Annotated in this window: 62 protein-coding genes, 1 tRNA gene and 2 pseudogenes (2 of these 65 only partly in view); 31 read left to right on the top strand and 34 right to left on the bottom strand. The window is 56.9% G+C overall.

The genetic code is table 11. The features are described 5' to 3' along the window. Both QP904_RS05770 and QP904_RS05765 read left to right on the top strand, forming a co-directional pair. Positions 1–499, top strand: partial view of a DNA recombination protein RmuC gene (locus QP904_RS05770; RefSeq protein WP_034656472.1) — the 3' portion only. The gene continues 572 nt to the left of window position 1, outside the view; 499 of the gene's 1,071 nt are visible here — the last part of the coding sequence; its start codon lies beyond the left edge, outside the window; the stop codon is at positions 497–499. A gap of 62 nt (positions 500–561) precedes the next feature. Continuing rightward, positions 562–1,365: a DUF6542 domain-containing protein gene (locus tag QP904_RS05765; protein ID WP_259824416.1), complete on the top strand. Its 804-nt coding sequence runs from the start codon at positions 562–564 to the stop codon at positions 1,363–1,365. Between the two features lie 65 nt (positions 1,366–1,430). Here the strand turns inward: QP904_RS05765 and QP904_RS05760 are convergent, their stop codons facing one another. Next, positions 1,431–2,381, bottom strand: a complete 951-nt coding sequence (locus tag QP904_RS05760; protein WP_023021876.1) for a 4-hydroxy-3-methylbut-2-enyl diphosphate reductase — start codon at positions 2,379–2,381, stop codon at positions 1,431–1,433. A 141-nt stretch (positions 2,382–2,522) separates the two neighbouring features. On the opposite strand from QP904_RS05760, the gene xseA reads away from it, so the two are divergent. The 3 genes from xseA to QP904_RS05745 are packed head-to-tail and all read left to right on the top strand — an operon-like array spanning position 2,523 to position 4,423. After that, positions 2,523–3,764 carry an exodeoxyribonuclease VII large subunit gene (gene xseA, locus QP904_RS05755; protein ID WP_259824417.1) on the top strand — a complete coding sequence of 414 codons (1,242 nt, stop codon included), beginning with the start codon at positions 2,523–2,525 and terminating at the stop codon, positions 3,762–3,764. A gap of 21 nt (positions 3,765–3,785) precedes the next feature. After that, complete coding sequence (locus QP904_RS05750; protein ID WP_259824418.1) at positions 3,786–4,055, top strand: exodeoxyribonuclease VII small subunit; 270 nt, start codon at positions 3,786–3,788, stop codon at positions 4,053–4,055. Then, the gene (locus QP904_RS05745) at positions 4,055–4,423 is read left to right on the top strand and encodes a hypothetical protein (RefSeq protein ID WP_259824419.1); all 369 of its coding nucleotides are present in this window, start codon (positions 4,055–4,057) and stop codon (positions 4,421–4,423) included. The genes QP904_RS05750 and QP904_RS05745 overlap by 1 nt, the downstream gene beginning before the upstream one ends. Here the strand turns inward: QP904_RS05745 and QP904_RS05740 are convergent. Further along, entirely contained in the window at positions 4,407–4,976 is a 570-nt protein-coding gene (locus QP904_RS05740) for a DUF4245 domain-containing protein (RefSeq protein ID WP_034656435.1), read from the bottom strand. The two genes, QP904_RS05745 and QP904_RS05740, sit on opposite strands and share 17 nt — an antisense overlap. A 188-nt stretch (positions 4,977–5,164) precedes the next feature. Here QP904_RS05740 and glpX point away from each other — a divergent pair, with 188 nt between their 5' ends. The 5 genes from glpX to QP904_RS05715 all read left to right on the top strand — a co-directional run bounded on the left by glpX (position 5,165) and on the right by QP904_RS05715 (position 10,317). Beyond that, the gene (glpX, locus tag QP904_RS05735) at positions 5,165–6,178 is read left to right on the top strand and encodes a class II fructose-bisphosphatase (protein ID WP_200287823.1); all 1,014 of its coding nucleotides are present in this window, start codon (positions 5,165–5,167) and stop codon (positions 6,176–6,178) included. Between the two features lie 85 nt (positions 6,179–6,263). Next, a complete protein-coding gene (locus QP904_RS05730; protein ID WP_259824420.1) occupies positions 6,264–7,664 on the top strand; it encodes a class II fumarate hydratase in 1,401 nt (466 codons plus the stop codon). 174 nt (positions 7,665–7,838) lie between these two features. After that, positions 7,839–8,462, top strand: a complete 624-nt coding sequence (locus QP904_RS05725; RefSeq protein ID WP_086588121.1) for a TetR/AcrR family transcriptional regulator — start codon at positions 7,839–7,841, stop codon at positions 8,460–8,462. Further along, a complete protein-coding gene (locus QP904_RS05720; protein WP_086588122.1) occupies positions 8,456–10,024 on the top strand; it encodes an MDR family MFS transporter in 1,569 nt (522 codons plus the stop codon). Before QP904_RS05725 ends, QP904_RS05720 begins: the two co-directional genes overlap by 7 nt. Next, complete coding sequence (locus tag QP904_RS05715; RefSeq protein WP_259824421.1) at positions 10,024–10,317, top strand: DUF2316 family protein; 294 nt, start codon at positions 10,024–10,026, stop codon at positions 10,315–10,317. Before QP904_RS05720 ends, QP904_RS05715 begins: the two co-directional genes overlap by 1 nt. Before the next feature lie 33 nt (positions 10,318–10,350). On the opposite strand, the gene QP904_RS05710 is transcribed toward QP904_RS05715, so the two are convergent. The 7 genes from QP904_RS05710 to QP904_RS05680 all read right to left on the bottom strand — a co-directional run bounded on the left by QP904_RS05710 (position 10,351) and on the right by QP904_RS05680 (position 15,169). Continuing rightward, positions 10,351–10,818 carry a hypothetical protein gene (locus QP904_RS05710; protein ID WP_284835696.1) on the bottom strand — a complete coding sequence of 156 codons (468 nt, stop codon included), beginning with the start codon at positions 10,816–10,818 and terminating at the stop codon, positions 10,351–10,353. Between the two features lie 54 nt (positions 10,819–10,872). Then, positions 10,873–11,007: a hypothetical protein gene (locus QP904_RS05705; RefSeq protein WP_259824423.1), complete on the bottom strand. Its 135-nt coding sequence runs from the start codon at positions 11,005–11,007 to the stop codon at positions 10,873–10,875. 41 nt (positions 11,008–11,048) lie between these two features. After that, on the bottom strand, positions 11,049–11,462 hold the full coding sequence (locus tag QP904_RS05700; protein WP_259824424.1) for a hypothetical protein: 414 nt from the start codon (positions 11,460–11,462) through the stop codon (positions 11,049–11,051). Positions 11,463–11,527: 65 nt separating this feature from the next. Next, positions 11,528–12,106 carry a GNAT family N-acetyltransferase gene (locus QP904_RS05695; protein ID WP_023021887.1) on the bottom strand — a complete coding sequence of 193 codons (579 nt, stop codon included), beginning with the start codon at positions 12,104–12,106 and terminating at the stop codon, positions 11,528–11,530. A gap of 69 nt (positions 12,107–12,175) precedes the next feature. Further along, positions 12,176–13,540 (bottom strand): RNA 5'-3' helicase PhoH2, encoded by a 1,365-nt coding sequence (gene phoH2 / locus QP904_RS05690; protein WP_284835695.1) that lies wholly within the window; start codon positions 13,538–13,540, stop codon positions 12,176–12,178. Positions 13,541–13,723: 183 nt separating this feature from the next. Beyond that, positions 13,724–14,350, bottom strand: coding sequence for an LGFP repeat-containing protein (locus QP904_RS05685; protein WP_023021889.1), 627 nt, complete (start codon positions 14,348–14,350; stop codon positions 13,724–13,726). Positions 14,351–14,494: 144 nt separating this feature from the next. Beyond that, positions 14,495–15,169: a LysR family transcriptional regulator substrate-binding protein gene (locus QP904_RS05680; RefSeq protein ID WP_023021890.1), complete on the bottom strand. Its 675-nt coding sequence runs from the start codon at positions 15,167–15,169 to the stop codon at positions 14,495–14,497. A 71-nt stretch (positions 15,170–15,240) separates the two neighbouring features. Between QP904_RS05680 and QP904_RS05675 the strand changes: the two genes are divergently transcribed. After that, positions 15,241–15,570, top strand: a complete 330-nt coding sequence (locus QP904_RS05675; protein ID WP_023021891.1) for a DUF5997 family protein — start codon at positions 15,241–15,243, stop codon at positions 15,568–15,570. Here the strand turns inward: QP904_RS05675 and glyA are convergent. Continuing rightward, entirely contained in the window at positions 15,567–16,850 is a 1,284-nt protein-coding gene (gene glyA, locus QP904_RS05670) for a serine hydroxymethyltransferase (RefSeq protein ID WP_023021892.1), read from the bottom strand. The genes QP904_RS05675 and glyA overlap by 4 nt on opposite strands. Before the next feature lie 117 nt (positions 16,851–16,967). Here glyA and coaA point away from each other — a divergent pair, with 117 nt between their 5' ends. Next, a complete protein-coding gene (coaA, locus tag QP904_RS05665) occupies positions 16,968–17,894 on the top strand; it encodes a type I pantothenate kinase (RefSeq protein WP_023021893.1) in 927 nt (308 codons plus the stop codon). 3 nt (positions 17,895–17,897) lie between these two features. On the opposite strand, the gene QP904_RS05660 is transcribed toward coaA, so the two are convergent. The 3 genes from QP904_RS05660 to mca are packed head-to-tail and all read right to left on the bottom strand — an operon-like array spanning position 17,898 to position 19,892. Next, positions 17,898–18,674 carry an isoprenyl transferase gene (locus tag QP904_RS05660; RefSeq protein ID WP_239208017.1) on the bottom strand — a complete coding sequence of 259 codons (777 nt, stop codon included), beginning with the start codon at positions 18,672–18,674 and terminating at the stop codon, positions 17,898–17,900. Between the two features lie 12 nt (positions 18,675–18,686). Continuing rightward, a complete protein-coding gene (locus QP904_RS05655) occupies positions 18,687–18,998 on the bottom strand; it encodes a hypothetical protein (protein ID WP_284835693.1) in 312 nt (103 codons plus the stop codon). Positions 18,999–19,001: 3 nt separating this feature from the next. After that, positions 19,002–19,892, bottom strand: coding sequence for a mycothiol conjugate amidase Mca (mca, locus tag QP904_RS05650; RefSeq protein WP_239205318.1), 891 nt, complete (start codon positions 19,890–19,892; stop codon positions 19,002–19,004). A gap of 95 nt (positions 19,893–19,987) precedes the next feature. Here mca and QP904_RS05645 point away from each other — a divergent pair, with 95 nt between their 5' ends. The 3 genes from QP904_RS05645 to QP904_RS05635 all read left to right on the top strand — a co-directional run bounded on the left by QP904_RS05645 (position 19,988) and on the right by QP904_RS05635 (position 21,420). Beyond that, positions 19,988–20,458: a DUF4307 domain-containing protein gene (locus QP904_RS05645; RefSeq protein WP_248099051.1), complete on the top strand. Its 471-nt coding sequence runs from the start codon at positions 19,988–19,990 to the stop codon at positions 20,456–20,458. 120 nt (positions 20,459–20,578) lie between these two features. After that, complete coding sequence (greA, locus tag QP904_RS05640; RefSeq protein WP_284835692.1) at positions 20,579–21,100, top strand: transcription elongation factor GreA; 522 nt, start codon at positions 20,579–20,581, stop codon at positions 21,098–21,100. 41 nt (positions 21,101–21,141) lie between these two features. Further along, positions 21,142–21,420 carry a hypothetical protein gene (locus tag QP904_RS05635; protein WP_023021899.1) on the top strand — a complete coding sequence of 93 codons (279 nt, stop codon included), beginning with the start codon at positions 21,142–21,144 and terminating at the stop codon, positions 21,418–21,420. Positions 21,421–21,462: 42 nt separating this feature from the next. On the opposite strand, the gene QP904_RS05630 is transcribed toward QP904_RS05635, so the two are convergent. The 7 genes from QP904_RS05630 to QP904_RS05600 form a co-directional block, all read right to left on the bottom strand. Then, positions 21,463–23,004 (bottom strand): hypothetical protein, encoded by a 1,542-nt coding sequence (locus tag QP904_RS05630; protein ID WP_284835691.1) that lies wholly within the window; start codon positions 23,002–23,004, stop codon positions 21,463–21,465. Between the two features lie 307 nt (positions 23,005–23,311). Beyond that, the gene (locus QP904_RS05625; RefSeq protein ID WP_284835690.1) at positions 23,312–24,034 is read right to left on the bottom strand and encodes a DUF3558 family protein; all 723 of its coding nucleotides are present in this window, start codon (positions 24,032–24,034) and stop codon (positions 23,312–23,314) included. A 359-nt stretch (positions 24,035–24,393) separates the two neighbouring features. Further along, positions 24,394–25,161 carry a Bax inhibitor-1/YccA family protein gene (locus QP904_RS05620; protein WP_200287838.1) on the bottom strand — a complete coding sequence of 256 codons (768 nt, stop codon included), beginning with the start codon at positions 25,159–25,161 and terminating at the stop codon, positions 24,394–24,396. Positions 25,162–25,350: 189 nt separating this feature from the next. Continuing rightward, a tRNA-Leu gene (locus QP904_RS05615) sits at positions 25,351–25,424 on the bottom strand. A gap of 39 nt (positions 25,425–25,463) precedes the next feature. Next, entirely contained in the window at positions 25,464–26,429 is a 966-nt protein-coding gene (locus QP904_RS05610) for a Ppx/GppA phosphatase family protein (RefSeq protein WP_284835689.1), read from the bottom strand. Between the two features lie 10 nt (positions 26,430–26,439). Then, a complete protein-coding gene (locus tag QP904_RS05605) occupies positions 26,440–26,988 on the bottom strand; it encodes a DUF501 domain-containing protein (protein ID WP_023021904.1) in 549 nt (182 codons plus the stop codon). Between the two features lie 8 nt (positions 26,989–26,996). Beyond that, positions 26,997–27,434: an FtsB family cell division protein gene (locus QP904_RS05600; RefSeq protein WP_259824430.1), complete on the bottom strand. Its 438-nt coding sequence runs from the start codon at positions 27,432–27,434 to the stop codon at positions 26,997–26,999. Between the two features lie 221 nt (positions 27,435–27,655). Here QP904_RS05600 and QP904_RS05595 point away from each other — a divergent pair, with 221 nt between their 5' ends. From QP904_RS05595 to QP904_RS05585, 3 genes are all read left to right on the top strand, one after another. Then, a complete protein-coding gene (locus QP904_RS05595; protein ID WP_049361507.1) occupies positions 27,656–28,183 on the top strand; it encodes a ribonuclease in 528 nt (175 codons plus the stop codon). Between the two features lie 37 nt (positions 28,184–28,220). Beyond that, complete coding sequence (locus QP904_RS05590; protein ID WP_284835688.1) at positions 28,221–28,805, top strand: hypothetical protein; 585 nt, start codon at positions 28,221–28,223, stop codon at positions 28,803–28,805. A gap of 119 nt (positions 28,806–28,924) precedes the next feature. Continuing rightward, the gene (locus tag QP904_RS05585) at positions 28,925–30,100 is read left to right on the top strand and encodes an HNH endonuclease signature motif containing protein (protein WP_284835687.1); all 1,176 of its coding nucleotides are present in this window, start codon (positions 28,925–28,927) and stop codon (positions 30,098–30,100) included. On the opposite strand, the gene eno is transcribed toward QP904_RS05585, so the two are convergent. From eno to QP904_RS05570, 3 genes are all read right to left on the bottom strand, one after another. Continuing rightward, on the bottom strand, positions 30,090–31,367 hold the full coding sequence (gene eno / locus QP904_RS05580; RefSeq protein ID WP_200287850.1) for a phosphopyruvate hydratase: 1,278 nt from the start codon (positions 31,365–31,367) through the stop codon (positions 30,090–30,092). The two genes, QP904_RS05585 and eno, sit on opposite strands and share 11 nt — an antisense overlap. A gap of 90 nt (positions 31,368–31,457) precedes the next feature. Next, positions 31,458–32,219 carry a lytic transglycosylase domain-containing protein gene (locus QP904_RS05575; protein WP_200287852.1) on the bottom strand — a complete coding sequence of 254 codons (762 nt, stop codon included), beginning with the start codon at positions 32,217–32,219 and terminating at the stop codon, positions 31,458–31,460. Positions 32,220–32,230: 11 nt separating this feature from the next. Continuing rightward, on the bottom strand, positions 32,231–32,818 hold the full coding sequence (locus QP904_RS05570; RefSeq protein WP_284835686.1) for a MazG nucleotide pyrophosphohydrolase domain-containing protein: 588 nt from the start codon (positions 32,816–32,818) through the stop codon (positions 32,231–32,233). A gap of 57 nt (positions 32,819–32,875) precedes the next feature. Between QP904_RS05570 and QP904_RS05565 the strand changes: the two genes are divergently transcribed. After that, the gene (locus QP904_RS05565; RefSeq protein WP_248099068.1) at positions 32,876–34,351 is read left to right on the top strand and encodes an amino acid permease; all 1,476 of its coding nucleotides are present in this window, start codon (positions 32,876–32,878) and stop codon (positions 34,349–34,351) included. Here the strand turns inward: QP904_RS05565 and mfd are convergent, their stop codons facing one another. From mfd to QP904_RS05550, 3 genes are all read right to left on the bottom strand, one after another. Continuing rightward, positions 34,352–37,993: a transcription-repair coupling factor gene (mfd, locus tag QP904_RS05560; protein ID WP_248099069.1), complete on the bottom strand. Its 3,642-nt coding sequence runs from the start codon at positions 37,991–37,993 to the stop codon at positions 34,352–34,354. It lies immediately after the preceding gene. Further along, on the bottom strand, positions 37,994–38,599 hold the full coding sequence (locus tag QP904_RS05555) for a TetR/AcrR family transcriptional regulator (RefSeq protein WP_239208004.1): 606 nt from the start codon (positions 38,597–38,599) through the stop codon (positions 37,994–37,996). It lies immediately after the preceding gene. 160 nt (positions 38,600–38,759) lie between these two features. Further along, positions 38,760–39,476 carry a trimeric intracellular cation channel family protein gene (locus QP904_RS05550; RefSeq protein WP_248099071.1) on the bottom strand — a complete coding sequence of 239 codons (717 nt, stop codon included), beginning with the start codon at positions 39,474–39,476 and terminating at the stop codon, positions 38,760–38,762. 122 nt (positions 39,477–39,598) lie between these two features. Here QP904_RS05550 and QP904_RS05545 point away from each other — a divergent pair, with 122 nt between their 5' ends. The 12 genes and pseudogenes from QP904_RS05545 to QP904_RS11815 all read left to right on the top strand — a co-directional run. After that, the gene (locus QP904_RS05545; RefSeq protein ID WP_284835685.1) at positions 39,599–40,795 is read left to right on the top strand and encodes an MFS transporter; all 1,197 of its coding nucleotides are present in this window, start codon (positions 39,599–39,601) and stop codon (positions 40,793–40,795) included. Between the two features lie 68 nt (positions 40,796–40,863). Then, positions 40,864–42,309 (top strand): bifunctional UDP-N-acetylglucosamine diphosphorylase/glucosamine-1-phosphate N-acetyltransferase GlmU, encoded by a 1,446-nt coding sequence (gene glmU / locus QP904_RS05540; RefSeq protein WP_023021919.1) that lies wholly within the window; start codon positions 40,864–40,866, stop codon positions 42,307–42,309. Positions 42,310–42,324: 15 nt separating this feature from the next. Beyond that, complete coding sequence (locus QP904_RS05535) at positions 42,325–43,299, top strand: ribose-phosphate diphosphokinase (RefSeq protein WP_284799041.1); 975 nt, start codon at positions 42,325–42,327, stop codon at positions 43,297–43,299. 253 nt (positions 43,300–43,552) lie between these two features. After that, a complete protein-coding gene (locus QP904_RS05530; protein ID WP_248099075.1) occupies positions 43,553–44,206 on the top strand; it encodes a 50S ribosomal protein L25/general stress protein Ctc in 654 nt (217 codons plus the stop codon). A gap of 92 nt (positions 44,207–44,298) precedes the next feature. Beyond that, positions 44,299–44,829 carry an aminoacyl-tRNA hydrolase gene (gene pth / locus QP904_RS05525; protein WP_248099077.1) on the top strand — a complete coding sequence of 177 codons (531 nt, stop codon included), beginning with the start codon at positions 44,299–44,301 and terminating at the stop codon, positions 44,827–44,829. Between the two features lie 5 nt (positions 44,830–44,834). Continuing rightward, on the top strand, positions 44,835–45,695 hold the full coding sequence (locus tag QP904_RS05520) for a fumarylacetoacetate hydrolase family protein (protein ID WP_284835684.1): 861 nt from the start codon (positions 44,835–44,837) through the stop codon (positions 45,693–45,695). A gap of 76 nt (positions 45,696–45,771) precedes the next feature. Further along, positions 45,772–46,659: a polyphosphate kinase 2 gene (gene ppk2 / locus QP904_RS05515; RefSeq protein WP_086588148.1), complete on the top strand. Its 888-nt coding sequence runs from the start codon at positions 45,772–45,774 to the stop codon at positions 46,657–46,659. 29 nt (positions 46,660–46,688) lie between these two features. After that, on the top strand, positions 46,689–47,867 hold the full coding sequence (locus tag QP904_RS05510) for a sensor histidine kinase (RefSeq protein ID WP_284835683.1): 1,179 nt from the start codon (positions 46,689–46,691) through the stop codon (positions 47,865–47,867). Further along, positions 47,860–48,519 (top strand): response regulator, encoded by a 660-nt coding sequence (locus tag QP904_RS05505; protein WP_023021925.1) that lies wholly within the window; start codon positions 47,860–47,862, stop codon positions 48,517–48,519. Before QP904_RS05510 ends, QP904_RS05505 begins: the two co-directional genes overlap by 8 nt. Before the next feature lie 87 nt (positions 48,520–48,606). Beyond that, a complete protein-coding gene (locus tag QP904_RS05500; RefSeq protein WP_023021926.1) occupies positions 48,607–49,320 on the top strand; it encodes an ATP-binding cassette domain-containing protein in 714 nt (237 codons plus the stop codon). After that, positions 49,313–50,794, top strand: coding sequence for an ABC-2 family transporter permease (locus QP904_RS05495; protein ID WP_284835682.1), 1,482 nt, complete (start codon positions 49,313–49,315; stop codon positions 50,792–50,794). The genes QP904_RS05500 and QP904_RS05495 overlap by 8 nt, the downstream gene beginning before the upstream one ends. 18 nt (positions 50,795–50,812) lie before the next feature. Further along, positions 50,813–50,932: pseudogene (locus QP904_RS11815) on the top strand (HNH endonuclease); the annotation flags it as partial. Positions 50,933–50,963: 31 nt separating this feature from the next. Here QP904_RS11815 and QP904_RS11810 read toward each other — a convergent pair. The 8 genes and pseudogenes from QP904_RS11810 to QP904_RS05465 form a co-directional block, all read right to left on the bottom strand. After that, complete coding sequence (locus tag QP904_RS11810; RefSeq protein ID WP_349839573.1) at positions 50,964–51,191, bottom strand: integrase core domain-containing protein; 228 nt, start codon at positions 51,189–51,191, stop codon at positions 50,964–50,966. Further along, entirely contained in the window at positions 51,124–51,459 is a 336-nt protein-coding gene (locus tag QP904_RS05490) for a DDE-type integrase/transposase/recombinase (protein ID WP_284799027.1), read from the bottom strand. Before QP904_RS05490 ends, QP904_RS11810 begins: the two co-directional genes overlap by 68 nt. An 86-nt stretch (positions 51,460–51,545) precedes the next feature. Continuing rightward, on the bottom strand, positions 51,546–51,884 hold the full coding sequence (locus QP904_RS05485) for an IS3 family transposase (RefSeq protein WP_284835681.1): 339 nt from the start codon (positions 51,882–51,884) through the stop codon (positions 51,546–51,548). A 162-nt stretch (positions 51,885–52,046) separates the two neighbouring features. Beyond that, positions 52,047–52,254 (bottom strand): annotated as a pseudogene (locus QP904_RS05480) (hypothetical protein). 164 nt (positions 52,255–52,418) lie between these two features. Continuing rightward, positions 52,419–52,697 (bottom strand): pentapeptide repeat-containing protein, encoded by a 279-nt coding sequence (locus tag QP904_RS11805; RefSeq protein WP_349839577.1) that lies wholly within the window; start codon positions 52,695–52,697, stop codon positions 52,419–52,421. A 69-nt stretch (positions 52,698–52,766) separates the two neighbouring features. Then, a complete protein-coding gene (locus QP904_RS05475) occupies positions 52,767–53,102 on the bottom strand; it encodes a hypothetical protein (RefSeq protein ID WP_284799024.1) in 336 nt (111 codons plus the stop codon). 538 nt (positions 53,103–53,640) lie between these two features. After that, positions 53,641–54,234: a recombinase family protein gene (locus QP904_RS05470; RefSeq protein ID WP_284799022.1), complete on the bottom strand. Its 594-nt coding sequence runs from the start codon at positions 54,232–54,234 to the stop codon at positions 53,641–53,643. A gap of 343 nt (positions 54,235–54,577) precedes the next feature. Next, on the bottom strand, positions 54,578–55,934 hold the 3' portion of the coding sequence (locus tag QP904_RS05465; RefSeq protein ID WP_375545473.1) for a glyceraldehyde-3-phosphate dehydrogenase. The gene runs 98 nt beyond the window's last position; only the last 1,357 of its 1,455 coding nucleotides appear in the window; the start codon falls outside the window, past its right edge — the gene reads right to left on this strand; its stop codon occupies positions 54,578–54,580.

The following is a 55,934-nucleotide window of genomic DNA, read 5'->3' as shown; positions in this document are numbered from 1 at the left end:
ACACTTGATGCGTGGCCACGTCCAAGCACTATCGCACAAAGACTATATTGAAGCGTTTCAACCTACACCCGAATTCGTCATCCTGTTTGTCCCTGCAGATCCTTTCCTCGATGCTGCATTGTCAGTGGACCCAGAACTCATCGAGTATGCCTTTGAACGCAATGTAGTAATTGCCACCCCCAGCTCGCTTTTCGCCCTCCTGCGCACGGTGGCTATGGGGTGGCACCAAGAAGACATCTCAGCCAAGGCAAAGGAGGTTCAGCGCCTAGGGCGCGAACTGTACACGCGCCTGAATACACTTTCTGATCACTATGGCAGGGTGGGCCACAACTTGGAAAAGGCAGTCGAAGCCTACAATGCCACACTGTCCTCGCTAGATTCCCGGGTCGGCGTCACCGCCCGCAAATTGCACGAGATGGATATCCCAGGCCGCACGGACCGCACGCCACGGGAGCCCATAGCCATCGATACGTGGCCGCGCGGGCATTCGCCACTATAAATCCGGCGACTTAGTGCGTGGAAATAGCCATGGGCAGGCACGAACCGGTAGGATCTTCCGACGTGTCACAAGCCAAGCAAAGAAAGTCTTCCGCCGCCCAAAGCTCTGGACTCCCCAGCATCACGCTGGGCACGGGCCTTGGGCTGCTCGCGGCAATTTTGCTCACCGGCGCGTTGATTTCCATCCTGATGGGTACCATCGGGTGGGCTTACCTCGCCTTCCTCGTCATCGGCTCGCTGCTGGTGGCGCTCATCGTAGAAGAACGCGGCCTCTTCCTCACGGTGGCTTCCATCCCCATCTTGTATGCCATCACGGTGGTACTGGCCGGATTCTTTATTACCAAGGCCAACTTGCCAGAGGGAGCATCACCGTTTTCCAAGACGGCTACCGTAACCGCAGCTTTCCCCCTTGTCCAAAGCTTTCTCTGGCTCCTCATCGCTTTAGTAGGCGCAGGAATCATCGGCTGGTTGCGATGGGTCCGCTACCGTAAGACGGCACGTCGCACCGCTAAAATGGAAACTTCCTCTCGCCGTTCCGATGCTGAGCAAGACCGCCGCAATCGCGCTGAGCGTTTGTCGGTCGCTGACTTGATGGCGCGCGATAGGCTGGCAAAGGAACCTACTAAAATTCAAGCCACTCCGCAGCGCGCCCGCGCTTCTCACGCATTAAAGAAGTCCCGCCCCGCGCCCAAGGATCGTCTGCGTGGACGCGACCGAGAGGAACGCCGCCGCCTCCAACAAGAGGAACGCGCAAATCCAATGCGCCCGGATCCAACCCGGCGCGCCGGCGATTCGGTACCGGCGTCTCAGGAGCACAAGCAAGCGCCCAAGCAAGGTTGGGACGATAACCTCTATGACGAGGACTAAAATAAAAGAAAGGCCCGGAAACGGGCCTTTCTTTTATTTTAGATGTAGTTTAAGCACGCGCTCATTTAAGTGCGTGCTGGGCGCAGGTCGCGCGGCAGGGCGAAGGTAATCGTCTCCGTAGAGGTAGTTACCTGTTCTACGTCGCTATAGCCACGCGCATCGAGGAATTCCAACACCTCGCGTACCAGCAATTCTGGTACCGATGCACCACATGTGACTCCGACGGTGCGCACGCCTTCCAGCCAGGCATCGTCGATCTCCTTGGCAAAATCTACGAGGTGTGAAGCCTTAGCACCAGCCTCGAGCGCCACTTCGACCAGGCGCACCGAGTTAGAGGAGTTTTTAGACCCCACCACAATCATCAGGTCGCACTTGGGGGCAATGGCTTTGACGGATTCTTGGCGGTTTTGGGTGGCGTAGCAAATATCGTCTGAAGGCGGATTTTCCAGATGCGGGAAACGCTCGCGCAGTTTATTGACGATGGTGATCGTCTCATCCACCGAGAGCGTGGTTTGGGACAGCCAAATAAGCTTCTCGTCCTGCAGGAAATCCGGCAGCTTAGCAACGCCCTCGACGCCATCCACAAGGTGGGTAACCTCCGGTGCTTCGCCGGCGGTTCCTTCCACTTCCTCATGTCCTTCGTGGCCAACCAAGAGGATGTGATAGCCATCGCGCTGGAAGCGCTGGGCTTCCTTATGCACCTTGGTTACCAATGGGCACGTGGCATCCAACGTTAGTTGCTTGCGCTGCGTTGCCTCTGCCCGAACGGCCGGGGAAATACCATGGGCGGAAAAGACTAGGTGGGCACCTTCTGGGGCTTCAGAGGCCTCGTCAACAAAGATGACGCCGCGTTCTGCCAAAGACTCTACGACGTAGCGGTTGTGCACGATTTGCTTGCGTACATAAATGGGCGCGCCGTACTTTTCCAGCGCCTTTTCTACGGTTTCAACTGCGCGATCTACGCCTGCGCAGTATCCGCGCGGTGCCGCGAGGAGAACATTTTTACCTTCAGTCATGGCTCCCAGAGTATCGAAACAGCACGCAAAACAATAGTGGGGCCCACCGCCGCCATTCCGGCTACCCCGAGCGGGGCAATCATCTGCGCTGGCCCCTAAACTAGGCGGAAGAACACGGCAGACTGAAGAAAGGGAGGCTGTGTGAATCAACCGGCAAATACTCCGGATACTCCCTGGCCCGTTGGTAAAGTCAACGACCAAGTCAAGGGCTGGATCGAGCGCTTGGGCTACCTGTGGGTAGAGGGTCAATTAACCCAAATTAATTTCAAACCCACCTGGAAGCTGTCCTATCTCACGCTGCGTGATGTACAGCAGGAAAAGTCCGTGCAGCTGACTTGCCCATCATCAATGTTGCAGTCATTGTCAGCACCGCTAAAAGACGGCGACCGCGTCATTGTCCATGGCAAGCCGGCTTTTTATGCCGGCCGCGGTTCTTTTTCACTGTGGACCACGGAGATTCGTCATGTGGGCATAGGTGATCTACTCGCGCGCATTGAGAAATTACGCCAGCAGCTTTCGGCAGAGGGACTTTTTGATCCTGCTCGCAAGCGGCCACTGCCCTACCTGCCGCACAAAATTGGGCTGATTACCGGCCGCGGTTCGGCCGCGGAGCGAGATGTGATGGCGGTAGCTCATGATCGCTGGCCAGCGGTGCAATTCCGGGTACTCAATACCGCGGTTCAAGGTGCGAATACCGTGCCAGAGGTTATCGATGCCCTCCAGCAGCTAGATGCGGATCCAGAGGTAGACGTCATCATCATCGCCCGCGGTGGTGGCTCTGTAGAAGACCTGCTTCCCTTCTCAGAAGAAGCGCTGCAACGCGCGGTCGCGGCTGCTGGCACTCCGGTGGTCTCCGCCATCGGCCATGAGCCGGATAGCCCGGTGCTCGATAACGTCGCGGATCTGCGCGCTGCCACGCCTACCGACGCCGCAAAGCGCGTCGTCCCCTCCGTGGCCGAGGAGCGTGCCGTTATCGCAGAGGCACGCTCCCGGATGGCTGCCGCCTTGCGCGGCTGGGTGGAAAGGGAGCGACGCGGCCTGGACAATATTCGTTCCCGGCCCGTCATGGCAGACCCCATGACCCCCATTCGTACGCGCCGCGAGGAAGTAGAGCGCACTCGTGACACCATGCGCCGGGAAATTGAGGTCATGGTAGAACGCGAGACCCGCCACGTGGAGTCGCTGCGTGCTCGCGTTTCAGCTTTGGGACCTTCAGCAACTCTTGCCCGCGGGTATTCCATCGTCCAAGTGGTACCCAAAGATGGCTCCGGCCCCGAAGTTGTCACCTCTTATGAGCAATCCCCTCCCGGCGCGCAACTGCGCATCCGCGTGGGCGATGGATCTATTACCGCTGTTTCTATGGCCTCCCAGGCCGCCGATTAATCACCGAACAAGGAGAAAATAATGTCAGAGGACACCATTGGCACCGGTCAACCAGGCCAGGATGCTTTTACCCCAGTAGAAAAATTGAGTTATGAGCAAGCCCGAGACGAGCTCATTGAAACCGTAAAGATCTTAGAGCTCGGGCAGATGGGCTTGGATGAGTCATTGAAGTATTGGGAGCGCGGCGAGGCCCTTGCCCGAACGTGCGAGGCACATCTCGACGGCGCAGCAAAGCGCGTTGAAGCAGCGCTCGAGAGGGCCGAAGTAGCAGACGCAGAAGGAGACGAGTAGTGCAGATTTATGGGTATCCAGGTGAGCGGGTGGATTTTGTGTCGAAGTCTGCGGCCGCCGGTTCCATCATGGCGGGAGACTCCCGGGAATTCGTAGAGGAATTCTTTGGCCCAGCACATACCCGCGATGATGACGAGGTGAGCTATTTCTCCCAATCCGTGGTGCTGCGCTTTACAGGCGATAAGGTACGCGAAATCGCTATTTATCCGCAGCGTTCCCAGCGTGAGCGCATCGATGTTTTTGTAGGAAAGACGCGCCTTAGCGGCTTAGATGAGGAATCCCTCGCAGAGGTCATTGCCCAGGCCGGCGACGGTCTTAGCGCCACCGCTGCGGCAGAAGGATTGGGCGAGGTTATTTTTCGGCTATAGGTGCGGCGTCGATAAACGCAGCGGTAGCAGCCTCAAAATCGCTATCGTCTGCGGCACCGGAGATAATGAGGCGGGCGTCGCCCAAATCTGTCACCCACAGGCGGCGCACGGAGTCGTCATCACTTTCTAGTACCCGCACTTGGTGCCCTTTGACCTCACGGGCAGATTCGATGCCGCGGTAGTTGGCGTCGTATTCCTTGCCCGCATCATCGGCCGCCACCTGTGTCTGAGTAGACTCCACAAACCCTTGGTCAGCGGTCACCCAGCTGACCACGGTGGCGTTTTCTCCTCCCATATCAACGCGGCGGGCAGCATTAGCCTCCCAGCCCTCTGGCATATCAGGATTGCGAATAGCGCCAATTCCTGCGCGAGCTTGGGTTTCAAGGAAGGTTTGTTCATCCACTTCCTGCACTGCTCCCTGTTGAGTTTCGGAATTGATCGAGCATAGGCCGGTCGCTCCAACGGCCAGCAGCATCATGATCACCACGACGGCGAGGGACAGGGAGATATCCTTCGCGCCTTCAAAAATCTTTGGTCTTTCTTCTGCAGCCACGCGCCTTAGTATCGCACGGTGTGCTTCCAAAAAGCCACACGGCCCCTTCTCCCCCGAAAGTTTGATGAATCCCCCACAAATGGGGCGCAAAATCGGACCCATTAGAGCAAAAAAGTGCGAGAATGGAAAGGTAGAGCATCAAGGGGAACACCCCTCGATGAGAAAACTATGGAAGGCAACCACTACACATGTCCGAAAATACGTCTTATCTTCCTGACCGCAACCTGGCGATGGAACTGGTCCGTGTCACCGAGGCAGCAGCGCTCGCTTCCGGCCGTTGGGTAGGCCGCGGCCAGAAGAATGAGGGCGATGGCGCGGCGGTCGACGCCATGCGTAAGCTCATCAACTCCGTTGCAATGAACGGCGTCGTTGTCATTGGTGAGGGCGAAAAGGATGAGGCCCCTATGCTATTTAACGGCGAAGAAGTAGGCACCGGCGAGGGCGCCGCCATGGATATCGCCGTGGACCCCGTTGACGGAACTCGTTTGATGGCAGAAGGCCGCCCCAACGCTATCTCCGTCATCGCGGCCGCAGAGCGCGGAACCATGTATGACCCTTCCGCAGTCTTCTACATGGAAAAGATTGCTGTTGGCCCAGAAGCAGTCGGCGCTATCGACATCAACGAGTCAGTGGAGTGGAACATTAACTCCGTGGCTAAGGCCAAGAATATTCGCCCCGAAGATCTGACCGTGGTGGTCCTTGATCGCCCGCGCCACGAGCAGCTCATCTCGGAAATTCGCGCCGCAGATGCCAAGGTACGCCTCATTATGGATGGCGACGTTGCAGGCGCCATCGCCACCTGCCAGGATTCCAACTCCATCGACATGATGATGGGCATCGGCGGCACCCCAGAAGGCATCATCACCGCCTGCGCTATGCGCTGCATGGGCGGCGAAATCCAAGGCAAGCTGTGGCCAAAGGATGAAGAGGAAGCAGAAAAGGCCCGCGCAGCCGGCCACGATTTGGACCGCGTCCTCAAGACCACTGACTTGGTCTCCTCCGAAAACTGCTACTTCGCTGCCACCGGCGTGACCAATGGTGACATGCTGCGCGGTGTTTCCTACCGCAATTCCGGCGCTACTACCCGCTCACTGGTTATGCGATCCAAGTCCGGCACCATTCGCTACATCGACTCCATCCATAAGCTATCCAAGCTGCAGGAATATTCCGTAGTAGATTACACCACCCCGACCAAAAACTAGGGGGCACCCCCGAAGGCGGACCTCCTGGTAGATCTCCGCCATACTGGAAAGCACACACTACCCAATTAACTGAGGTGATCTTCACATGACTGAATACCGCATCGAACATGACACCATGGGCGAAGTAAAGGTTCCTACAGATGCCCTGTGGCGCGCACAGACCCAGCGCGCAGTGGACAACTTCCCCATTTCCGGCCGCGGCCTGGAAAATGCGCAGATTCGCGCACTTGGCCTCCTAAAGGCAGCTTGTGCTCAGGTAAATAAGGATTCCGGCAAGTTGGACGCGGACAAGGCCGATGCCATTATCGCCGCCGCTACTGAAATCGCCGAGGGCAAGCACAATGATGCTTTCCCTATCGACGTTTTCCAGACTGGTTCGGGCACCTCGTCCAATATGAATACCAATGAGGTTATCGCCTCCTTGGCACACCAAAATGGCGTGGAGATTCACCCGAATGACCACGTGAATATGGGCCAGTCCTCCAATGACACCTTCCCTACCGCCACCCACGTGGCCGCTACGGAAGCAGCCGTCAATGACCTCATTCCAGGTCTGAAGGTTCTGCACGAGTCCCTGAGCAAGAAGGCCAAGGAATTCGCCGACGTGGTCAAGGCGGGCCGTACCCACTTGATGGACGCCACCCCGGTTACCCTCGGTCAAGAATTCGGTGGCTACGCCCGCCAGATTGAGCTGGGCATCGAGCGGATCGAGGCCACCCTGCCACGCTTGGGCGAGCTGGCCATCGGCGGTACCGCCACCGGCACCGGCCTGAATACCTCTGCGGACTTTGGCGCTAAGGTCACCGAAGAGCTCAAGAAGCTCACCGGTGTTGCGGAACTAAAGGAAGCAGAGAACCACTTTGAGGCACAGGCCGCACGCGATGGCTTGGTGGAGTTCTCCGGCGCCATGCGCGCGGTTGCTGTGTCCCTTAATAAGATTGCTAATGACCTCCGCATGATGGGCTCTGGCCCACTGACCGGCCTGGCAGAGATTCACCTGAAGGACCTGCAGCCAGGTTCTTCCATCATGCCGGGTAAGGTCAACCCGGTCATTCCGGAGGCCGTCACCATGGTTGCCGGCCAGGTGGTGGGCAATGACGCCGCAGTCGCCTTCGGCGGTGCCCAGGGCCACTTCGAGCTCAATGTCTTCATCCCGATGATGGCACGCAACGTGCTCGAGTCTGCTCGCCTGCTGTCCAATGCCTCCCGCGTCTTCGCCGATAAGTGCATCAATCACATCGAGGCCAACGAGGAGCGCATGAAGCACTTTGCGGAGTCTTCCACTTCCATCGTGACCCCGCTCAACTCTGCTATTGGTTACGAGAACGCAGCCAAGGCCGCCAAGCATGCCTTGCATGAGAAAATCACTGTTCGCCAGGCCGTCATTGATTTGGGCTTTGTCGACGGCGAAAACCTCACCGAGGAAGAGCTGGACAAGCGCCTCGACGTGCTGAGCATGACTAACCGCGACCGCGATAACTTCTAAGAATCCGCCGCACCGCTACCCCGCCCGGGCAGGACCCGGGCGGGGTTTCGCATGCCTGGGGTAAGGGGGACGTCGGCAAGAGCAATGACACATCTCACATAAGGAAGGATGCACCTCTAAAATCACCCTTTTTGCACTTGGTGCAAGTTTGCACCGAGTGTAAAGTTGCATGGCGTGCAAGAAGAACTATCACTACGCGAGCAGAAACGCCTCGAGACGCGCCTGCGCATAGAGGATGCCGCCACAAAACTGGTGGATGAACAGTCCTTTAGCGCAGTCACCATTGAGCGGATCTGCGAAGTAGCCGGTATTTCTCGGCGCACCTTCTTCAATTACTTCGATTCCAAGGAATCCGCCGTTTTGGGCGCTCCAAGCACCGAGTTTACGGAAGAGATGCGGGAACTCTTCCTTAATGAGCCAACGACCAGCATGGTAGACCTCGTCCTTCAGTTGGTCAGACGGCATATGGAAGGCCACCACATCAACCCGACTATCCGGGATCGCCGCAAACGCATCTCCAATGATCCAGATGCAGCTGCGGCGGCAATAAGCCGGAAGCGAGCAAAATCCATTGAGCTCATCGATCTCATTGAAGAGCGCCTTAACAAAGAACCGGAGCTTCGCGTCCTTGACAACTGCTCTTCTAGCACCGAGGCGATGCTCATCGCCGGCCTCGTCCGTGAGGCACTTTGGTTGGCGATGGCATCCCCGGATGCAGATTGCAGCCTAGACCTCGGCGCGCGTCTCGATACTTCCCTCACGCTAATAACAGACTTTATGAAAGGAATGCGATGGTAGATACGGCTGCTAAGGCCCCTTCCCAGGGCCAGTCCCGCGCCGATAACCTCGGGCTTATTTTCTCGGCCCTAATGCTCACCATGCTGATGAGCTCCTTGGGCCAAATGATTTTCTCTTCTGCTCTTCCAACCATCGTTGGTGAGCTCGGCGGCGTCGACCACATGAGTTGGGTCATCTCCGCCTTCCTTGTCACCATGACCATCGCCATGCCTATCTCCGGCAAGCTGGGTGACATGTTGGGCCGCAAGTGGCTCTACATTGGGGGTATCGCCACCTTCGTCGTGGGATCCACCCTCGGTGGCTTTGCCAACTCCATGTCGCTGCTGATTATCGCCCGCGCCGTGCAAGGCTTTGGCGCTGGATTCATGATGATCTCTTCGCAATCCATCATCGCCGAGGTCACCTCCTCCCGTGAGCGCGGCAAGTTCATGGGCATCATGGGCGGCGTCTTTGGCCTGTCTTCCGTCCTCGGCCCCGTCCTCGGCGGCTGGTTCACCGACGGTCCGGGGTGGCGCTGGGGCATGTGGATGAACATCCCGCTTGGCATCCTCGCCATCATCGTGTGCACCTTGGTGCTGCACCTGCGCGTCGGTAAAGCCGACATGAAGCGCTTCGACTGGCTCGGCGCAACCTTCATCGCTATTACCACCGCGTCCCTTATCCTCATGACCACCTGGGGCGGCACCGAGTACGAGTGGGGCTCGTCGATGATCCTCACCTTAGGTGCCATCACCATCATTGGCGCCATCATCACCATCCTGGTGGAGCTGCGCGCCAAGGAACCGCTCATTCCAGTTCGCCTATTCAAGAACCGCAACATGGCCCTTACTACCTTGTCCGGCGTGGTGCTGGGCCTGGCAATGTTCGGTGTTCTGGGCTACATGCCTACTTACTTGCAGATGGTGCACACCCTGACCCCAACCAAGGCGGGTCTGATGATGATCCCGATGATGGTGGGCCTTATCGGCACCTCCACTGGCGTGGGCTTCATCATTGCCCGCACCGGCCACTACAAGGTCTACCCCATCATCGGTCTAGCCATTACCGCTGGTGCATTGTTCTGGATGTCTCACCTGACCGTAGAGACTTCCCTGAAGCAGCTGGGCTGCGAGTTCTTGGTCTTCGGCATCGGCCTGGGCATGGTTATCCAGGTCCTCGTGCTCATCGTCCAGAACTCCTTCCCACTGTCCCAGGTGGGTACCGCTACCGCGGCGAATAACTTCTTCCGCCAAATCGGTTCCGCACTGGGTGCTTCCCTGGTTGGCTCCATGTTCATCCACAATATGAAGGATGAGATGGCCACCCGCATGCCAGAAGCCTTCCAAAAGATGGGCCCTGAGGGCGCCGCCTATGCAGAAAAGTTTGGCAATGCCGACGGCGGTGCCAATAGCCTCACCCCAGATTTGGTCGCGTCCTTCCCCAAGCCAATCGAGGAAGCAATCCTCAATTCCTATAATGACGGCCTGACCCCGGTTATCGCTCTGATGGTTCCGTTGGTCATCGTCGCGCTCCTTCTCCTCCTGCCTCTGCGCGAGGAGCGACTGAAGGAAACCATTGACTAATGTCGCGCACACCTGCAGAAACTGAGGCTACAAGCCAAGAACTGCATGCCTTGCGCGATGCACTCCCGCTTGCCGACACCCCCATTGAATCCGCCCTCGGCTATGCTCCTGGCGGCCTGCAGGCGGCGTTGGATGTTCATGCCAACCCCATCGAGGTATGGCGCACTAGGGACTATCTAGTTTCCTTAGCCCGCGCACACGGTATCCCGATCCCGCGCTTTAGCCGCTTGAGCGATAACATGCGCTCATCGGCGCAGCGCTGGTTCGGCCCCTGGGACGTTCCTACGATGTAGCGGCCCCCACACCCCGCCCTTGGCGGGGTGTTTTTATTGCCAGAAACCCATCTGCCGCAGAACTTGGGACCCAATTCCTAAAATGGCAACGATGGCGGCAATGATGCCGATAGCCGCGCCGGCGCTCGATCCTCCACCAATGCCGCTTATCGCTGGCTTTTTGGTGACCGCTACCGTCTGGTTCAGTGCTTCTCCAGCCGGGCGAGTTTCCCCGTTGCGCGGCAGGTATGGAGTAATAAGCACCTCGGCCGTGCCTTCCTGCAAAGCCTCATATGTGCCGTCAGAATGCACCGCAAGAACCTCCGGATCGGACGAGGTTAGCGATGACCCCGGCACCCCTAACCGGGCACCGTCCCATCCCGCAATGCTTACGCCAATGCTGCCGGAATCGCCCACATGGGTACCGCCGCTAAAACCTATAGCCGCGCTTGCCAGAGCGGCTTCCGGTACCGCAATGGGAAATGCGTGCCGTCCTTCGAGGCGCTCTGAGGCGCCCGACACCGCGTGCTCGGAATAATGGCCGGCCGTCGTGCTTCCAACCTGTGCCTGGGCAAATTAGTGGTTGGCTGGGTTAAGCAAGCTGTAAATATGTCCCGCACCGCCAGAATAGGAACCGTTAGAGCGAATGAGCTGATTCCACTCGCTGCCAGAACCGCCATCAGTAGACCAGTTAGCAATGGCGCGTTCCATCGGTGAAGAAGTGAGGTTTTCTGCGAAAAAGGCGCCGGACTTTACCGTCCACGGCTCCCCCCGTCTCCACGGCGATGATCAAAATCGTAGTTTTCCTCCGCAGCGCGCTGTATCGCGGAGTGTTCCAATCCCCTGCTCCAGGATATGCCGTTGATATATGCGGTGCGGTCCGGTGCGACGTCGCGAAGCCTAGCACCAGCAAACGGAAGATTGGCATCCCAGGCCTTGGCGCGCAACTCATGCAACTGGCGGGTCACCGTCTCGATATGGGACTGTAGCTCAGGAGTGGCAAACACATAGGCCACACCACCATCAACCTGGGTGATGTCCAACTGGGCAACAGGCACCGAGCCTGCGGAGGGATAGGACACAGCTCCCGCTGTAGGAACAGAAAGCGCCCCTGCCGTCATAGCCGCAACGGTGGACAAAGCAAGGGCACGAGTACGCACAGACATTTAAAAGCCTTAGAGAGATAGCGTACGAATACTCTCTTAACTTTATTCCTGTGCGCTGGGAAAAGCTAACGCTTCTTTTCCTCCGGCTTGGGCAAAAGCAGCTCGTACACATCGGTATCTCGCCACTGGCCCGCAAGCTCGCCGTAGGTCATCTTCGCCATGTGAGAGTAAGTGCCCACCTTCACGAATCCACGGGACTTATGCAGCCCCGCAGAACCGGCGTTTTCAGGGAAGATCCACGAATGGATAGCCCACTTGTGCAGGTCCTTACATACCTCAATCAAGCGATCCAAAAGTGCGCCGCCGATGCCGCGGCCCTGCGCCTCGGAGCCCAAGTAAATAGAATCCTCCACTACTCCGTGGAAGACGGTGCGGGTAGATACCGGCGCCGCAGACACCCATCCCAAGACCTTCGAATCATCATCGGCTTCAACAGCCACATGCACCGAGGGCATGATTTTGCCGGCTTTGAATTCTTCAAAGGTCAGGGATCGGGTCTCGTAGGTGGCGTGCCCAGTATTGAGTCCCTGTTCATAGATCTCTCGCATCTGGGGATAGTCCGCCGCGGTAAAGGGGCGGATGCGGAAATCTTTCTTCTTTTCGTCCGAAGACGTCTGCTTGGCGTTCTCGCTCATATTCAACATTATTACTGGGCAATGCCCAGCTTCGCCACGCTGTACACATCACGATCGCCATACGCGAACATGTCTGGCCTAATCGCCGCCTTCCAGCAGGTCGGTGACGAGCTCCGCAATGGCGGAACGCTCAGAGCGCTGGAGCGTAATATGCGCGAATAGCTCGTGCCCCTTGAGCTTTTCAATCACTGCCTGGACGCCATCGTGGCGGCCCACGCGCAGGTTATCGCGCTGCGCTACGTCATGGGTGAGCACCACCCGTGAGCCCTTGCCTAGCCGAGAAAGCACGGTGAGCAAAACATTGCGCTCTAAGGACTGTGCCTCGTCCACAATAACGAAGGCATCATGCAGGGAGCGGCCGCGAATATGCGTCAAGGGCAAGACCTCAATCAGGCCGCGCTCATGTACTTCTTCCATCACGTTTTCAGACACCAAGCCTTCCAAAGTGTCATAGACTGCCTGCGCCCACGGGTTCATCTTGTCTGATTCGGTGCCCGGAAGGTATCCCAACGACTGCCCACCTACCGCATACATCGGGCGGAAGACTACGATACGGCGATGTTCGCCGCGCTCGAGTACAGCTTCCAATCCGGCGCACAGGGCGAGTGCCGATTTACCAGTGCCGGCGCGTCCGCCAATGGAGACGATTCCGATATTGGGATCCATCAGCAAGTCCAAAGCTATGCGCTGCTCCGCGGAGCGTCCTTGCAGGCCGAAGGCATTGCTATCGCCGCGCACGAGCTCCACCGCACCTTCCGCGGTGATGCGCCCCAGCGCGGACTGCGCTCCCGCTACCAGGGTAAGTCCGCAATGGACTGGCAGCTCCTCCACGGCAGTGCCCTTTTCAGTGCGAACGCCGTCTAGCATGACTTCCCCATCACGGTAGAGGGCATCGATGACATCCGAGCTGGTTTGCACGGTTGCCATTCCGGTATAGCCGGTCAGGACCACATCCTGGGCGTGGTACTCATCCGCCTGCACACCAACCGCGCCGGCTTTCACGCGCAGTGGCACGTCCTTGGTGACTAGCACGGTATCTTTACCTTCGTGTGCAAGGTTGAGGGCGCAGGCCAGAATACGGTGGTCCCCCTCTGGGCCACGGAAGGCAGAGGGCAACAAGGATTGGTCTTGATGGTTCAATTCCACGCGCAGGGTGCCGCCATCTACGTTCACGGGGACCGGCTGGTCTAGCGCCTCATAGGTAGCGCGCAGTTCCTCCAAAAAGCGAAGAGCTTGGCGGGCGAACCAGCCAAGCTCCGGGTGATGACGTTTTCCTTCCAGTTCAGAAATAACCACAACGGGAAGGACCACATCGTGCTCTGCGAATTTGCGCAGAGCCCAAGGGTCAGAAAGCAAGACCGAAGTATCCACTACATAAGTCTTGGTAGCGACGGTGTTATCGGTTGTGGCAAGCGGAGTAGAAAGTACAGAGGGACGAGTCATGGTGGCAGGGTTCTCCCTTGAAATGCGGTAGATCAAACTTCTTCCGTATAGCCCCAAATTCCGGGGTTGCCACCCAACGTAGGCACCGAAGGTTGAAATTACATGGGTGCAAGATGAACTTTAAGAAAACGAAAAATCCCTCCGCAGCGGATGCTGCGAAGGGATTACCTCAAAAAGAGCTTTTTACTTCTCTACGGAAGAGGTGAACTTGCCGCTCTCATCCTGGAGCCAGGAGATAACGCCATTGTCGAACTGCTGGGTCCAGCCCTTGCCCTCAGTAGCCTTCTCCTCGGCAGCCTTAGGCAGGCCTACCTCTGCATCCAGACCGCCCTGCTCCTTCCAGGTTTCAGCGATCTTGCCGACGATTGGCTGAGCCTCATCGCCGTCCTTAGCCATAGCCAGCAGGTTGCCGCCATCGAAGGTTGCCAAAGAACCCTTATCGGAGGACTCTACGCTCTGCACGTCGCCCCACTCAGCCTTCTTCTCCTCGATGGCAGACGCCAGAGCTGCCGGAACCTCCTGGTCACCATTGGCGGTGGAGACGGTCTTGGTGTCGCCGTCCTTGGAATCAGCATCCTCAGACTCGGAACCATCCGCATCCTCAGACTCGGAGGATTCCGCGTCCTTATCCTTTTCGGAGGTAGCTTCATCAACGGCGGAGCCAGCAGCGTCGGAAGCATCAGCTGCTACGGAACCGGCGGTGTCCTTAGCGTCGTTAGCTGCATCCTCGGCATCGGAGCAAGCTACGAGAGCAACGGACAGGGTTGCGGCAGCAAAGCCACCTACGATACGACGAGTCATCTTCTGCATTTCTGCATCATCCTTTCATCAAGAAAGTAAGTTAATTCTAATTTTTATTAAATCGCCCTTCATGACGAACGAAACCCACCGTAATGACACCACCCAGCGGGCGCCACCCACACGGACAGGAAGCAGACAGCAAACACTAAAGTACTACCTCCGTTTGCGCTGCTTAAAAGCCTTCTTTTTATTTTGTAACGAATTGTTAACGTTTCTTCGCGCTTGCTTAGCCCTCGCCTTTTCCCTGGCGCTTCGCTTCGGTTTCTCCTGCCGTGAGGACCGTGCGGTGCGGCCCTTGGCGACGCCCACGAAGTCCTGAATTGCCTCTCCGTCATCCTCCTTGCGCCATACCAGGGCAATCTCCGTCACCGGCACGGACTCATCCTTTAGCCCGAGTGGCACCACCTGTTTCTTGCTGAGCACCTTGAGCAGGGGGCGCGGTGCAATCGCGATTCCCACATTGGCTGCCACCACTTGGAGGGCATCGCGGACCGCGGGGACATCAACGAGCCCGGAATCGGCGAGGCGGTAGTTGAGGTGTTCATCTGCGACGTCGGCAAGCGTGAGTTCCTCGCCTACTTCGGCATAGACCGAGTCCTTCGGAACCGCAATTCCTGGAGCCTCTTTATAAAGGCGCACCACATGAAAGGAGTCATCCACGCGGGCATCCGGCAGACGCGCGAGGGCCACATCCACCTCTCCACCTAGCAGCGGAGCTAGCGCATCGTCTGCATCAACGGTGTATAAACCACCATGAGCAGTATTTTCTTCGAATCGGCGGAACCACTTTCCAGGCTCCGTACCGGTGGCAAAAGCTAAGCGCAGCATAGAGGACAGTCTACTGAAAGTGCTACGGTAAAAGCGTGACTGAAGAACATAAGCAACCATCCGGCACCGCCATGCGTGCCCAGACCGCAGCGAAGAAGCTTGGCATCTACCTGCCCGCTGCGCCGGACGAGTTTCAAAATAGTGCCATTAGCCACGAAGAGCTGCGCGAATTGCAGCATAACCCGCCCGAGTGGCTGCAAACCTTGCGTCGCGAGGGTCCTCACCCCCGCCCGGAAGTCGCTCATAAGCTAGGCATCTCTGTTACCGCGCTCAAGAAAAACGATATGGATAAGCCGCTAACCACAGCGGAAATCAATCAGCTCCTCCAAGAGCAACCAGAATGGCTCCAGCAGGCCCGCGCCACCATGGCGCAGGCCCGTGGACATGAGGTAAAGGACTAGACCAGCTTCCAGTCCTCGAGGCCCTCATACAGCGGGTAGTGCTGGGCAATCTTGTCCACGCGTGCGCGGAGGGCCTCCACATCGGCGTTCTTGCCCTGTACCAAGGCGGTGCCGATGATATCTGCGACCTCGGTAAAGGCCTCAGCATCCAAACCGCGGGTTGCCAGCGCAGAGGTACCAATGCGCAGGCCAGACGTGACCATCGGCGGACGAGGGTCATTCGGGACGGCATTGCGGTTAACAGTGATGCCTACTTCATGCAGCAGATCCTCTGCCTGCTGGCCATCCAACTCGGAATTTCGCAGGTCAGCCAAGACCAAGTGCACGTCGGTGCCGCCGGTGAGCACGTCCACGCCAGCCGCCTTAGCATCCTCCGCGGTAAGGCGCTCCGCCAGAATGCGAGCACCCTCCAAGGTGCGCTCTTGGCGCTCCTTAAACTCCTCGGTCGCGGCAATCTTCATGGCAATGGCCTTCGCAGCGACTACGTGCATCAGCGGTCCGCCCTGCTGCCCTGGGAAGACGTTGGAATTGATCTTCTTGGCATACTCCTGCTTGGCCAAAATCATGCCGGAGCGTGGGCCACCCAGGGTTTTGTGCACGGTGGTGGACACGATATCAGCGTGCGGCACCGGGCTCGGGTGCAGGCCGGCGGCCACGAGGCCAGCGAAGTGAGCCATATCTACCCATAGGTAAGCGCCGACCTCATCAGCAATTTCACGGAAGGCCGCAAAATCCATGGTGCGCGGGTAAGCAGACCAGCCACCAATAATAACCTTTGGCTTCTCTTTCAGCGCTTGCTCCCGCAGCTTATCCATGTCCACGCGCATGGTCTCTGGGTCCACCTCGTAGGCGGCAACATCATAAAGCTTGCCGGAGAAGTTCAACTTCATGCCGTGAGTCAGGTGACCGCCGTGAGCGAGGGACAAGCCCAAAATCTTGTCTCCTGGCTCAGCAATGGTGGACAGCACCGCAGCGTTCGCCTGCGCACCGGAGTGTGGCTGAACATTGGCGAATTCCGCGCCAAAAAGCTCCTTCGCGCGGTTACGAGCCAGGTCCTCCACGACGTCGACATGCTCGCAGCCTCCGTAGTAGCGGCGGCCTGGGTAGCCTTCAGCGTACTTATTGGTGAGCACGGAGCCCTGCGCCTGGAGCACGGCGCGAGGCACAAAGTTCTCAGAAGCGATCATTTCCAGAGTTTCGCGCTGGCGGGAAATCTCTCCCTGGATAGCGCCGAATACGTCCGGGTCAAGGTCGCGAAGGTCAGAGGTAAAAGAAGCCATAAAGTGTGGTCCCCTTCTCAATATCAAGCGGTATGGGCTGCTGCATATCTTATCGTGCCCAGCACCCGAAGGGGGCATACTTTTACCCATGGATTAGGCAAGTGCGACAATAGAGCCATGGCGCGCACATTGGATTCGAGTCCCTACCTAGATTTTGACCGCGAGACCTGGCGTGGTTTGCGTAAATCCATGCCCCAGGTGCTCACAGAGACCGAGGTTGAAAAACTTCGCGGCCTAGGAGACCGCATTGACCTAGATGAGGTGGCTGATGTCTACCTCCCTCTCTCCCGCCTTATCCATATGCAGGTCACAGCGCGCCAGCAGCTCACCTCAGCTACTGAATCTTTCTTGGGTAACCCTCCAACGCACGTTCCGTTTGTCATCGGCGTGGCAGGTTCGGTGGCGGTAGGAAAATCCACCACTGCCCGTCTCCTACAGGTGCTGCTGCAGCGTTGGGATTCTCACCCCGAGGTCGCGCTCGTTACTACCGACGGCTTCCTCTTCCCCACCAAGACCTTAAAAGAACGCGGCCTCATGCAGCGCAAAGGCTTTCCGGAATCCTATGACCGGCGCGCATTGCTCCGCTTTGTCACCGACGTAAAATCAGGAAAGCCATTGGTCAAGGCGCCACTATATTCGCATATCAGCTATGACATCGTGGACGGAAAATACCAGGAAGTCCATCAACCTGACATCTTGATCCTAGAGGGTCTCAATGTGTTGCAAACAAGCCCTACGCTCACCGTGGCGGATCTCTTTGATTTTTCGGTCTACGTTGATGCCCGCACCGATGATATCGAGCAGTGGTATATTAATCGCTTCCTCACCCTGCGCCACACCGCTTTCCGCGAACCTAATGCCCACTTCTCTGCCTTTGCAGATATGGACGATGAGGAAGCGCGTGCCCAAGCCCGTGAAATTTGGCAGTCCATCAACCTGCCCAACCTCGTAGAAAATATCCTGCCCACCCGCATACGAGCCTCCCTCGTACTCAAAAAGGGCTCGCATCACTTGGTGGAACAAGTGCGGATGCGCAAGCTCTAGCGCTTATTTACCAAAGCGGCGCGAACGTTGGGAATAGTCCCGCAGGGCACGGAGAAAATCCACCTTGCGGAATGCCGGCCAGTAGGTATCTGTAAACCAGATCTCCGAGTACGCGGCCTGCCATAGGAGAAAGCCCGAAAGTCGTTGTTCACCAGAGGTACGGATAACCAGGTCTGGGTCCGGAAGCCCCTTAGTGTACAGGTGCTCACCAATAGATTCTGCGGTGACGCGATCCACCATCTCCGCAGCAGAGGTTCCTTTCTCGGCTTCCGCGCGCACCAAGTTCTGCACTGCGTCTACGATTTCTTGGCGTCCGCCATATCCCACCGCCACATTGACGATGACTCCGGTATTGTCCTTAGTTTCCGCTGCCGCCGCCACCATGCGCTGGCGAATATCATCCGGGAGCAGATCAAGGTGGCCGACAAGGCGGACTTGGCAACCGACATCGCTGTGGGATAGGTGCGTAACCACATCCGAGATGATGTCAAAGAGCAGCTCTACTTCTTGTTCGCTGCGCTTTAGATTCTCCGTGGACAGCAAATAGATAGTGACTACTTCGATATCGGTATCGCTGCACCATGAGATCATCTCTCCAATTTTCTTCGCGCCTTGGCGGTGACCGTGGCTGATATCGGTAAAACCAGCCTCGCGCGCCCACCGGCGATTGCCGTCGGCCATGATGGCAATGTGTTTGGGCTGCGGCTTGCCTTTAATAAGGCGCGCCAGACGGGCTTCATAAGCCGGGTAAGCCAGCTGTTTGAGAGAACTCACGCTCATTAGTCTATCCGCCTAGAAAATGGACTTTTTGCGGTTATCGTAAATGCCAGCTTCTTTCATCGCCTCATCCACGGCTTCCTCATCAAATGGATCGATACCGTGGTCTTCCGCAAACATCATGCGGCGGCGGAAGCGTGAGTAACGGCGGTGAAAATTCCATCCCGCGATTAACACTGCAACTCCCATTAGGGCCAAGATCAGCAAGCCGATGGGCGAAGCTTTGCCAAATTCAGGACCCATTGGACCGCCTTCGGCGCCCTGGGTGCCTTGAGCAAGTACAAATGCATCATTTGCGGCTAGAACCAAAGAGCCATACACGCTCATGTCTTAAGCCTCCTCTTTTTCTTCGATGCCTGCAAAAAGGTTGTTTTCTGGCAAGGAGGTAGAAACGCGGGTTTTCGCCAGCTCAAACTCCTCGGTGGGCCACAGGCGTTGCTGTACCTCCACCGACGTCGCCAAGAAAGCACCAGCCGGATCAATCTGCGTGGCATGCGCACGCAGAGCCTCCTCGCGATTACTGAAATAGTCTGCGCATTCCACCTGGGTCGTTACACGCGCCATGATATCTCCAAACGCGGTGTCCCAGCGCGCCAGCATCGGCCCATAGGGGCTAGTTTTGCCCTCCTCCAAGAGCAAATCATGGAATATCTTCATGCGCTGATAGACGAAGCCATGCGAGTAGTACAGCTTTAGCGGCGTCCACGCCTCACCCAACTCTGGGTGATACTCGGCATCGCCGGCCTTTTCCCACGCAATCATCGAGGCCCGATGCACCATCAAATGATCTGGGTGCGGATACCCGCCATTTTCGTCATAGGTGATGATGACGTGTGGGCGAAACTCGCGGATCACCTGGACAAATTCCTGCGCAACGGTGTCGTCTCCCTGCAACGCGAAGCAGCCCTCCGGTAGCAGCTCTTCCATAGACTTGCCTTCAACCGGATCCGGCAAACCGGAGTCGACGTAGCCCAGCCAGCGATGGTGCACGCCTAGCGCACGCGCAGCTTTTGCCATTTCTTCCCGACGAACCTCGCCCATATGTTCCTTGATCCCAGGGCGGTCCATGGCGGGGTTAATCACATCGCCGCGCTCGCCGCCGGTACAGGTCAGCACCAAAACCTCGTTGCCTTCTGCGGCATAGCGCGCGGTGGTTGCAGCCCCCTTGGAAGACTCATCGTCCGGGTGCGCGTGGATAGCTAGTAGGCGAAAATCGCTCACTGAAAATCCATCCCCTTATAAATCTAGGTTCTTTGAACAGATGATTATCCTAGTAGATAATTGGAAAACAGTGGTCCTCGGCTAGAGTGGGAAGCATGACTTCCGCCGGAAAATCTCGCTCAGCCGCCCGCTATGGCTCTCGGGGGCCTTCTAAAAAGAACTCAGGTAGCTGGACTAATAAGGCGCTGGTGCTGATCTTTATCGCTATTTTCATCGCGCTCATCTTCTTTGGCTTCCGGTACTTTCAACAAAAGGAGCGCGTGAACGCGCAGGTTTCCATCGTGACCCAAGAGGTATTGAGCGATGACACCACCCGCGTCTGGGTCGACGTCACCCGTAACCGCACCGATGAGGAGGCTTATTGCATTGTTCAAGCCTTTGATTATTCCAAGTCCGAAGTAGGCCGACGCGAGTTTCCTGTTCCCGCTGGCGGAAATGAAACCCAGCGTATCGCTGTTGACGTCCCGACCAACGCCCGCGCCGTCGCTGGCGGCGCTTATGGTTGCTCTGGCAATATCCCCGAATACTTGGATATGGATAACCCTGACTACGCGGAAAGCCGCTAGCCGCGTGTGCTAGGATTTGTAGCGCCTAGAACTGGGCATTTGCCTAGTTCCACTTTTACTTATGGCCCCAGGGACAACTAGGGGCTTTGACCACAATTCCTATCTACGGAAGGTTGCAGAATGGCTGAGCAGCAAAAGCAGTACATCACCCCAGAAACCAAGGCGAAGCTCGAGGCCGAGCTGCAGGAGCTTATCGATCATCGCCCGGTAGTCGCGGCTGAGATCAACGAGCGCCGTGAGGAAGGCGACCTCAAGGAGAACGCCGGTTACGATGCTGCTCGTGAAATGCAGGACCAGGAAGAGGCCCGCATCAAGCAGATCTCTGAGGTCCTCGCGAATGCCACCACCGAGCGCGGTACTGTTCAGGAGGGTGTAGCCCACACTGGTTCCGTAGTTCACGTTTACTACAACGGTGACAAGGACGATAAGGAGACCTTCCTCATCGGTACCCGCGCCGCTGCTTCTGACAACAAGGATTTGGAAACCTATTCGGAGCAGTCGCCACTGGGCGCTGCCATCCTCGGCGCGCAGGAAGGTGAGACCCGCGAGTACACCGCTCCGAATGGCAAGACCATTTCGGTCACCATCGAATCCGCTGCGCCGTATGATTCTGCCAAGGCCGCTACTCCGCGCGAGTCCTAAACTTTAAGCCAATTACCACTTTGGAGAAAGAGCATATCCCCATGAAGAAGTTCTCCCGTTACGCTGCCGCTGGTCTCGTCTTCACCGCCGGCCTCTCCCTCGCTGCTTGCCACCCACCCAACCAGCAGGACTCTGATTCCAAGGTAGAAAATGCTTCTACCTTCACTGGTGAGGCCCCCATGCAAAAGGACGCTGACACCAGCTCTTCCGCACCTGAGTCCGTTGTTCAAGAGCAGCAGCCTGTAGTTGAGTCCGGTGTCCCTGAGGAGCCAGCACAGCCGCACCTGAATGGGACCGCCACCGAGCTGCCGCAGCAGTAAAAAGACGGAAGGGCCGAGGGTTTCCTCGGCCCTTTTTTCATGTTATTTTTCCACGTTTACTTCCCGCACCCAGTCCCCGATTACGCCGGGCACTACAGCGGGCGGCTCGCCTAATAGGTCGCGTTTATTGGGGTCCCTTTCGACCTGCGTAGTCACGGACTTTACGCGCTTTTTCTCACTATCCTTACCGCGCATCCCCATCATCGGGCCATAAGCCCGCGCCCCGCCAGTAGAACGACCGGCATTGCCCCCGCGCGTTGCCGCGCTGCTTTCGCCGCTTCCGGTTCCAAGACCAAGGCTGCCGCCTGCACCGGCACGCATACCGGAACCTCCTACGGTTCCTGTACCGGCGCCAAGACCTGCGCGCGAACCAACTCCAGCGTAAGGAATTGCCGCGCCAGTTCCGCGTCCAAGGCTTTGGCCCAGTTGCGCACCCCTTCCGGCATGCCTTACATCGGCGCTACTGCTTAAGATTCCCGGGCCGGCTCCGAACCCACCTCGCAGCGGCTGTTGCTTGCCAAGGGCACCGCGACCGGCATCTGCAGGCCTTCCGGATGCCATCATTGGTGCCATACTCCCGCTCGCAGAATGTGTATTAACTGATGGCGCAACCGGGCCGCTACCGTTGAGCGTCCCCGTGCTCACTCCAGCACCAACGGGATGTGCTGTGCCACTAGGAACCTGCCCCATCACCCCATTCGCTGCGACAGCCCCCGGCATCGATGCCCCTTGGGTGGAAACTTCGTTACCCCCAATGGTTACTTGTTCTCCTAGCCCCAGCCTTTCCAGTGCATTCCTGCCACTGGTATGCATTTGTTGGTGAAACTCGCTGATTTCCTGCGGGCTCATCCCCACAGCATCCAACCCGTTTACGTTTCCATTGACAACGTCAAAGTTTCCGGGGCCCAAATCGCCTCGCGCAATCGCCTCCGCAATCTTTTTCGGCCACACCACTGCTTCGGTAGTGTAGCGCTGACCATCACCTTCTACTCCGACGAGTCCCGCATCGACGCCTCCGCCTCCCGACGCCGGCGATTGCTCCATCAATGCATGCTGGTAAGGCATGGCCTCTATGGCGAACCGCTGCAGGTCTGGTTGCAGCATGGCCAATGCGGCCTTTTCCGCAATTTCACGCTCCACCGGTTCTGGGATTGCCATCACTTCCATAGCCATAGCCATCGCCGCCGGCTGCATCCCCATGAGCTTGGCATGGAATCCGGTTAGCTTCTCCCCCATGACCTTTGCATTTGCCACAAAATGGCTTCCCGACGCCGCCACCTCCCGAATCTTCGCCGCAGCCCGCGACATAGCCTCGCTGTCATTCTCACTTTCCAAAGACCCGGCTGCTTCCTCTAACCCGCTGACAATATCGTCGACTTCCGACGCCAATGAGCTCCACCGCGCATTTGCCTCCGACACATTCCAAATCTGTGTCGACATCAGGTCCGTCGCGAGCTTCACGATGTCTGTACCCACATTCACCACCGGCATAGAAAACCCGAAGGGACTGTACCCTGGCTCCGGCTGGTTCATAATCGGCATCGACTCTACGCCTATGTCCCCACCCGCATCCGCAATCTCCATTCCCCTACTATTCGCGTCCTCCTGCGCCTGAAAACCCCGTGCTTCTCGACCTAAGCTGTCATCCAACCATTCAAGTTGTTGAGAAAACGCCCTAATCGAATTACTAGCCGAGCCTGGATCTGTCTCAAGCACTCGCTGGTGGACGGCTCCGACATGGTCTATCCCAATTACTGGAGAGAATCCCGCAGTAAGTGGTGACCTAGCTTGCGCTACTAGTGAGTTCATTTCGCGCCGCATTGTTGAAGTTTTTAATGCTGCAGACAAGATACTTTCCGTACGAATTTTCATTCTTCCCCCGAGTTATTCATTAAAGTATTTCAGCCATTATTTGCTCGACTTCCGAGCATTTCTCTTGAAGATTGCTTTCAAAGCCGTAACCAGAATGGCTCACGGTAATATAGCCACGCTCTGTCTGAACTCCGCCAGTACAGAACATGTCATCAAACAACTCATTTTTGACAAATTCCACTGGCAACAGTTTTTCATCACCGTCCGACTTTTTGAGTTCTAACAGTTCCTCATCCGCCGGAGTCCTTATCGAGCTCAAAAATCCCACGACTCCCGATCGTTGAGAAGCGTCTGTAAGGGAATATGTGCAAAGAGAGAAGCCAGATTCCCTTACTACATCTCCTTCTAACTTCCCGACTCCCATATTTTTCAAAGCTTCATCTGGAATCTCCGTACACGGATCGAAAAGCTCGAAACTTGGATCAGCCGGATCGAATTCCCCCAGTGGCGGTAGGACACCGGATGATTCTCCCGGCCCCGTGGCGCCGGCCTCCCCCGGTTGGCCGGCGCCTTGCACATTTTCCTCGCCGTCGGTGCGTGCCGATTCCCCCCGATTGCTGTCCGCGTCATCCCCCAGGTCCCCGTTGGTTCCCCCTGCACCGTCGGCCGAACTAATGCCGCCAGTCTCGTCCACATTCGTGGTTTCCTCTGACGCGCTCCTCGTACCGATGTCCGCAACGCAGCTACCCAGCACAACGGAGCTACTGACCATCAACGTTGCTACGGTTACCTGACGCTTCACAACAATCCTTCGCGCACTCACTTTCTGACGAGAGGAACAAGATAGTGAAGAAGAGAACTCTTCACTTCGTTTTCCTGTTCCGGTACACAGCATGCACGGAACTCCACGAATTTTCTACGCAACCAAGAAGGTTAACGGCGATTTAACAAAATTATTCGCCCCATATGTCACATCCATAACGCCTAAAAGGCGAAGTTTCCTGCTTATTAGCTGTGCTACTCCTGAGACCACCCTTCTAGACCAAATAAAGCCTAAACCCTCACTTTATCCCCCGAACTACCCCACTAATTACACGCTTGTAAGCGTTTTATGGCAGCAAAAAGGCCCGCATCTCAGTGCGGGCCTACGTGAAAAGCTGATTAGTCTCGCTGGAAATAGCTCAAGAAACGAAGAATCTCAGTGTAGAGCCAGACCAAGGTCACAGCGAGGCCGAGAGCTACGCCCCAAGCATTGCTAGCGGGAGCGCCGGCACGGATCATACGGTCAGCCTGATCAAAGTCAGTCAGGAAGGACAGCGCACCAAGAACGATGCAAACAAGCGAGAAGATGATGGCAATCGGGCCGCCATCACGCAAAGGGTTGAAGTCGAAGAAGATTGCACCCAGGAAGTTAACCAACGCCATGACAGCAACTCCGGCGACCAAGCCGAAGAGGATCTTGGTGAATTTCGGGGTGACCTTAACTGCACCGGTCTTGTACACGATCAACATGCCGATGAATACACCAATGGTTCCAACGATTGCCTGGCCGATGATTGCCATTCCGCCTTCACCTTGGAAGTTCACATTGGCAAACATGAAGGAGAAGCCACCAACGAATAGTCCCTCAAATACGGCGTAAATCAGTGTGACCGCAGCAGAACCCCACTTCTTGCCAAAAGAAGCAACCAGCACAGTAATGAAGCCACCGATGCCACCGACCAGAGTCAAAGCCATGGCAATACCTGGATTTACCATTCCCAGCCCAAAATTGATGGCTGCGGCGACGATAATGACGCCGAGGGTGATGCCTGTCTTGGTGACGACGTCATCCACGGTCATTGGACGAGCAGCTTCGTCCCCGTATCCAGAATTTTGGCGGGTACTATTTTCGGTCAGAGAACTCATTACCGGATTGCTTGAACGCACGGTTGTCCTTTCTAAGAGAGGTGCAATTTAGCTATCTCATCCTGTTCAACGAGACACCGCCCTATAAAGTTCCGCAGTCTTTCCATGTAGCTAAAAGTTTTGCAAATAGTTTCCGCATAAAGGCTGTGGAGACTTACCAAAACAAAATCCCGAGACACCATAGCAACGATGTCTCGAGACTTCACACGGTGCCCCCAGTGGGACTCGAACCCACACTGAATCGATTTTAAGTCGACTGCCTCTGCCGATTGGGCTATGGGGGCAAGGCAAGGAATATTTTAGGCTACCTTCCCCCGCAAGAGTTAACGAGGGGTACCCTCTGCAGCAAGACCTGCAATAATGCCGTCGAGAATGTCCTTTTCACTAATGAAGAAACTACGCGCAGCGCAATTTCGCTCGATTAGTTGCATGATACCTTCCACGGCTACTGCCCCACCACCGATGACATCGGCACGGCCGGGGTGAATGACGGGGTTGAGGGCGCGGACGTCGGAAGGCAGGGCAATAAGCTGCTGCAAGAGCACGCGCAGGGCACCGAAACGGAGCTCAGAGCCGTGAATGGCATCGGCATCGTAACGCTCGAGGCCTTGCGCCAGTGCGGACAGTGTGGTGAAAGTGCCCGCACAGCCGACGATGGTACGAGCCTTAGAAATAGGTACTATGTCCTCGACCTCGGCTGTTCGCTCACCGACGTACTCCGAAGCGATCTCGATCTCCGATTCGGTAGGTGGATCGGTGCGCATGATGCGCTCGGTCAGCCTGACGCACCCCATGCGCGCCGAATGAGTACCCAAGATTTCGCCATCCGCCGTTCCTACAACGAACTCAGTCGAGCCGCCGCCCAGATCAATCACGCAAAAGGGACCGCGGTCTGGCTCTAAATCGGCCACAGCGCCATTAAAGGACAACAGGGCCTCTTCCTCACCCGAAACAACTTCTGCCTGAGCACCTGGCTGGATTTGGCCGAGCACCTCAGCGGTCATATCGAAGAATTCCTGCTGATTCTTAGCATCGCGAGTAGCAGAGGTAGCGACCATCCGCACCCGGGAGACCTTTTCAAACTTCATTTGGCGAACATAGCCCTCCAGGGCCACGCGTGCACGGTCAAGAGCCGCAGGGGCGATTTCACCTGTGGCATCCACGCCCTCTCCCAGACGGATGATTTCCATCGTACGAGTAATATCGCGGACCTTGCCATCATCTTGAACTTCAGAGATGAGCAGGCGAATCGAATTTGTTCCGCAATCAATCGCAGCAACGCGAGTCATAGCATTCCTCCTATTCCGCGTTAGAAAAATCGAACTGCGCTAGGTCAATTCCCAAATCTTCTACCGTGGGCCAATCCTGGGGGATAGCACTTCCTCGAAGCTTGCCATGGTCGGCGGCCATAGCTACCGCTTCAGTTCCCAACCGGAAATGCTGCGGCCCCTCAGCCAGGGCGTAGGCAATGAGCACGTGCAGGCACTTCACGCGATCCGGCATACCTCCACCGGAGAAATCGGTGCCGAGATCTTCGATGTCATTGCGCTTGGACAAAAAGTATTCATGTGCACGCTGGTAATCAGCAGCCAAGTCCTCATCCTCACGCAGTCGGGATTCCATCCACTTCATGACGTGGGCAACTTCCAAGCGTGAAGCTTCGGCCGTAAGCCGTGGGTCGGTGAGGTAATAGAGGGTGGGGAATGGAGTGCCGTCGGCAAGCTTGGGCGCTGTCTTAATCACCGCAGGCTGGCCATCTGGCGTGCGATAAGAAATCTCCAGTACTCCGCGCGGAGTGCGGCCCAATTGCTCAGTTACTACAGCGATGTCTGCATCAGTGACGGTCATGCGGACAATTATCGCACATCCGCTTTCTCTTCCGGTGCCGGCTCAATCGGAAGATGATTTACCTGCTCGGATGGCGCTTCTTCTTTAGGGGGTTCAGCCACGGAATCCCACAAGACCTCATACCAGTCGCGGGAATCTTCTTCCTTCTGTCCGTCTGTGGTGAGCTGGTCTTCCGGCTTAATCTGCGGGTCAATGATGCGATAGGCAGTTTCGCCCTCATCAACAACCCCGAATCGGCGCCGCGCCTCCTGCTTGATGTACTCATCGGATTTAAATTTATCAATCTTTTCCAGCAAAGCAGCTTTTTCATCTTGCTTGGCAGCGATTGACTCATTCAAGCGGGCAATTTCGGACCGGCCATGATAGTAATTGCGCAGGGGAACAGCGATAACCAGCAATACAACCAGCACGATAGCCACGATCACGCCTACTCCGGCAATACTCATCCGGTCTGGTTTTTGCTTCTGCTTTAGTTGTGCGCGTTGAGCTTTACGGACATCTGCAGCACGCGAGGCTACCGGAACCCTAGTGCGGCTCCGGTTTCGCTGCATCTTTCTTTCGCGTGCCATAGGTTTCCAATCCTAGCGTCGTCACTCCTGTAACAGAGACTTGGCACGCGCATTTTGGGTACACTAAAAGAAATTCTCCCTCCCAGTAAGGAATTTTTATGTCCCTCAAGCGCCTCTTACCTGTCCTTACCGCAAGCCTATTCCTCGCCAGCTGCAGCCCCTCCGCCCAAGATGGTGAATATCCCGTCTACGGCGACGGTTACGATCTAAGCACCCAAGACGGCATGGCCGACTACCTTAAGGAATATAAGACCCTGCCAGATGATTACATCGACCACGATGCTAAGGAGCTAGACGGGAACGATAAGCCGGAGAGCTTTGAAGCCAACGCGGCGTCCGTCAAAAAGGCCGGCGAAGTTACCTGTAAGAATGACGAACTGCTGCAAATCGCAAAGGACTTCTTCCAAGGCGATACGGACAAGCTAGGTGAAGCTGTAACGTCAGCAGGCGGACCCGATGAAAAATATGGTGACGTTTTTGAGGCCCTCGACATCCCCGATGACGCACCTGATAATGACAAGTATATGGCCGCAGCGATGACCCCGCTGGGTGCTGTAATGTCCTGTGGCGATGAGTTTAGCGATGAAGAACTGGAAAAGGTCGCGGCGTCCATGCACACGAGCTAAAGGCTCGAATCATATTCCCCTCACTTAAGGAATAGTCATGCCCCTCAAGCGCCTTCTTCTACTAGTAGCCGTCGGCACTCTACTGAGCGCCTGCAGCATTTCCGACCAAGAGGAAGAATCTACCGCCCAGACTAAATCCTCCACGACCAACAGCACTACCAGCAACGAGGTTCCCACCACCACAAGCAGAAGCTACGATCTCAATACCAAGAGCGGCTTCATCTACCACATCAAAGAGCATGGGACGATTCCGGACTACTATTTGAATGTGTTCGCCTCCGGAGCTTCCGAGGCCGCAGAAGGCCCCACAAGCTACGAGGTCAATGCCACGACCCTGAAGAAGGCGGGTGCTGTTGCTTGCAACAATGATCAGATCCTGGACGACGCCAAGTATTTGCTAACCCATGGCGAAGGCGCACTTGCGGAGCTTGCCGCCAAGCCCGAAGAGTTTGATCAGAAATACGCCCCCGTCTACGAAGCGCTTGATATATCAGCCGATGCCCCTCCTGAAGACAGGCTATTCAGCCTATACATGGCCAGTGTTGGCTCTCTGGCAACATGCGGTGATAAATACACCGATAAAGAACTCGAAGCAGTCGCTGACGCTATCTTCAGCCTCTAGCCCTCCCCTGCAATTTCGCACACAATTTCGCTTTTGGCCTTGCGAGACTCGAATGAGTGTTTTAGACTAAGGTACGTAAATTCGATTGGGTGTGCGATTTATTTCAGGGGGACTATTTCGTGACAGCTACCGACACACCGTCAAAGAAGGCCTATTTTTCCACCAATAACCTCGACGACACCGTCTGCCTCCTGGCCTTGCTCCAGCGCATTCAATCTTGGCAGTTGTACCAATCTGTGCTTCCACGATTAGAGGACGATGTCGAATGCACCACCGCCGCTCTATCTAAGCGTGTGGGTCTGAGTTACTGGCGAGTTCTATCCGCGCTCCGCTCCCACCTACGCATGCAGGAATTGCCATTGACCACAGCGGTGCAAACCGAACATTGGATCCTAGACCTCCCGCGGCTGCACGTAATTGATGCCGAACTTGCCCCGCTTGGCGACGACGCAGAAAGCATCCAACTAGTCGATGCCGCCCTCGCGGACTTCCTTACCCCAAAGGAACCTGCTCAGCATGTCCCCACAGAATCCGAAATCCGGAGGTTCTTGCGTGACTATATCGACGGGATACTCACGCCAGATATTGAAAAGGAAATCGAGCGATCCGTTTCCATCTCCTATTCCAAAGGCCAAGCCACCATCACATTGAAAACGGATAAAGCTACTGCCAGCGCTATATCCCGCCATATCGACAAAGCAGCGCGAAAGAAAAACATCACCAAACCAGAGGCTTTGGAGGCGTTAATCTTTAACCGAACCCAGACAAAGGTAGTAATTAACACTTATGCATCTGGCGATGATGCTTCTCGGGTGTATATCCCTTCGGCGGGGTGGTGCGTGCTTACGGAGCAATTAAATAGTTACTCCATGACTCGTGAGCTGTGCCCGCAAGAAACTTCTTCTTACGTTCCCACCGAACAAATCAGAACATGGGTCCACGGTCGCGATGCCACATGTCGCTGGCCGGGGTGCTCAATGCCAGCGCATTATTGCCAGCTCGATCATCGAGTGGAGTATGCCGACGGCGGACCGACGAGCGTCGATAATTTGGTAACGCTGTGTCAGCACCACCACAACGTGAAGACCGATGGAAGAGCGCAGTACATCATGGATCCGATCACTGGGGACGTCGTCTGGCTCTTTTCGGACGGCACCTTCGAGGTTGACCGCGCCCAAGGACCTTTGGCACCGCGCACCGTGAACTGGAAGCAAACTTGGCAACAATATCTGGACATGCGAAAGCGCCCCCGCGGTAATACGAGGGCGCTACACAAGGAGGCGATTAAGCCTTAAAGCGTGGGAATGCGGAGCGGCCAGCGTAGACTGCGCCGTCGCCCAGCTCCTGCTCGATGCGCAGCAGCTGGTTATACTTAGCTACGCGCTCGGAGCGGGCTGGAGCACCGGTCTTGATCTGACCACAATTCAGTGCGACAGCCAGATCAGCGATGGTGGTGTCCTCGGTTTCACCGGAGCGGTGGGACATCATGGTGCGGTAACCATTGCGGTGAGCCAGCTCGACAGCATCGAAGGTCTCGGTCAGGGTACCGATCTGGTTTACCTTCACCAGCAGTGCGTTGGCAGCCTTCTTCTCAATACCTTCCTGCAGACGGGCAGGGTTAGTAACGAAGAAGTCATCGCCAACAATCTGTACCTTTTCGCCAATAGCGGCGGTAAGAGCGGTGTAGCCGTCCCAATCGTCTTCTTGCAGCGGATCCTCGATGGAGACAATCGGGTACTCATCGATGAGTTCCTCATAAACCTTGGACATTTCTTCGGCGGTATGCTCGCCGCCTTCAAAGTGGTAGTTACCATCCTTGAAGAACTCGGAGGAAGCAACATCGAGCGCGAGGGCTACGTCCTTGCCCGGCTCGTAGCCAGCCTTCTTAATGGCGTCAACGATGACGTCCAGAGCAGCCTTGGTGGAATCAACGGAAGGAGCGAAGCCACCCTCATCACCCAGACCAGTAGATAGGCCCTTGTCCTTCAGCACTGCCTTCAGTGCGTGGTAGACCTCGGCACCCATGCGCAGAGCTTCAGCGAAGGACTCAGCACCAATCGGGGCGATCATGAATTCCTGGACGTCAACGCCGGAGTCAGCGTGTGCGCCACCGTTGAGGATATTCATCATCGGCACTGGCAGTACGTGAGCATTAGGGCCACCGATGTAGCGGTACAGCGGCAATGCAGCGGACTCTGCGGCGGCCTTGGCTACGGCGATGGAAACGCCCAAGATAGCGTTAGCGCCCAGCTCAGACTTGTTATCGGTACCGTCCAACCTAATCAATGCTTGGTCAATGAGGCGCTGATCGTCAGCTTCGAAGCCAGCAATCTCATCGGAAATCTTCTCATTGATATTCTCAACAGCCTTCAAAACACCCTTGCCCAGGTAGCGCTCGCCGCCGTCGCGCAGCTCGTGAGCCTCGTGCACGCCGGTAGAGGCACCGGAAGGAACGCCTGCTACGCCACGGGCGCCATCGTCAAGGAATACCTCTGCCTCAACGGTTGGGTTGCCACGGGAATCGAGAATCTCGCGGGCGAAAGTGTGGATGATATCAGCCATGCTGTTCTTCACTCCTCATCAAAATGTTCGCTCTGGACCAGCCGGCCCAGCCACGTTCTCAATTGTTGCAGAAAACGTAGCCGTGTGACACTACTTGGCACTTTGTGGAACTGAGTAAGCATTGGCGGCGTGCGCAACCTTATGCAAATAGTCGCTGGACTGATTGTAATTTAGGATTGCTTCCTTCCACTGATCTGGATTAGAGAGATCTCTGTCACCGAAGCACAAAAGTCCGGCCGCCCCAACAGCGGCGTCATCGATTTGGTTGGGATCAGCCTTCCCATCACCATTGGCATCAGCGCCCACCGCTTCCCACGTGGTGGGGATAAATTGCATTGGGCCTACGGCGCGATCGTATTCGGAGTCTCCATCAATATCGCCGTTATCGGTGTCTGGGGTGTGGGCCGTGTTGTTCAGGCCATCGAGGGCGATGCCGTTGATGGGGGGTTGGGGGTAGCCGGCGTCGTCAAGCTTGGAGTGCTTAAACCAATTGCCGTTATAGGTACCGTGGCGTGTTTCTACATAGCCCAAGCCGGCAAGGGTATTCCAACGCAGGTGGCAATTGGGCCACTTTTGCTGAGCAATGAGCTCAGCATTGCCATAGGCACGCAGGGCGGCCGGCGGGATGCCAGTGCGATCAGCTAAGTCAGAGGCCCAGTAGGTGAGTTTATCTGCGGTGCGCCCGGGCGCATTGACGTCAATGTGCGCGACCTCTTTACCTTCAACGGGCGGGATGTTTTCAGGTACGGGCTGCTGAGAAGTACCGTGCCCAGTCAATAGCCATGCTACTAGCGCGATGATCACGACTACGGCTACCCCGCAGCCCCCGAATATCTGCAGCAGCCTCTTCATGGGAAGCTATCCTACATCTCCTTGCCGGCGCGCCACAGCCGCTCTTGCGTGTCAACATCGACTATCTCAGTGGTGCCATCAAAAAGGTAAGGGGCGCGGGCGCGCATTTTGGTGACGAAGCTCTGGGCGACGTCGTCAAGCGAAAAGGCAGAGATTTCCGCATGGAAAAGGATCTGCAGGAAGATATCGCCCAGCTCCTTGAGAATCTCGCTTTCCGGCTCACGATTGCGCACGGCCGCGGCGAATTCGGCGGACTCTTCCTCAAGGTAGGGCAAAAGGGAGGCATGGGTTTGTTCACGCTCCCATTCACCAATGCGCCGCGCAGTGGCCATAGTCTGGCGCGCCTGCATGACAGGATCCGCGAGGGATTCGGCCCGAATGACCGACTCCCCAGTAGCTATGCGAGCGCGGGTTTCAGGATCACATTCGTCGGTGCTGACTAAGGTTCCGATGGAATCTTCCCCTACGAGGAGATCGGAAAAATTCCACCGCACGGAAACGGGAACTTCACCGGTGAAGTAAACGGGGCCGCGTAGCTTCCCGTGTGCTTGCATGGGGATCATCGTGGGCCAACGTTCATCGAGCAACAGCACAGTCATGTGCACAAAGTCTAGCCCGAGTTCCCATTATGGGGCTATTCAAGGTATTTTAGGCCAATGACCTCCAGCCAGAATAAATCCCACTCCGTGACGTTGTGGACCCTCGTCGCGCTCATTATCGGTTCCACCGTTGGCGCGGGTATTTTCTCGCTGCCGCAAAACATTGCCTCCGTTGCCGGCCCAGGCGCGATGCTCATTGGCTGGCTGGTAGCGGGCGTCGGCATGCTCTCTGTGGCTTTTGTGTTCCAGATTTTGGCCCGCCGCAAGCCGCACCTTGATTCTGGCGTCTATTCCTATGTGCGCGCCGGCCTCGGCGATTTTATTGGTTTTACCTCGGGCTGGGGTTACTGGCTGGGCTCCGTTATGGCGCAGGTGGGGTATGCCACCCTCTTTTTCAATACGTTGGGCCATTACCTGCCGCTTTTCGACGCCGACCATTACTGGTCCTCCGCCATCGCCGTCTCCCTTTTGTCGTGGGGAATTTTCGCGGTACTCGCCCGCGGCATCAAGCAGGCCGCCTTCATGAACCTCATCACCACGATTGCCAAGATCGTGCCCATCCTGGCTTTCGTGGTACTCATTGCTTTCCTCGGGTTCAGCTGGGATAAATTCACCTTGGATTTCTGGGGGCGTGCCTCTGAGGCCAGCGTCTTCGAGCAGGTCCAAGGAATCATGCTCTTTACCGTGTGGGTCTTCATTGGCGTGGAGGGAGCATCCGTGTATTCCAAGCAAGCCTCCAAGCGCACCGATGTCGGACGCGCGACCGTGATCGGCTTCTTTTCCGTGCTGGCGCTATTAGTCTCCGTGTCCACCTTGAGCTTTGGCGTCATGAGCAAGGAAGAATTGGCCGCGCTGCCAGATAATTCCATGGCCTCCGTGCTGACCGAAGTCACCGGCCCCTGGGGCGGCGCGCTCATCTCCATCGGACTGTGCTTGTCGGTTCTAGGCGCCTACGTGTCCTGGCAAATGTTGTGCGCCGAGCCCATCGTCATGATGGCCATCGACGGCCTCATTCCCCGGCGCATCGGCACCATCAACGTGGCGGGCGCGCCGTGGGTAGCGCAGCTGATTTCCACGATGTCTATCCAGCTATTCATCATCGTCTTCTATCTCAACGAGGCGTCTTATAACGCCATGGTGCAGCTAGCGACCATCATGTATCTGCTGCCGTATATCTTTTCTTCCCTGTACCTATTGCTTCTGACGTTGCGTGGCAAGGGGCTGTCTCACCCGCAGGCGGGTATCAAGTTCGATCTTTCTGGACCAGAGGTAAGCCGTAAGGACAACCGCAAGCACTTGATGATCTCTTTGCTCGCGTTCATCTATTCCCTGTGGCTGATTTACGCGGCCGACCCCGTCTATGTCCTGCTCGGCGCGCTGGCCGTAGTACCCGGCCTTATCCCCTATGTCGGTACCCGTTTGTGGAAGAAGGAACGCATCTTCAACACTTTCGAGTGGTGCGTGGTGGTCATTGTCTTGGCCGGTGCCGCCGCCGCCATTTGGGGCTTGAGCACCGGCTGGCTCACACTCTAGCTACTCCCCTACGCTCACCACGTTGGAGGAGTTGGGTTGGGCGCCGCCGACGTTGATAGAGGTGACGTCAAAAAGCGCGCTCAAGAAATCCGCCGCCCACTGAATGAGCTCGGTATCGCGCAGCTTCGGCGAAGTAACATTGCGCCCCGCCTTCGGGAATGGCACATTGATAGCCTTCGCCGCCGCGCGGAAGCTGGATCCTGGATACAAACGCTTGAGACGCACCTGCTTGGAATCCGGCAGCTCCACCGGGTGGAACTTGATACGGGTGCCCTGCACGGTGATATCCGATACACCGGCGCGGCGCGCTTGGTGACGCAGGCGGGCGACGGACAGTAAGCGTAAGACCTCCTGTGGCAGCGGGCCAAAGCGGTCTTCCATTTCCTCGATGACGGCCTTGAGATCATCGTTATCTTGCGAGGCTGCAAGCTTGCGGTAGACCTCCAGGCGCAGGCGCTCGGAATCGATATAAGCCTCCGGGATATGCGCGTCCACGGGGAGATCGATACGGATTTCTTTCGGTCCCTCATCCGTCACGGTAGGAGCTTCGCCGCGAGCGAGAGATTTGAAGGTTTCTACCGCCTCGCCAACAAGGCGGACGTAAAGGTCGAAGCCAACGCCGGCAATGTGGCCGGACTGCTGGGCACCGAGCACGTTACCGGCACCACGCATCTCCAAATCCTTCATGGCTACTGCCATGCCTGCACCAAGGTCATTATTCTGAGCGATGGTGGCAAGGCGGTCATAAGAGGTTTCCGTAAGCGTAGCGCCCTTCGGATACAGGAAGTAGGCATAGCCGCGCTCACGGGAACGACCCACGCGCCCACGCAACTGGTGTAGCTGGGACAGGCCCATATGGTGGGCGTTTTCCACAATGAGGGTATTGGCATTAGCAATGTCCAGGCCGGTTTCCACGATGGTGGTACACACAAGGACATCATATTCGCGGTCCCAGAAGCCTTGGACGGTCTGCTCCAGCACTTCCTCGTTCATCTGGCCGTGCGCGACGACGACGCGAGCCTCAGGTACCAAGTCACGCAGCTCGCGGGCCTTCTTTTCAATATCAGAGACCTTATTGTGGATGAAGAAGGTTTGACCATCGCGCAGCAGCTCGCGGCGGATGGCCGCGGCGACCTGCTTGTCTTCATAGGCACCGACGTAGGTCAGCACGGGGTGGCGGTCTTCCGGCGGGGTAAGGATGGTAGACATCTCGCGAATGCCCGCCATGGACATCTCCAAGGTGCGCGGAATAGGTGTAGCGGACATGGTGAGCACGTCCACGCTGGCTTTAAGAGCCTTGATATGTTCCTTGTGTTCCACACCAAAGCGCTGCTCTTCGTCTACGACGATGAGACCAAGGTTCTTCCAGTGCACACCGGTCTGCAGGAGGCGATGCGTGCCAACGACGATATCGACGCTGCCATCGGCCAAGCCCTTAAAGATCTCCTTGGCCTCCTTCTTCGAGGTAAAGCGCGAGAGCACCTCGATCTTGACGGGGAAGCCGGTCATGCGCTCGCTGAACGTATCAAAGTGCTGCTGGGCTAGCAGCGTAGTGGGCACCAAAACGGCCACCTGCATGCCGTCTTGTACGGCCTTGAAAGCAGCGCGGATGGCCACCTCGGTCTTGCCATAGCCCACATCGCCGACGACGACGCGGTCCATCGGCACCGTGGATTCCATGTCCTGTTTGACGGCGTCGATTGCAAGCATCTGGTCTTCGGTTTCGACGAAGGGGAAATTATCCTCCATCTCCGCCTGCCACGGATTGTCAGGGGCGAATTGGTGGCCGGGTGCTGCTTGTCGCTTGGCATAAAGCTCAACGAGTTCGCCCGCAATTTCGCGTACTGCGGCGCGCGCCTTCTTCTTGGTGTTCTTCCAATCGGAGCCGCCCATCTTAGACAGGTGGGGCGATTCGCCGCCGGTGTACTTGCTTAGCAAATCCAAAGAGTCCATGGGGACCCAGAGCTGGTCGGCGGGCTGGCCGCGTTTCGAGGGTGCGTATTCGAGCACGATATATTCGCGGCGGCTGGTCTCATCGCCGGACTGGATGGTGCGTTCGGCCATCTTTAAGAATTTGCCAATGCCGTGGGTTTCGTGCACCACAAAATCGCCCTGCTTCAAGGCAAGCGGATCGACCTTATTGCGGCGCTTGGCGGGGCGCCTTTTTGCTTCGGCGATATCGCCTACGCGGTTGCCGGTCAGATCGGTTTCGGTGACGACGACCAGCGGGAGGGCCTCGGCGTCCTTGGGCTTTTTCACCTTGGGGAACACCAATCCAGCATGGCTTAGCGCCTGATAGAGGGTGACTTCTCCGGCGGTGGGCTCCCAGCCAGGGGTAGCAACCTTAGTGCGGATGCCCTTTTCCGCGAAGCGATCCACCATGCGCTTGATAGCGCCCTGTGCCGGAGCGATGAAGGCCGCACGGCCCCCGGCGTTGGTATGCGCGAGGAGTTGGGCCATCATGGCATCGATTTCTTCGATATTGCCGCGCGGGGTGGGCCCTGGCTCGAATTCGAGTGGGAGGGTCTCTTCTTCTGGGGCGGCAAGCATTCCCGGTGGGGAAAAAGTCCACAGCGGCAGGTCGGACTCGCCGATGGAAACCTCGAGCGATTCATAGGAGCGGTAGCTCGAGGCCTCGGTATCGAGTCCTTCGGTGGCCAATGGGCCATCAGCACCCATGGCCGCGGCTTCCCAGCCAGCGGCGAGGAACTCAGCATCGGTCTTTTCTAAATCCGCGACGCGGCGACGAATCTTTTCCGGGCCGACCATCACCACGTGAGTGGTGGGGCGGAGGAATTCAGGGAGGGTGATCATGGGGGCGTCGGAAAGCACGGGCAAAAGCGCCTCCATGCCTTCGGCCGGAATGTGCTCGCTCACCTTGGTCAAAAGCTCCACCAAGGCGGGATTACCGGGGTGCTTGACTGCGAGATCGGCCGCACGCTGAGCAATAGCATCCGTGATAGGCAGCTCGCGGGCAGGGAAGATATCTACGCGGCCGACCTCGATTTCCGGGATGGTGCGCTGGTCAGCTACGGAAAATTGGCGAATATCGGTAATCTCATCGCCCCAAAACTCAACGCGGACCGGATAGTCCAACGTGGTGGGGAAAATATCGATAATGCCACCTCGGGTGGCGTACTCGCCGCGCTTGGCCACCATGTCTACGTGTTTATAGGCGCGGAACTCAAGCTCACGGACCACCTCATCGAAGTCATACTCATGGTCTTCTTCGAGGTGAATGGGAGCACGACCTTCCACTTCCTTGAGGATAGGCTGGGACAGCCCGCGGGCAGCGGTGACGATGACCTGCGCATTGTCCAAGTTGTGCAAAACCTGGGCGCGGCGGCCGATGATGTCGACGCCAGGGCTCAAACGCTCGTGCGGCAGTGTCTCCCATGCCGGAAACATGGCCACCTTTTCCCCCAGCATCGCCGTAAGCTCTGCGCTAAGGTCTTCCGCCTCGCGGCTGGTGGCGGTCACCACCAGCACCGGGGCGTGATGGGCCAAAGTTCCCAAGGCCCACGGCCGAGACTGATCCAAACCTGTGATGTGGAGGTCTTCCCCCACATGAGAAATCATGCCCTTAAGCTTGGGGTCCGAGGCTGCTACCTTGAGCAGGCCGGCCAGCATTGGGGTCGCCATCTATTTGCCTCCTAGCTTGGGCTTTAGTTCCATACCGGACAAACCATTCCAGCATAGATTGACAATATGCGTGGCGACGACTTCCTTGTCCGGGTTGCGCTCATCTAACCACCATTGCGCCGTGGTAGATACCATTCCTACCAGCGCTTGGCCATAAATATCCGCCAAATCCGGCTGGATACCACGGTGTTCAAACGCTTCTCGCAAAATATAAGACACCTGGCCTACCGCGGAATTTAACAGCGTGGAGAAACTGCGTTCATCGCCCGGCTTGGCATCGCGCACCAGAATGAGAAATCCATCGGTTTCTTCCTCAACATAGGTCAAGATGGCCATCACGGCCTGCTCGATGCGCTCGCGCCAGCTGCCGTTTTCCAAAGAATCAGTAATGACCTTTTCCAGTGCCAACATCTCGCGGTCAACAACGACCGCATAGAGGCCTTCCTTACCCCCAAAGTGCTCATAGACAACGGGCTTGGATACCCCGGCGCGAGCCGCGATCTCTTCGACACTGGCCCCTTCAACCCCTAGTTCCGCAAATGCGGTGCGTCCGATGGAAATGAGTTGTTCGCGCCGTTCTCGGCCGGTCATCCTTTGTCGAGCCATACCTTCTACCCTATCCCTCGCCCCGCAATTTGTGATTTACCCGGGTGTGTCAGGTACGCTATGCCTACAGCAATTTGCTGTGTTTCCCCATGGTGTAATCGGCAACACTACGGTTTTTGGTACCGTCATTCTAGGTTCGAGTCCTGGTGGGGAAGCTTTTTTAGTTTTTCTTCCTGCCGCGTCGAAAGCCTTTGAGCTCGGCTTTCTTCGCAATCGCAGCCACCTGGGCCGCGGTGTAATTAACGGGGGCTACACCAGCGCGGGGCAACACCCAGCCGCGCCAATAGGACAAGATGGCCATGCCGCTTCCGACGATGGGGGAAATGATCATGCCGAGGGCAAATTGCCCGTTGTGGGCGAAGATCACCATAACGATGCCGGTCAGGATGGATGGCACGGCATACAAGGGGCTGCCGCCAAAAATGGACGGGATTTCTCCAGAGGCAATATCGCGGACCATACCGCCGCCTACCGCAGTAAGCACGCCAAGGAAGACGCAGGGGATGAGCGGCATGCCGTGTGTGAGTGCCTTAACGCAGCCAGTGGTGGACCATACGCCAAGAATGATGGCATCGCCGTGTTCGCGGAAAAGCTCCCACGCCTTGCCTTTGAGATCGATTAAAAACGCAATGAGCGCACCACCACAGGCAAGCCCTAGGTACCACGGGTCCGAGATCGCTGCCGCTGCCCCATCTGCGATGAGCATGTCTCGAATCATGCCACCGGCCAGCCCAGAAAAGAGGGCGAGGAAAACAAAGCCCACGATATCGAATTCGCGGCGGCGGGCAATGGTGCCACCAATGATGCCGTTTAGCACCACGCCAAGGAGGTCAAAGGCTTGATAGAGGGAATTGATGAGGGGATCAACATCATGCATGATTCTTAGGCCTCCTGCCGCGCGGGTAGAATTTCGGCGTGACTGCGGCCGTGTTTTAGTCTCCGGCGTGTCAGCATGGCTTTAATTTAACCAACTCATTTCTCTGAAAGATCGAATTTCTCATGTCTCAATCCAATGCCCGGTATTTCATCTGGTCCAATGGCCTGCAAAATTTGGGCGATCAGATTGTGGCGGCCAAGACGGTGCTGCCAGCGCTTTTTAGTGCAGCCGGCGTGCCTGCGTTCTTTACCGGTTTGCTCACCCCTATTCGCGAATCTGGTTCTATGCTGCCGCAGGCGGCGCTGACCCCGTGGGTGACTACGCATAGGGCCCGTAAGCGCCTGTGGATTATCGGTTCGCTGGGCCAAGCGATATCCGCCGCGGTCATTGCGCTAGCAGCATTCTTCCTTCGTGGGACGGCACTGGGAGTAGTAACACTGGTGGCCCTAGCGGCGCTTTCGCTTTTCCGCGCACTGTGCTCGATTGCGGGCAAGGACGTACAGGCGCGCACGATTTCCAAAGGCGCGCGTGGCCGAGTAACCGGCAGCGCGGCAGCACTCGGAGGCGGCGCTACCCTGCTGACCGGCGTTATCCTTTACTTTTTGGGCGAGCTCAGTATCCCCATGATGGGCACGGTCCTCGGCGTTGGCGCGGCCACGTGGGCCATCGCCGCGTGGGTATTTTCGGGCGTGGATGAGCCGGTGCCAGAGGAAACCGAAGGGGGCATCGATAAGCAGTGGTGGAAAGATACCTTGCAGCTTTTTACTAGCGACGGACAATTTCGCAACTTTGTCATCGTCCGCGCGCTGCTGTTGGTATCGGCGCTTTCAACTTCTTTTATCGTGCTGCTTAGCACCAACCTGTCCGGGCTCTACGGATTCGTGCTTGCCTCGGGGCTAGCCTCGCTGGTGGGCGGGCGAATCTCCGGGGTGTATTCCGATAAGTCCTCCAAAAACACCATGGCGGTGGGAGCGGCCGTGGCTTCCATCGTGCTGGTGCTCTTGGTCGCCAGCTCACATTGGGCCCCAGATGGGGTCAATGCCTGGGTCATGCCCATTGGCTTTTTCGCTGTGAATCTGGCGCACACGGCCATTCGAGTGGCGCGAAAGACCTACGTGGTGGATATGGCCGGTGGCGATAAGCGCACCCAATACGTAGGTGCGGCTAATACGATGATGGGCATCATCTTGCTCATCGTCGGTGGCATTTCCTCCGTGGTGGCGCTGGCCGGGCCAGAGGCGGCCCTGCTATTCCTCGCCCTCATCGGCTTTCTCGGGGTGTGGCGCGCCCGCAGCCTGAAAGAGGTTTCTCACACATAAATCGCACTCGGGCTATAGGATGTAGTCCGAATAAGAATTAGACTCGACCCCCAGGAGCTCAAAAACCCGTGGTAGCAACAACCCCGTGTGCCGTAGTCGTCCTTGCGGCTGGTGCCGGTACCCGCATGAAATCCACCAAGCAAAAGACCTTGCACGAGATTGGCGGGCGCAGCTTGCTCGGCCACGCTCTGCATGCCGCGGCCGGGATTAATCCGGAACGCATTGTCACGGTGGTAGGCCACCAACGCGACCAGGTCTCCCCCGCTGTGGATGCCATCTCCCAGGAGCTGGACTGCGAAGTGCTGCAGGCAGTACAGGAAGAACAGCTGGGCACCGGCCACGCAGTGGCCTGCGGCTTGGAGCCGATTCCGGAGTTTGAGGGCACCATCATCGTCACTAATGGCGACGTACCGCTACTTACCCCAGAGACCATCGAGGGCCTGCGCGCTACCCACACCGAGCAGGGCAATGCGGTAACGGTGCTATCCATGCGCTTAGAGGATCCCACCGGCTACGGCCGTATCATCCGCGCTGAGGACGGCAGCGTGTCCGCCATTGTCGAGCAAAAGGACGCCTCCGAAGAGCAGCGCCGAGTCGATGAGGTCAACTCCGGCGTCTTCGCTTTTGACGGCCGCGTGCTTGCCGACGCCCTCCAGAAGCTCGACTCCAATAACGCCCAAGGCGAGCTATACATCACCGATGTGCTCGAGATCGCCCGCACCGCTGGACACGGCGTCGGCGCGCATGTGGCAGCGGATCCGGCCGAACTGGCGGGCGTCAATGACCGCGTGCAGCTCGCCGCTGCCGGCCGCGAGCTCAACCGACGCATGGTGGAAAAGGCGATGCGCGGCGGAGCCACCATCGTAGATCCGGAGACCACCTGGATTGGTGTCAATGTCACCGTGGGCTCCGATGTCATCATTCACCCCGGCACCCAGCTGTGGGGAGCGACCAGCATCGCCGATAATGCCGAGATTGGCCCCGATACCACCCTGACCAATATGCAAGTGGGCGAGGGCGCTTCCGTCGTGCGCACCCATGGCAGCGATTCTGTCATCGGCACCAACGCTAAAGTAGGCCCGTTTACCTATATCCGCCCGAAGACCGTGGTGGGCGAGGATGGAAAGCTCGGCGGCTTCGTAGAGGCGAAAAATGCACAGATTGGGCGTGGCTCCAAGGTGCCGCACTTGACCTATATTGGCGATGCCACCGTGGGCGAGCAGTCCAATATTGGCGCATCTTCCGTCTTTGTAAACTACGACGGGGTGAACAAGCACCACACCACCATCGGCAGCCACGTGCGCACCGGTTCTGACACAATGTTTATCGCTCCGGTCAATGTCGGTGATGGCGCGTACTCCGGGGCGGGTACAGTAATTAAAGACGATGTTCCTGCGGGAGCACTCGCAGTCTCCGGTGGCAAACAGCGCAACATCGAGGGCTGGGTTCAAAAGAAGCGTCCGGGTACTCCCGCGGCTGAGGCCGCAGCCCGTGCGCAGGACAACGAAAAGTAAGGGGCATATTCTCCCATGACTGGCAAGGTAACTGGTAGCAGCAAGAACATGAAGCTCTTCTCTGGGCGTGCACACCCAGAGCTGGCGGAGGCTGTAGCTAAGGAGCTCAAGACCGATCTGGTTCCTACTACCGCCCGCGATTTCGCTAACGGCGAAATCTTCATCCGCTTTGAAGAGTCCGTGCGTGGTGCAGATTGCTTTGTGATGCAGTCTCATACCCAGCCTCTCAATAAGTGGCTGGTGGAACAGCTCATCATGATTGATGCTCTCAAGCGTGGCTCTGCTAAGCGCATCACCGCCATCCTGCCTTTCTATCCCTATGCACGTCAGGATAAGAAGCACTTGGGCCGCGAGCCGATTTCCGCTCGCCTAGTGGCAGACCTACTGCAGGCTGCCGGCGCGGACCGCATCGTCTCCGTGGACCTGCACACCGATCAGATTCAGGGCTTCTTCGATGGCCCTGTCGATCACATGCACGCTCAGCCCATCCTGACTGATTACATCAAGTCCAAGTACGCCACCGATAACATCACCGTGGTCTCCCCGGATGCCGGCCGTGTAAAGGTTGCGGAAAAGTGGGCACATGACTTGGGCGATGCCCCGCTGGCCTTCGTGCACAAGACCCGCTCCAATACCGAGGCCAATAAGACGGTGTCCAACCGCGTGGTCGGCGATGTTGAGGACAAGGACTGCGTGCTTCTCGACGACATGATTGACACCGGCGGCACCATTGCTGGCGCCGTGCGCGTACTCAAGGATGCAGGCGCCAAGAAGGTTGTCATTGCCTGCACCCACGGCGTCTTTTCCGATCCCGCCCGCGAGCGCCTTTCTGAATGCGGTGCGGAGGAAGTTATCACCACCGATACCCTGCCGCAGTCCACCGCGGGCTGGTCCAACCTCACGGTGCTGTCCATCGCACCGCTGCTGGCACAGACCATCCACGAGATCTTCGAGAATGGTTCTGTCACCACCTTGTTTGATCGCGCCTAAACATGATCTACTATCACTAGCCGCCGAGAATTTACTTCGGCGGCTTTTGATTTGCTAACGGTACGCGTGCTAATCTAACTCAGTCTCGGCGAGGGCGACCTCAGGATGAGGAAGCCGTTATCGACGCGATTGAAGTTAGAGCACGTTGCTTTTATATACGCCTGCGATGACTCGTCCAAGACGTCCATCGGCAGGCTTTCGTCGTTTTATCGCGTTGGCCGCGCCGCACTACTTTGACTAAGGAGAATGAAGCATGGCACAGCGCCCAGTAATCAAGGCTGAAGCACGTACCGAGTTTGGCAAGGGTGTCGCACGCCGCCTGCGCCGCGACTGGAAGGTCCCAGGCGTCATCTACGGTGCCCACCAGGAGCCGGTTCACTTCGCAGTTCCGCTGCTGGACATCCAGTCCCTCGTCCGCAACAACGGTGTCAACGCCGTTTTGGAGCTGGAGATCGACGGCGAGCAGTACCTGACCATGGTTAAGCACGTTGATCAGAACGTCCTGACCTTCGACATCGACCACGTTGACCTGCTTGCTATTAAGCGTGGCGAGAAGGTTGAGGTTGAGGTTCCGGTTACCCTGACCGGCGAGCCGGCCCCAGGCACTATGCACATCCAGGATGCTGACGTACTGCTGGTTGAGGCAGACGTACTGAGCATTCCGGAGGAGCTCGAGGTTTCCATCGAGGGCCTCGAGGACGGCGCGGTTATCACCGCTGCCGATGTCACCATGCCGGAAGACACCACCTTGGTGGCAGAAGAAGACACCGTCATCGTATCCATCTCCCTGCCTGAGGTTGATGAGGAGCTCGAGGAAGCAGCCGAGGCTGCTGAGGAAGGCGGCGCTGACGCTGGTGCCGAGTCCGCAGATGAGGACGAAAAGTCCTCTGACTCTGAAGAGGAGTAATCCCTTCCCCTTCCTGTACGTAAACCGCCGTGAGAAATGCACCTCGCGGCGGTTTCGCCGTTTTCCTTTCGCTGTATGAGACAATTGAGCGCGTGACTCCACTTCTCGTAGTAGGCCTTGGCAACCCTGGCCCCAGGTACGCAGGAACCCGCCACAATATCGGTTTCGATGTAGCTGAAGAACTCGCTGGCGAGCTCATGAGCAGCTTTTCGGTGCACAAGAAGACCAATACCGAGGTCGCCGAGGGCATGACAGGTGGCCGCAAGATTATCTGTGCTAAGCCACGGTCTTTCATGAACCTCTCCGGCGGGCCGATCAAAGCCCTTAGCCAATATTTTCATCTCTCCGCCGCCGATATCATCGTCGTCCACGATGAACTGGAGCTCGATTTTGGCACCATTAAACTCCGCGACGGCGGCGGCGACCACGGCCATAATGGTTTGCGCTCCACCACCAAGTCCTTGGGGACAAAGGACTATAAGCGCCTTTCGATTGGCATTGGGCGCCCACCAGGCCGTATGGATCCGGCGTCGTTTGTGCTCAAGCCTTGGGCAAAGCAGGAAAAGGTGGAGATCCCCATTATCTGCGCGAACGCGGTGGATGAGATCCTGCGCGTAGGATAGTCGCCATGCAACTGGCTACCCTCCGCACCGGCTTTGGCACTTCCGCTATCCGCATCGACGGCGATAACGTGGGTGTCGAATTGGATTATGAGGATGTGGGCCAGCTGCTACGCAGCGAGGACTGGCGAAAAGCCGCACAGTTTTCCGGCGAACCCGTGGTCTTCGACCACGCCGACTTGGAGGCCGTAGTCCCGAATCCCGGCAAGATTATCTGCGTCGGGCTTAACTACGCCAAACACATCCGCGAAATGGGACGCGAATTCCCCGAACACCCCACCTTGTTCATCAAGTTCGCCGATGCCCTCACCGGCCCCTATGATGATGTCCTCATTCCAGAATATGCCACACAGAAGCTGGATTATGAAGGCGAGCTGGCGGTCATTATCGGCGAGCGCGCCCACCGCGTGAACCGGAATGAGGCGCTCGACTATGTCGCCGGCTATGCCATCATGAATGACTACACGCTGCGCGATTTCCAGCGTCAGACGAGCCAGTTCCATGCCGGTAAGTCCTTCTATCGCACCGCAGGCTTCGGCCCGTGGCTCACCACCGCGGAGGAATGGGCACCTGGTTCTGGTGCTTTACTTACTACTACCGTGGGCGGCGAAGAAAGGCAGCGCGATAACACCGATGACCTTATCTTTTCAGTTGCTGAGCTGATCGAGTTTTGCTCGCAGCTTTACCCGCTCAATCCGGGAGACGTCATCGTTACCGGTACCCCAGAGGGCGTTGGATTTGCACGGGAGCCGCAGCAGTTTATTCAAGATGGTCAAAATGTCACCATTGCTATTGAGGGCTTGGGGCATATTTCCAATACAACTTTTTTCGGCGAACCAGGCTGCGGTCCAGGCTGTACCTGCTCTTAGACTGTGCCCAGATTCTCACTCCAACGAGGGCGGTGCAGTTTTCTCCCCTGCTATCAACGGCGGTTAAGCTGAGACAATGAGCACAAAGAGCAGTAAAGCCCCTAAGAAACTCAACAAGAAGGCCTACGAGAAGGAACTCGAGCGCCTTCAGGCAGAACTCGTGGACATGCAGCAGTGGGTCGTTGAAACCGGGGCCCGCGTCGTCATCATCATGGAAGGCCGCGACGCCGCCGGCAAAGGCTCTGCTATCAAGCGCATCACCCAGTACCTCAACCCACGTACGTGCCGCGTCGAGGCGCTGCCCGCCCCGAACTCCCGTGAGCAGGGCCAGTGGTACTTCCAGCGCTATGTGGAAAAGCTGCCAACGAAGGGCGAAATTGTCATCTTTGACCGCTCCTGGTACAACCGCGCCGGCGTCGAACGCGTCATGGGCTTTTGCACCGATCAGGAATACGTCCGCTTCCTCCACCAGGCACCTACCTTTGAGCAGATGCTGGTAGAAGACGGCATCATGCTGCGCAAGTACTGGTTCTCTGTCTCCGATGAGGAGCAGATTAAGCGCTTTGAGTCCCGCCGCAATGATCCGCTACGCCGCTGGAAGCTCTCCCCTATGGACCTGCAATCCATTACCCGCTGGGAGGACTATTCCCGCGCGAAGGATGCCATGTTCATTCACACCGATACCCCAACCGCCCCGTGGTACACCGTGGAATCGGAAGACAAGAAGCGCTCGCGTATCAATGTCATCTCGCACCTTCTCAGCACCATTCCCTACGAGAAGATCGAGCGCAAGATGCCTGAAATCCCGCAGCGCCCTGAATCTGATGGCGAGACCTACGAGCGCCCCGCCCGCGAAGAGTTCCGCTATGTGCCTGATGTAGCAGCCAAGCTGGAGCGCAAGTCCGAGCAGAAGACGGCGAAGAAAACCTCAAAGAAGGGCAAGAAGAAGGATAAGAAGAAGTAGCAGCACCGGCCGTATTACTATCTTCAATCATGAGCACTGACACCGTCGCGGAAGCGCGTTTAGGAGATAAAATCCTCACTGCGGTGGCGGTGCTCATTGCGCTATTTTATGTCATTTCTGCCGCGAAGAATCCCAGCATAATTGAGATTATTCAGGCAGGTCTATCGTTGCTATTCCTGCCATTTATGTGGGTCTGGCGGAGCCGTCCCGTGCTCAGCGCCACGGGCTTTATCGTGCTTCTCGCAGCTTGGGCGATGGCTTGGATGAGCCAGCTTCCCACTAACCTGGGAATTACCCCGTGGGCGCTTACTGCACCCATGGCGGTGTATGCCACCTCCCGCTATGTCACACGCCGCGCCATTCCCCGCACGGTACTGGCTCTCACTATTCTTGGCTCCTTCATTTCGCCATTCATGTGGCGCATAGATCCGGAGTCTTTCTTTTTGCATTACCAACTGGACCGCCGCTACTTGGCCATGTTGGTCGTGCACTGGGCGGTTCTAGGCAGCACATATTTTATAGCTGCGCGCTACTTCGATTTAGCACGCCAGCGCGAGCGGCTAGCGCATGAGCGGTTTCGCCAAGCCCAAGAAGAAGAACGCCTGCTCATCGCACGGGAGCTGCATGATGTACTCGCTCATTCCCTCACGTTGATCAAGGTTCAGGCAAACGCCGGGATCATTGCCGCTCGTGCAAACACTGAGGCTGCCCACGATGCGCTGGCCAGTATTCGTGATGGCGCGGATTCTGCTTTGGAAGAGGTCCGCGGCATCGTCACTGCACTGCGAAGCACCGGACCAACCTCTCTGGAGCCCACCACGCAGCTAGAACACATCGAGGGCATTATCGATGGCTTCCGGGCGGCAGGCTTGGACATTAACGCGCATATACCTGAGGCCTACGAGGCTCCAGCACTTACGCAATTGGCGTTGGTGCGCATCATTTCTGAGGGTTTGACCAACGCGTTGCGCCACCAGGGCCCAGGAACCCAGGTGGATGTGGAGCTTGCGCTTGCCGACGTCGCCCGACTCACCCTAATTTCTTCCACTCCCTCCCCGACTCCCAGCGAAGTCCCAGGTAGCGGCGTGGGCCTGATCGGTGTGGAAGAACGTGCCAACGCATTGGGTGGAAAGCTAGAGAGCTGGGGCGATGCCACAAAATTCACCCTGCTCGCCGAACTTCCGTTGCAGAGGGAAAACCGTGTCTAAGATTCGTGTACTGCTTGCCGATGACCAAGCGCTGCTCGCCGCCGCTTTGTCCACGATCCTCAATGCTCAGGATGATATTGAGGTCGTTACCACCGCGCACACCGGCAACGAAGCCGTTACCGCCGCGATAAGCCACCGCATTGACGTCGCCATCCTAGATATCCGAATGCCCGGAATGGACGGCATTGCCGCGGCTCAAGCCATCCTTTCTCGGGTGCCTGACTGCCGAATCATCATGCTCACTACGTTTAATGAAGATGATTTGGTGGCTCAATCTATCGCCGCTGGCGCGCATGGGTTTCTCCTCAAAGACGCCGACCCGGATGTACTGGTGGGAGCGGTGCGCGACGTCGCCAAGGGCGAATCGGTCCTAGCCGCTAAGGTAACCGGCCCAGTCTTGCAGACCTACCGCGCCGCAATTGCGCGCGGGCAGCTGAGCGCGCAAGAGCGCCAGGGCTTAAGCCTTGTCACCCGTCGCGAGCGAGAAGTCCTAGCCCTCATCGCCCGCGGTGCCACCAACGCGGAAATTGCCCGTGAAATGGTCATCGCGGATACGACTGTCAAGACACATATTTCCTCTCTGCTTTCCAAACTGGCTGCACGCGACCGCGTAGCTCTAGTGCTCTTGGCGCAAAAGGCTGGCATCGCCTAAGCCTCCTACCGTGGTAGGAGAACTTCGCGCTAAGGTCCATAGCCTAGGCGGAGGTGATTGCGGCGCTGTGCCGCGAGACTAGGCGGTATGAGTTTTGAGATCTCCTTTGAACGCGTCAGCAAATCCTTTGGCTCCCACGCGGTACTGCGGGATGTGGATTTTCGTATCACCCCTGGCCGAGTCCACGCCCTTCTTGGACGCAACGGGGCCGGAAAATCCACCCTCTTTTCCATCTTCCTTGGCCTGCTGCCGGCAGATTCCGGAATAGTACGCGTGGCTGGTGCTCCTTGGTCACGTGAAGTACTCGACCACGTGGGGGCATCCGTGAACGGGCCCGCCTTCTACGGGCATCTTTCCGCCGCTGCCAACCTGCGCGTACATACCCGCTTGCTAGGCCTGCCGGAGTCTGAGGTAGAGCGTGTTTTAGCCATTGCGGGACTCGCCGAGGTCGGTTCTAAGAAAGCCAAATCCTTTTCCACCGGTATGAAGGCCCGCTTGGCATTGGCGCAGGCTTTATTAGGGGATCCGGAAATTTTGCTGCTGGATGAACCTCAAAATGGTCTTGATCCACAGGGCATAGTGGAGCTGCGTACTTTGCTGCGAGACTTGGCAGCAGCCGGCCACACTGTTGTGGTCAGCTCTCATCAGCTTGGCGAGGTCCTTCATTTGGCCGACGACATCACCATTTTGTCTCAGGGCACCATTCGCTATTCCGGGTCCTTGCAGGAGCTTGCCCCCAGCGGCCAATTGGAGTCCGAGTTCTTCCGCCTCACCTCCCTGGGTGGTGAGGCCGATGTTTAAGCGCTACCTTTCGGCAGAGTTGCTGCGCAGCCGTGGCAGCGCTGTGCAGTGGCTACCTCTTCTCGCCTTACCGCTTGCGCTAATGACCATAGTCTTTTCTGCTATCGCTTCCCCGGCTAAGGATGCTACCGGTGTTCTCGGCTGGCAATCTATGTTTGTCACCGGCATGTACGCGCCGCTCGTTGCGGTATTTGCCGCGGTTACAGAGCGCCGTGAGGTTCTTGCCCGTGGCGGCGGCACCTTGTGGCGCCGCCTCACTACTCGTTACGAACACATTGCCCGCTTAGTTGTAGTGCTCGCCAGCCTGGGCGCGTTCCATCTCCTCAACTTTGGGGTGTCCTGGGCAGTAGTGTTCGCACAAGGCCGCGAACAGCACCACCTTGTGGCACTCGCCGGGCTGTATTCCGTCCTCGGTGCTATTGGCATTGCTGGTCTTGCTTCTGCCTGCTCGCGGCGCTATGGCCTTGGCGCGACACTAATACTCAGCGTTATCTGGCAGGTTTCAAGCGTGACCTCCAAGGTCGTCGAAGGCCCTACGTGGTGGGCTTTTCCACCAGCTTGGCCCATGCGGCTAATGCTTCATTCATTGCACATTCATCAAAATTCCGTGCCCTTGGATCCAGGCGATCCACTCCTGCAAGAAAGTCCGCTGCCGGCCCTCGCTCTGACGCTACTTCTCGCAGCAGTGGGCGTCTATGCGGCCATCGTCACTCCGCGCCGCCTGCGCCGTCTCGCTTTACCTCGCCGCGGCCAGACGACCGCTGCCTCCAGCGGCACCACTGCCACATGGCGCCCAGCCACAGCACCGCGTGCCACCGCCCGCCCCCGCTTGGTAGGCGCGCTGGTTGGTCTCCACCGAGCGGCGTGCAGCCCAGCGGTTATCGCCTGCTTGGCGTTAAGTGCCTTGGCACTGCTATTTCTTGTCCTTTTCTACCCTCCGACTTATGTCCAGGGCTTCTTTATTTTTCTGCTTCTCCCTGTAGGAGCGGGTGTGTTACCGGTTGTGGTGTGGCCATTACTCGCGCCGGTATGGCCACTCAGCCACATTGAATCCCGCCATTGTTCCAGCGCGCTCCTCTGGTGGCTTTTCGGGATAGTATCCACAGTATGCGTGGGCGCTTCGCTCGCACTTAGTGCTTCTGGCAGCTCAGCTTCGACGACGGCCGTCCAACTGCCCCTAGCCATTGGGGTGGGATATGTGATTTCGGTATTCTCTCTTCTCATCGTGATTCGTCTGGGCATCATGAGTGGCCTGGCACTGTGCATCGTCTGCACTATCGTCTCCGTGACCTTGGGCGGAGACGTCCTCGCTAGAACCCCGCTGTGGTTGATCGCCTTCCCCGCATGGCCCATGAACGCGGATTCCCCTGCCCGCTATATTCTTGCGACGGTGCTGATAGGAATCTTCGCCACGGCTGGTACGTGGATGGTGATCCGGCTGCTTAAAACTAAAGCGCTGCGGCCGGCAAACTAAGCCTCGCAAGAGTATCGCTCTGCTAACGGGTTGACCTGGCACCACCATCAGGAGACTGGAAGAATGCAGCTAGTTGAAAAAGGCGCACACAGAACACCTCACAAAGGTGGATTTAGCCTTTGGGGCAAGAAAGGATAAATAAATGAATGAAGTGCCCCAAGTTTTGTTCCTAGGCATTTGCCTTGATTTCTATTATTGCTTGCGGCGGGTTCTGCTTCCAAAATTCGGTTTCCACTTCGACTGGGGTTCGGTATCCCAAGCTTTGGTGAAGTCTCGTCTCGTTCCACCATGACACCCACTCGAACGTAGCGATTTCTGCTTGGACAACGTCATTCCACCTGCGAGTATGGATCAGCTCGTTCTTGTGAGGGGCCGTTAACGTTTTCAGCAAGAGCATTGTCATAGGAGTCACCAACAGTTCCGGTGGAAGCTGCAATGCCGTGCTGGGCAAGTCGCTCGTTGTAGACCACGCTGACATACTGCGAGCCGTGATCCGAATGGTGAATGAGACCTGTTGTTTCCTCAGCACACACGATTGCCTGGTTGAGAGCTTGCAGCGGCAGTGCTTCGGTACGCATGGAGACTGATAACGCCCACCCAACGATCCGTCGGGAGTAAACGTCGGTGACAAACGCGGCGTACACAAAGCCTTTCTTCGTGCGCACATACGCAAATGTCAGCCACCCACAGTTTGTTCGGCCCCTGGGCTTTGAATTCACGCTCGACCAAGTCTGGGCGCAGATCAGGCACGTTAAGCTTTTCGGGTTGTGATAGGTGATCCGCCTTTGCCTTTGCCAGAAACACCGGCCAGGCGCATCAACCGAGCAGTTTGTTCACGACCGATATCAATTCCTTCACGGCGAAGAGCATGCCACATTTTCCGCACACCATAAACACCGTAATTATCCCGATGAACAGCACTAATGCGTTCAACCAGCGCAGCATCGCGAAGGCGACGAGCACTTAGTCCACGGGCCTTGGATTGGCGATATCCACGCGAGGTGATAAACCCACCAGCCCGGTTTTTCAACGTCTTATAAATGAACTCAACAGAGAAACAATTCCGGTATTCATCGATGAACCAGATCATTTCCGACGTTTTGGGTCGAGTTCCGACGCGAAAAAAGCCGAGGCAGCCTTTAAAAGTTCATTGGTGTCGCGTAGCTGGTGATTTTCACGGCGTAGCCTCGCGTTTTCGGCGGCCAAATCTTCAGGCACAGGTTCTGGAGTGTTTCCCGCACGGCGGGAAGGCTTAAGTCCATTGACGAGCTGTGTGCCACGAAACCCCCAGTTTTGGGGCTACTGCCTGGCATGCGGCTTGCATCGACATGTTTTCCGCCAAGATGCGGTCTTCCACGAGACGGACCACACGGTTCTTTGCATCCTGGTCAAATTTCCTTGGCATGTTCCAGATTTTCCCATCTACTCAAACGGAACAAAACCTGGGACACTTCACACATACGTGTCCGTTCTGTTAAAGCGTAGTTGTGCCATATGCCTACACATATGTCCTGCCATACGGCATGTACTGTGGGGCGTATATTCACCCGCCCCATCGCGGTAGCTATGCGTTTTTCAACGCCCGATACACCGTAGGGCTTGAACGGAATTCGCGTAGGCGCAATCAGGGGCTATAAAGTATCGCATTACTTGCATCCCAACCTGTACATTCAGAGAATTGCCTTGGACTGGCGGTAACAGGTACCAGATATGCGTTCGTAAAATTCGCGCGCGTTAATGTCGCTCCACGAAGGTCTGACTCGCTAAGAATTGCGTTCGTAAAATCTGCGTCGGTGAATTCCGCCGATTTCAAGTTAGCCCATGCCACCATGGAGCCGCGAAACGAGCATCCTTTGCATATGCTTCCTTCGAGATTGATATCCGTCAGGTCATAGTTGGACATATCTTTCCCGGAAATGTCTTTCCCAGCGAGCTCCGTGGCCCACGATTGAGGCATCGTTTTGTACATTTGCTATTTTATCTGCGGTGAATTGATAATCCATTGCGGGCAACGGCCTTGGTAGCCAAGGCAGTGGGTGGTTACAACTCCGTAAGGTTTGCCGTCCCTTATCTTGTTGAAACCAACCACCGTTAATATGTCTGTGGTTTCAACTTTCCGGCACTTCTTAAAAGGTCCCCAACCTGAGCAGGAAATATGATCCATGGGCAGGCGATATTCATAGCGGTCGCCGGAGCGCTTAATTTTTTGGCGCATATTTTGTTGAAGCTTGTGAAGCACGAATGGATAGACCGTGTTTGTTCTGGTTTTTCGCCCGAGCCTTCTCCCGAAGGTAAACCAGCTTTCCATTCTTATCCGTCCACTGCGACACGATAGTGTAAGGGCCTTTATTTCCAAAGAAAGATAATTCCGAGTCGACAGAAGTGTCGAAGTTCTTCGAAGCGGCAGCTTCTGACAAGATTTCCTCCGCTGTAGAGTCATAGCTTTCCACTGTTCCTGGGATTACCCCGAAATCTTCTGTAGGGGCAGAGGTAGATGCATTGGCAGCTGGTTAAGACAAATTAGCCATTAGAAGTAGAGCAGCCATTGTCTTGCCTAGTGCGTTTTTGGTCCAGTATTTCCGCATGATAGAGTCTCCCACTCGTAGAAAATTACTTATCCTAAAAGTACCTTCTCTAATTAACGAAGGGAATGCTCATATGCGTGATATGAAATACAAACTGGATGAGTGGCCGATCTGTATCGCGAAGGTTTCATAACAGGAGAACAATCTGTGCGGAATAACTTCCCTACATATCGGGCATGTGCCAAGAGGGTGTTTTAGCGTATTTTCTGCCGTATGGCGGGACTGACAGGTGCGCAGATTTACCGATACGGCTGCACCGCCCTAGGCGTTTTTCAACGCCCGATACACCGTAGGGCGAGTGACTCCGAATTCCCGCGCCAAGGCTGCTTTCGACTCCCCCGCCAATACGCGCCGCTTAATCTCCGCCACCTGCTCTGGGCTTAGAGCAGGTTTGCGGCCTTTGAACTTGCCGGCCTTTTTCGCCAACGCAATCCCCTCCGCCTGGCGCTCGCGGATAATGGCCCGCTCAAACTCCGCGAAGCTACCGAGAATGCCGAGCATTAAATCTGCACGCGGGTCCGTGGTGCCTTTCGCAAAGATAAGATTCTCATGCAGGAAAGTAACAGTCACACCTTTGCCGGTAAGTTCATCAACAATCCCGCGCAGATCTGTCAGCGAACGGGCGAGGCGGTCAATCGACGACACGACGAGCTCGTCACCGTCGCGCACATAGGTCATGCACTCCCTCAGTCCAGGGCGTGCAGTTTTAGTGCGGCCGGAAATCTTATCCTCAAAGAACCGGTCAATCCTGCCGGAAGCATTGAGTAGTTCTTTCTGGCGCTGATTATTTTGCTCCACTGTGGAAACCCGGATATAGCCCACCCGCTGCCCACGCGAACCAGAGCTTTTGGCCATTAGTCTTCGCCCCGCGAGGGTGTAAAGGCAGCATTCTCCTGTTCTATGACCGCATCACGATACGACTCGATTGCATCCGAGAGGGCATAAAGCTGAATGCCGTCGAGAGCATCAGCGTCAGCAAGTAAAGATGAAGTGCCCCAAGCAGCATAGCTAACCCCCGACGTGTCTACTTTCCGGGGTCGGGCCCCAGCTACACCGGCTGGGGTGCCCCAACCATTCAATCAGCATCCAAGAAAACCAAATCTAACCCCACCAACACGCTGAATCACAAACGTTTAGCCCTAAGCCCTGGAAAACGACTTAAGCCCGCGGATAACCGCGGGCTTAAAATCATTGAGCCTTAAAGCTCAGCAGGAGAAACGCGCTTCGGCAGAACAACCGGGCGGGTACCCGCCAGCTCTTCTACGATGCGTACTACCTGGTTGGAGTAACCGAACTCGTTGTCGTACCACACATAAAGCACGAGGTGCTTGCCGGAGGCGATGGTGGCAACACCGTCGACAATGCCAGCGTGGGTATTGCCGATGAAGTCAGAGGAAACAACCTCTGGGGAGGCGATATAGGAAATCTGCTGACGCAAGTCAGAGTGCAGCGAAACGTTGCGCAGGAAGTCGTTGACCTCTTCGCGGTCTACTTCCTTTTCCAGTTCAAGGTTAAGCACGGCCATAGACACGTCCGGGGTAGGAACGCGGATGGCGTTGCCGGTGAGCTTGCCTTCGAACTCCGGCAGGGCCTTAGACACAGCCTTAGCTGCACCGGTGGCGGTAAGCACCATGTTCAGGCCCGCGGCGCGGCCACGGCGATCACCCTTGTGGTAGTTATCGATGAGGTTCTGGTCATTGGTAAACGAGTGCGCCGTTTCCACGTGGCCGTGGGTTACGCCGTAGCGGTCATTGATGACCTTGAGTACTGGGGTGATGCCGTTGGTGGTGCAGGACGCGGCGGAGAGGATCTGATCCTCATCGGTGATCTTTTCGTTATTGATGCCGTAGACGATGTTCTTGATATCGCCCTTGCCCGGTGCAGTCAAAAGCACACGAGAGATGCCCTTGGCCTTGAGGTGCTGGGACAAGCCCTCGCGGTCGCGCCACGCGCCAGTGTTATCTACCAAGATGGCATCGTTGATGCCATAAGAGGTGTAGTCAATCTCGGAGGGATCGTTAGCGTAGATCATCTGGATCTTGGTGCCGTTGGCCCAGATGACCTCGTTTTCCTCATCCACGGAGATGGTGCCGTTGAAGGCGCCGTGGACGGAATCGCGGCGCAGCAAGGAGGCGCGCTTGAGGATGTCCCCATCGCCCTTCTTGCGCAGGACGATGCCGCGCAGGCGGACTCCACCATAGGCTGCCTCGCGGGCGACGAGCAGGCGGGCAAGCAGTCGGCCAATGCGACCAAAGCCATAGAGGACGACGTCGGTGGTTTCCAAATCCACGCCTGCACCGACGATCTCGCATAGCTCGCCTTCCAGGTACATGCGGAGGTTTTCCTCGTTGGACTCCTCCCAGCCCAGTACCAAGCGGCCGAGGTCAACGCTGGCGGCGCCTAGGTTCATGTCCGCCAATTCCACCAGGATTGGCAGGGTCTCCGCCGTGGACAGGTGGCGCTGCGCAATGCGGCGGCCGTAGCGGTGGGACTTGATGATGTCGATATCCGTCTGGCCCACCAGCGGGCGGCCGAAGATGGTGGTGACAACGTTA

It is taken from the genome of Corynebacterium nasorum (assembly GCF_030229765.1).
Taxonomy (GTDB): Bacteria; Actinomycetota; Actinomycetes; order Mycobacteriales; family Mycobacteriaceae; genus Corynebacterium; species Corynebacterium kefirresidentii.
This window is presented reverse-complemented; position numbering and strand designations above follow the sequence as displayed.

Bases quoted from the DNA above. Each gene is read 5' to 3' on its own strand.
- QP904_RS05760 (WP_023021876.1), bottom strand. From the start codon at position 2,381: ATGACTGAAGGTAAAAATGTTCTCCTCGCGGCACCGCGCGGATACTGC.
- QP904_RS05750 (WP_259824418.1), top strand. From the start codon at position 3,786: ATGTCAGAGGACACCATTGGCACCGGTCAACCAGGCCAGGATGCTTTT.
- glpX (WP_200287823.1), top strand. From the start codon at position 5,165: ATGTCCGAAAATACGTCTTATCTTCCTGACCGCAACCTGGCGATGGAA.
- QP904_RS05730 (WP_259824420.1), top strand. From the start codon at position 6,264: ATGACTGAATACCGCATCGAACATGACACCATGGGCGAAGTAAAGGTT.
- QP904_RS05720 (WP_086588122.1), top strand. From the start codon at position 8,456: ATGGTAGATACGGCTGCTAAGGCCCCTTCCCAGGGCCAGTCCCGCGCC.
- QP904_RS05715 (WP_259824421.1), top strand. From the start codon at position 10,024: ATGTCGCGCACACCTGCAGAAACTGAGGCTACAAGCCAAGAACTGCAT.
- QP904_RS05705 (WP_259824423.1), bottom strand. From the start codon at position 11,007: ATGGAACGCGCCATTGCTAACTGGTCTACTGATGGCGGTTCTGGCAGC.
- QP904_RS05700 (WP_259824424.1), bottom strand. From the start codon at position 11,462: ATGTCTGTGCGTACTCGTGCCCTTGCTTTGTCCACCGTTGCGGCTATG.
- QP904_RS05695 (WP_023021887.1), bottom strand. From the start codon at position 12,106: ATGTTGAATATGAGCGAGAACGCCAAGCAGACGTCTTCGGACGAAAAG.
- phoH2 (WP_284835695.1), bottom strand. From the start codon at position 13,540: ATGACTCGTCCCTCTGTACTTTCTACTCCGCTTGCCACAACCGATAAC.
- QP904_RS05685 (WP_023021889.1), bottom strand. From the start codon at position 14,350: ATGCAGAAGATGACTCGTCGTATCGTAGGTGGCTTTGCTGCCGCAACC.
- QP904_RS05680 (WP_023021890.1), bottom strand. From the start codon at position 15,169: ATGCTGCGCTTAGCTTTTGCCACCGGTACGGAGCCTGGAAAGTGGTTC.
- QP904_RS05675 (WP_023021891.1), top strand. From the start codon at position 15,241: ATGCGTGCCCAGACCGCAGCGAAGAAGCTTGGCATCTACCTGCCCGCT.
- glyA (WP_023021892.1), bottom strand. From the start codon at position 16,850: ATGGCTTCTTTTACCTCTGACCTTCGCGACCTTGACCCGGACGTATTC.
- coaA (WP_023021893.1), top strand. From the start codon at position 16,968: ATGGCGCGCACATTGGATTCGAGTCCCTACCTAGATTTTGACCGCGAG.
- QP904_RS05660 (WP_239208017.1), bottom strand. From the start codon at position 18,674: ATGAGCGTGAGTTCTCTCAAACAGCTGGCTTACCCGGCTTATGAAGCC.
- QP904_RS05655 (WP_284835693.1), bottom strand. From the start codon at position 18,998: ATGAGCGTGTATGGCTCTTTGGTTCTAGCCGCAAATGATGCATTTGTA.
- QP904_RS05645 (WP_248099051.1), top strand. From the start codon at position 19,988: ATGACTTCCGCCGGAAAATCTCGCTCAGCCGCCCGCTATGGCTCTCGG.
- greA (WP_284835692.1), top strand. From the start codon at position 20,579: ATGGCTGAGCAGCAAAAGCAGTACATCACCCCAGAAACCAAGGCGAAG.
- QP904_RS05635 (WP_023021899.1), top strand. From the start codon at position 21,142: ATGAAGAAGTTCTCCCGTTACGCTGCCGCTGGTCTCGTCTTCACCGCC.
- QP904_RS05630 (WP_284835691.1), bottom strand. From the start codon at position 23,004: ATGGAGATTGCGGATGCGGGTGGGGACATAGGCGTAGAGTCGATGCCG.
- QP904_RS05610 (WP_284835689.1), bottom strand. From the start codon at position 26,429: ATGACTCGCGTTGCTGCGATTGATTGCGGAACAAATTCGATTCGCCTG.
- QP904_RS05605 (WP_023021904.1), bottom strand. From the start codon at position 26,988: ATGACCGTCACTGATGCAGACATCGCTGTAGTAACTGAGCAATTGGGC.
- QP904_RS05600 (WP_259824430.1), bottom strand. From the start codon at position 27,434: ATGAGTATTGCCGGAGTAGGCGTGATCGTGGCTATCGTGCTGGTTGTA.
- QP904_RS05595 (WP_049361507.1), top strand. From the start codon at position 27,656: ATGTCCCTCAAGCGCCTCTTACCTGTCCTTACCGCAAGCCTATTCCTC.
- QP904_RS05590 (WP_284835688.1), top strand. From the start codon at position 28,221: ATGCCCCTCAAGCGCCTTCTTCTACTAGTAGCCGTCGGCACTCTACTG.
- eno (WP_200287850.1), bottom strand. From the start codon at position 31,367: ATGGCTGATATCATCCACACTTTCGCCCGCGAGATTCTCGATTCCCGT.
- QP904_RS05575 (WP_200287852.1), bottom strand. From the start codon at position 32,219: ATGAAGAGGCTGCTGCAGATATTCGGGGGCTGCGGGGTAGCCGTAGTC.
- QP904_RS05570 (WP_284835686.1), bottom strand. From the start codon at position 32,818: ATGACTGTGCTGTTGCTCGATGAACGTTGGCCCACGATGATCCCCATG.
- QP904_RS05565 (WP_248099068.1), top strand. From the start codon at position 32,876: ATGACCTCCAGCCAGAATAAATCCCACTCCGTGACGTTGTGGACCCTC.
- mfd (WP_248099069.1), bottom strand. From the start codon at position 37,993: ATGGCGACCCCAATGCTGGCCGGCCTGCTCAAGGTAGCAGCCTCGGAC.
- QP904_RS05555 (WP_239208004.1), bottom strand. From the start codon at position 38,599: ATGGCTCGACAAAGGATGACCGGCCGAGAACGGCGCGAACAACTCATT.
- QP904_RS05550 (WP_248099071.1), bottom strand. From the start codon at position 39,476: ATGCATGATGTTGATCCCCTCATCAATTCCCTCTATCAAGCCTTTGAC.
- QP904_RS05545 (WP_284835685.1), top strand. From the start codon at position 39,599: ATGTCTCAATCCAATGCCCGGTATTTCATCTGGTCCAATGGCCTGCAA.
- QP904_RS05535 (WP_284799041.1), top strand. From the start codon at position 42,325: ATGACTGGCAAGGTAACTGGTAGCAGCAAGAACATGAAGCTCTTCTCT.
- QP904_RS05530 (WP_248099075.1), top strand. From the start codon at position 43,553: ATGGCACAGCGCCCAGTAATCAAGGCTGAAGCACGTACCGAGTTTGGC.
- QP904_RS05520 (WP_284835684.1), top strand. From the start codon at position 44,835: ATGCAACTGGCTACCCTCCGCACCGGCTTTGGCACTTCCGCTATCCGC.
- ppk2 (WP_086588148.1), top strand. From the start codon at position 45,772: ATGAGCACAAAGAGCAGTAAAGCCCCTAAGAAACTCAACAAGAAGGCC.
- QP904_RS05510 (WP_284835683.1), top strand. From the start codon at position 46,689: ATGAGCACTGACACCGTCGCGGAAGCGCGTTTAGGAGATAAAATCCTC.
- QP904_RS05500 (WP_023021926.1), top strand. From the start codon at position 48,607: ATGAGTTTTGAGATCTCCTTTGAACGCGTCAGCAAATCCTTTGGCTCC.
- QP904_RS05495 (WP_284835682.1), top strand. From the start codon at position 49,313: ATGTTTAAGCGCTACCTTTCGGCAGAGTTGCTGCGCAGCCGTGGCAGC.
- QP904_RS11810 (WP_349839573.1), bottom strand. From the start codon at position 51,191: ATGCTCTTGCTGAAAACGTTAACGGCCCCTCACAAGAACGAGCTGATC.
- QP904_RS05485 (WP_284835681.1), bottom strand. From the start codon at position 51,884: ATGATCTGGTTCATCGATGAATACCGGAATTGTTTCTCTGTTGAGTTC.
- QP904_RS11805 (WP_349839577.1), bottom strand. From the start codon at position 52,697: ATGTCCAACTATGACCTGACGGATATCAATCTCGAAGGAAGCATATGC.
- QP904_RS05475 (WP_284799024.1), bottom strand. From the start codon at position 53,102: ATGGAAAGCTGGTTTACCTTCGGGAGAAGGCTCGGGCGAAAAACCAGA.
- QP904_RS05470 (WP_284799022.1), bottom strand. From the start codon at position 54,234: ATGGCCAAAAGCTCTGGTTCGCGTGGGCAGCGGGTGGGCTATATCCGG.